Raw genomic sequence first — 56,863 nt, forward strand, 5'->3', positions numbered from 1 at the left:
GCACGCTGACCGTCAATGGCACCACGCCGTCCGATGCCCGCCTCAACCGCGCCTATGGCTATGTGTTCCAGGCGCCGGCGCTCTATCCCTGGCGCACCATCGCCCAGAACGTCGCCCTGCCGCTCGAAATCATGGGGCTCGCCGACAAGGCCGAGCGCATCGCCCGCACGCTGGAGCTGGTCAACCTCACCGGCTTTGAGAACAAATATCCCTGGCAGCTGTCGGGCGGCATGCAGCAGCGCGCCTCCATTGCCCGCGCCCTGTCCTTTGATGCCGATCTGCTGCTGATGGACGAGCCCTTTGGCGCGCTCGACGAAATCGTCAGGGATCACCTCAATTCCGAGCTGCTCAAGCTCTGGGCCCGCACCAGAAAGACCATCGCCTTCGTCACCCATTCCATTCCCGAGGCGGTCTATCTCTCCACCAAGATCGTGGTGATGAGCCCGCGGCCTGGCCGGGTCACCGACATCATCGAGAGCGACCTGCCCGCCGAACGCCCGCTGGACATCCGCGAGACGCCAGAGTTCCTGCGCCTCGCCGCGCGGGTCCGCGACGGGCTGCGCGCCGGCCATAGCTACGAGGAGTAGGGCGTGCAACAGCTTCTCGCCGGCAAGACAGCCCCCATCCTGATCGTCCTGCTGGCCATTGGCCTGTTCTGGTATGCTGCCGCCATCTGGATGAATGCCCCCTGGCAGACCACGCTGAACCAGCGCGCCGGGCTCGAAAACGTCAGTGCCACCGAGTTCATCGGCCAGACCTGGAGCCAGGACAAGCCGGTCCTGCCCGCGCCGCACCAGGTGGCGGGCGAAATCTGGAATGCCACCGTGGGCACCGATATCGCCTCCAAGCGGTCGCTGGCCTATCACGCCAGCATCACCCTGTCGGCGACCCTGCTCGGCTTTGCCCTCGGCACGCTGCTGGGCATTGGCCTGGCCGTGGTCATCGTCCACAACGACGCCTCCGAGCGCTCGCTCATGCCCTGGATCATCGCCAGCCAGACCATTCCCATTCTGGCCATTGCCCCCATGGTGGTGGTGGGTCTGGGGGCCGTGGGCGTCACCGGCCTTTTGCCCAAGGCGCTGATTTCGATGTATCTCAGCTTCTTCCCGGTGGTGGTCGGCATGGTCAAAGGCCTGCGCACGCCCGAGGCCATCCAGCTCGATCTCATGCACACCTATAGCGCCACGCCCTGGCAGGTGTTTTCCAAGCTGCGCTGGCCGGCTTCCATTCCGTTCCTGTTTGCCTCCATGAAGGTGGGCGTTGCCATTTCGCTGATCGGCGCGGTGGTGGGTGAGCTCTCCAACAATGCCGGCGGTGGTCTGGGCGTCCGCCTGCTCACCGGCTCCTACAATGGCCAGACCATTCAGATCTGGGCGGCGCTGTTCATCGCGGCGGCCCTGGCGGCCGTGCTGGTGATTGCCGTGGGCGCGGCCGAGAAACTGGCCAATCGCGCCATGGGGGTGCGGGCATGAGCGCGACGACCAACACCGGCCTGAGCCGGTTGCAGCTGTGGCTGGCGCTGGGAGCCGGGGCCGTCTCGGTCCTGGGCCTGGCGCTGGCGCTTGTGGCGGGCGATGCGCCGGTTCACCTGCTGGCTTTCCTGCTGCTGGGCACGGCGACCCTTCTGCGCCTGCGTCTGCCCGTCCCCCTGTGGATCGATGGCCTGCTCATGCTCATGGGCGCCATTGCGCTGTTGCTGACGCTGCCGCTGTTCGTGGCCGAACCCAGCTATTTCTGGCTGGCGCTTCTGGCCTGCTGGGCCTTCGCCTGGCTGTTCGTCGAGCGCCTGTCCCAGGCCATCCGGACGCGCCAGCTCTCCGGGCGCGTCTTCGGTCTGCTCATTCCGGTGCTGTTTGGCGTCGCACTGCTGTTCATCTGGGAAGTGGTGACGCGCGGCGCCAATGTGCCCCAGGTGCTGCTGCCCGCGCCCAGCCAGATCTGGACCCGGCTGCTCGCCTCGGTGCCAACCCTGGTGGCCGATTTCCAGCAGACCTTCCTCAAGGCCGTGCTGGCCGGCTATGCCATGGGCTGCGGCGCCGGCTTCATCGTGGCGATCCTGGTGGATCGCTCGCCCTTCCTCAAGCGGGGCCTTTTGCCCATCGGCAATTTCGTCTCGGCCCTGCCCATCATCGGCATCGCGCCCATCATGGTGATGTGGTTCGGCTTCGACTGGCAGTCCAAGGCGGCGGTGGTGGTGGCGATGACCTTCTTTCCGATGCTGGTCAACACCGTGGCCGGGCTCAATCAGGCCTCGTCCATCGAGCGCGACCTGATGCGCACCTATGCCGCCAGCTACAGCCAGACGCTGCTCAAGCTGCGCCTGCCGGCGGCGGCGCCCTTTATCTTCAACGCCCTCAAGATCAACTCGACTCTGGCCTTGATCGGCGCAATCGTAGCGGAGTTTTTCGGAACCCCCATCGTGGGAATGGGGTTCCGGATTTCGACCGAGGTCGGCAAGCTCAATATCGACCTGGTCTGGGCAGAGATCGCCGTGGCGGCGGTGGCGGGGTCTGCCTTTTATGGGGTGATAGCGCTCATCGAAAGGGCGGTCACCTTCTGGCATCCGTCCGTCCGTGGTGGACGGGCATAACTGGGGTAAGGGACGACAGAAATGAAGAAGCTTCTATTGGCATTGACCGCCAGCGCCTTCGCGCTGGCTGCAACCGCCGCGCATGCGCAGGACAAGCTGACGCTCCAGCTCAAGTGGGTCACCCAGGCACAGTTCGCCGGCTACATCGTGGCCAAGGCCAAGGGGTTCTACACCGATGAGAACCTGGACGTGACCATTGCGCCCGGCGGCCCCAACGTTGCCCCCGAGCAGGTGATCGCCGGCGGCGGCGCCGATATCATCGTCGACTGGATGGGCGGCGCCCTGGCCGCGCGCGAAAAGGGCGTGCCCCTGGTCAATATCGCCCAGCCGTTCAAGCGCAGCGGCCTGATGATGATCTGCCCCAAGGAAACCGGCATCACCACCGAAGCCGATTTCAAGGGTCACACCCTGGGCGTCTGGTTCTTCGGCAATGAATACCCGTTCTTTGCCTGGATGAACAAGCTGGGCCTCAACACCGCCGAAGGCGGCGACGTCAAGGTGCTGCAGCAGAGCTTTGACATCCAGCCCATGATCCAGAAGCAGGCCGACTGTATCTCGGTGATGACCTACAATGAATATGGTCAGGCCCTCGATGCCGGCTACGGCCCGGACAATCTGACCATCTTTAACTACACCGACATGGGCAATGACCTGCTCGAGGATGGCCTCTACGTGATGGAAGACACCCTGGCCGATCCGGCCAAGGTCGATGCCTATACGCGCTTCGTGAAGGCCTCGATGGAAGGCTGGAAATACGCCCTCGACAATCCCGAGGAAGCCGCCCAGATCGTTGTCGACAGCGACGACACCGGCGCTGCCGAACTGGCCCACCAGCTCTACATGGTCGGCGAAGTCAGCAAGCTGGTCGATGCGACCGACCCGGCGCTGAGCATGGCCACCTATGACCGTACGGTTAAGGCCCTGCTGGACCAGAAGATTATCGAGAAGCAGCCCGAGGGTGCCTACACCACCGTAGTTACCGACGCGCTCAAATAAGTCGTCATACAACACGTTCAAGATGTGATCGGGGAAAGGGCGGGGCAAACACCCCGTCCTTTTTCTTGCCTTTTTTCATCTCTAAGTTGGTTTGCATCGGTACCGGCGTGGTGGGTATTTTCAACCACGATGCCGACAATAAAACTTACAAATAAACTAGTACTTGAAATGAGGGCTATTATGAACTCGATTATTTATCTTGTTGGTCTCGTTGTTATTGTTATGGCGATCCTGTCGTTCATTGGTCTTGCCTGAGCCTGCCGCGCTTCACGCAACCAATCAAATCAGGAGCTCCAGCAATGAGCATTGACACCCCCACCGGCGTCATCGTCACCGATGCCGCAACATCTACGCGCGACCAATCGAGCTATGTCGACTGGTCAGCCATCATCGCCGGCATCGTGCTGGCCTCAGCCATCAGCCTGGTGCTGATCAGCTTTGGTTCGGCGGTTGGCCTCAACTTCCTCGACTTCACCTACCGCAATGGTCCCAATCCTCTGGTGATCGGCATTGTCGCCGCCAGCTGGTTCCTGTGGGTTCAGATCTCCAGCTTTATGGCTGGTGGCTATCTCACCGGTCGTCTGCGTCGTCGGCATTTCGACGCCACCGAAGACGAGAGCGACCTGCGCGACGGCGCCCATGGCCTGCTGGTCTGGGCTGGCGCCGCGATCCTGGGCACCGTGATTGCCGTGGGTAGCATCGGCGCGGCGGCAAACGCTGTCGGCTCGGCCGCCAGCACGGCGACCATCGCTGCGTCCAATGTGGCCGAGGGCACAGCCGCTTCGCTCGATCCCAATGCCTATCTGGTGGACACCATGTTCCGCTCCACCCGGGCCACCGACACCGCTGCCGCGCGCAGCGAAGCCTCCGGCATCTTTGCCCAGGCAACCCTGGGTGACGGAACCGTGCCGGACGCTGATCGTGCCTATCTTGCCGAGGTTGTTGCCGCCAATACCGGCCTCACCCCGGAAGAAGCCACGGCTCGTGTCGATCAGGCCGTGACCAGCTACGAAGCGGCTCGTGCCGAAGCCGTCAAGGCTGCGCGCCTGGCCCGCAACACCACCATCATCGGTGCGTTCCTGCTGGCCGCCTCCCTGCTGATCTCGGCGATTGGTGCCTTCTGGGCAGCCCAGAAGGGTGGCAATCACCGCGACAACAATACCGCCTTCGTTGACGTGTTCCGTCGGTTCTAGAGAAAGGACATCTGATGTTTAGAGGACTTGCTCTGTGGCTGCTCGGCGTGCCGATCTGGCTGATCATCATCATCGTGTTCTTCCTGCACTAGGGAAGACACAAAAGAGGCGGGGATCACTCCCCGCCTTTTTTCTTGCCTAGTTGAACACCCGCCGTGGCCGGAACTGGCCGAATTCCACCCATCCGGTGGCCAGCACCTCGCCCTTGTGGCTGGCCCAGCATTCATCCAGCGACACCGGCGCCCCCGCCCCGGTCAGCAGCACCGGATTGCCGTGGCGCACGCCATTGGCCTGATGCGGATCAAGCCGGATTTCCGGCAAATCCGCAAACCCGGCCCACACCGGCTTGAGCAGGCTGTCACGCCCGTCCTGGTCGAGTGCTTCGAGCTGCTCGATGGTGACGGCGTCTGCGTCGGTAAAGGGCCCCACGGCTGCGCGGTGCAACAGGCTCACATGGCCCCGCGTGCCCAGCGCCTCGGCAATATCGCGCGCCAGCGAGCGCACATAAGTGCCCTTGCCGCAGCTGACTTCCAACATGGATTGCTCGGGGCCATGCTCGACCAGGGTGATGGCGTCCACCACGATTTCGCGCGGCTCCAGCGTCACGGTCTCGCCGGCCCGGGCCAGGTCATAGGCGCGCTCGCCATCGATCTTGAGCGCCGAATAGATCGGCGGCCGTTGCAGGATCGTGCCCGTAAACTGCGGCAGGATCGCTTCCAGCGCCGCCCGGTCCGGCCGCACATCGGAGGTGGCGATCACTGCGCCCTCGGTATCGTCCGTGGTGGTGGCGCTGCCCCAGGCAATGGCAAAGCGATAGATCTTGGTGCCATCCTGCACCTGTGGCACGGCCTTGGTGGCCTCGCCCAGGGCGACGGGCAGAATGCCGGTCGCCAGCGGGTCGAGCGTACCGGCATGGCCCGCCTTGGCCGCGCTGTACAGCCAGCGCAGCTTGCCCACCGCCTGGGTGGACGTCATGTCATAGGGCTTGTTCAGCACCACCCAGCCGGAGATGGGGCGCTTGACGCGTTTGGGCGCGCTCAATCGGTCTCGCCGCCGTCGTCATCAAGATCGCGCTGCACCTTTTCAGAGCGCAGCAGCGCGTCGATGCGGCTGGCCTCCTCGAAAGTCTCGTCGACCATGAAGCGCACTTCAGGCGCAAATTTCAGGTTCACCTGCGGCGCGACGCGGCCACGGATATACTTGCGGTGCCGGTTCAGCGCGGCCACGATCTCGTCGGCATGGGCGCCGCCCAGCGGCATGATATAGGCGTTGGCGATCTTGAGGTCCGGGCTCATGCGCACCTCGGGCACGGTGATCACCGCGCCGCGCAGGGCGTCATCGTCGATGTCGCCGCGGGCGAACATGGCGGCCAGCGCATGGCGCACCAGTTCACCCACGCGCAGCGAACGTTGGGTCGGACCGCTGGATTTGTTATCTTTGCTCATGGCGGGGAATTATGCCCTCCCCGCGCTCCCGTCAATCCGCCAGCGTGAGCCGGGCCTGCGTGGCCAGTTGTTCGGCACGCTGCTTGACGCGTTCTCCATCCACCGGCCAGGTCGCAGGATCGGAGGGATCGAACGCCTTGCCGCGCCATTCCTGATAGACGATGGCCACGCCCTTTTCGGTCTTGGAAAAGCTCATCACCATAACCTGACCCTGCCCCTTGTAGTCGGCCAGATGGTCAAGATAGGCGCCGCAGACATAGCCCAGTGGCGCCAGCGTATCGCCCTGGTCCTCGCCAAAGGTGAAAAAGCCGGTCAGCTCGGGCTTGCAGCTCTGGCTGTAGCCAAACATCACCGCCTTGCGATAGTCGGCCAGCGGTCGCCCGGCATCGAGCGTGATGCGGGCAGCATAGAGCGTGGTCCAGGCCTTGGCATCCTCGCCCGCTGGATAGATCTCGAGCAGGGCCTGCTTGTCATCGGCGTTATAGACCGGCGCTACCAGCGGCAGCACCTTGCCGCTCAGCCGCTCCGCCGGCGTCAGCCAATCGGGCAGGGGCACGCTGAAGCTGTGGCCAAGGGCATCGAGCACCAGACCATTGCCGGCTTCTGCCACGGGAATGTCGGTGGCCTCACCGGCCATCGCCGGCCAGGTGGCCAGCAGCGCCAGGCCCAGTCCTGCCAAATGGCCCCATTGCTTCGCCATCGCCCGCATCTCCTCAACCAAACCGGCCACCCATCGGGCGCGTCCTCCTCAGGGGCGCCCATGACCGGGCCGAGCAATAGGCGAGATCACCCACACCCGGCAAGCACCAATGAAATCGATTGCGATCACGTCTCCGGGCGCTAGCGGCGCGGTTCTAGGCGCGCATGCGGCTTTCGGGCAGCACGCGGTGGGGCGGCTGGTGGCCGTCCATGAAGGCGCGGATATTGACGATCACCGTCTCGCCCATCTCCACACGCGCTTCGAGCGTTGCCGAGGCCATGTGCGCGGTGAGCACCACCTTGTTGGCTTCGGCCAGCGCCAGCAGGCGCGGATCAATGCCATTGCGGTTCTCGAACACATCCAGCGCTGCGCCGCTCAGATGGCCCGATTCGATTTCGTCCATCAGGGCCCGCTCGTCCAATAGTTCGGGCCGGCTGACATTGACCACAAAGCTGCCAGGCCGCATGGCGCGCAGCCGATCGGCCGACAGCAGGTGAAAGGTCTCCCGCGTCAGCGGCGTGTGCAGGGACACGATGTCCACGGCGCGCACCATGGCGTCGAGATCGGGCCAATAGGTGGCTTCCAGAGGGGTTTCGATCGCCGGCGGGCGGCGATTGCGTGAGTAGTAATGAATGTTGAGGCCAAAGGCCCGGGCACGCTGTGCCACGGCAGTGCCGATGCGGCCCATGCCCACGATGCCGAGCGCCTTGCCGCGCAGGCGGTGGCCGAGCATGGAGGTCGGCGACCAGCCGGCCCAGACGCCGTCGCGCACCAGCATCTGCGTGCCTTCCACCAGCCGGCGCGGTAGCGCCAGCATCAGCACCATGGCCATGTCGGCGGTGTCCTCGGTCAGCACCGAAGGCGTATTGGTCACCGTCACCCCGGCGGCGCGGGCGGCCTCGACGTCGATATTGTCGGTGCCATTGCCGAACTGGGCGATCAGCCGCACGCTGGGCGGCAGCCGCTTGATCAGATCGGCGTCAATGCGGTCGGTGATCGAGCTGACCAGCACATCCTTGCCCGCCAGGCCCTCGATGATGTCGTCGGCCGTCAGCGTCACATCGCCTTCGTTGACATCGGTTTCGAACAAGGTCGCCATGCGCGCCTCGATCGTCTCGGGCAGGCGCCGGGTCACCAGGACTTTGGGTTTGTGACTGGCCATAAGGTTCCGGCTTGGGACCGCCCGGGGTGTGGAAAACCGCACCCTTCAGCGACCATTAATCATCATGGGCTAGTGATAAGGCAATTCTGCACCATCTGCAAAGCCATGTTTGACCAGACCCCGACCGGCGTCTTCCGTCGCGTTTTTTCATTGCTCGTCCGCCCCATCGCCCTGGTGCTGCTCGCGCTTCTGACGGTTCTGCCTGCCCTTGCCCAGTCGGCCAATCCCAGTGGTCTGCCGCTGCCGCGCTTTGCTTCGACCCGGTCCGAACCGATCAATATCCGCGTCGGCCCCGGCACCAAATACGAGGTCGCCTGGACCTATCTCAAATCCGGCATTCCGGTGGAAATCATCCAGGAATTCGATACCTGGCGGAAGATTCGCGACGTCGACGGCGCCGAGGGCTGGGTGCACCAGAACCTGCTCTCGGGCACGCGCATGGGCTATGCCACGCCCATCGCCGCCAATGGTGAGGCCGCCCTGCGGGCCAGCCCCTCCGATGATGCCGCCCTGCGGGCTCGGCTGGGCGCCGGCTTCAAGGTGACCATCAAGGCCTGCGATGGCGAGTGGTGCGAAGTCTCCGCTACAGCCCAGGATGCCGGCCAGCGCAGCGTCAACTATTCCGGTTTCCTGCATCAGGTCGAACTCTGGGGCGTCTACCCCGACGAGGATTTCGACTAGAGCGTTGCCAGCAAGAGTGGACACCGCTTTTGCGGTTCGGAAACGCGACCAAACAGGACTCTAGCCCAGCTCCGCCAGCGCATTGGCAATCTGCCGTCCGCGCCGGAGCGCCTCCGGCTGTTTGGGGCAGGTGGCGCAGAGCTGGTCGGGCGTGATCAGATAGTCCAGGCAGCAACCCTTGCGGTTGACGATCAGCACCACGCGTCCATCCGGCGTCGTCACGGCCTCCAGCGCGCCTTCGCCCGCAACGCCTGCCGCCCGCAGCCACTGTTCGGCATAGTCCAGCACCTGTCCGGGCGTCAGGCTGGGCTGGCGGTGATGCAGCCACACCATCAACCGCAGCAACCGGTCCGCCAGCAACCGCCGTGTGGGCAGTGGCTTGAGGCGCACCAGCGCATTGATTTCGCCCAGCAGCTGCTCGGTGAGCTGCGCCAGGTGCGCGCCGGCATGGGCAATGCCGGCTTCCGGGCTCATCGCGGTCTGGCGCTCGGGCCTGAGGCGAAAGCCATCGACATAGATGCCGCGCCGCCGCTGGGTCAGGCTGCTCAGATCCGGCAGCGCGCCATGCAAATGTGCGGCGATCACCGCCAGATAGGCTGGTTGCCAGATCAGATTGGTATAGAGCCGCACCGCCCAGAAGGCCGGGCCGGCCTGGGCATGGGTGGCCATCAGCGCGCCATGCAGCTGGGCGAGAAAATCGGCATTGTCGCCGCCTGGATGATACCAGCCGGACAGGGGCCCCCCCGGTTCACCCTTCATGAACCCGGTCGCTTGCGCGGCCAATGCCAAAAGGCGCGTGGTGGCGACATCCGCATCGCTGGCGGCAAAGAGAAAAGATCGGGCCATGGCCCCGCTTCTAGCGCCGGCGCGGCGACCTGAAAAGGCCGTCGCGTGTTGGTCGGCTAGACCGCGGCCCGCGCTGCCGCAATCGTGGCCCGCACCGCTTCGGTATCGGTGACGGTCACTTCATATTCACGCTCGATGGCCGTGCCGCCCATGCCCACATGGGGATTGCGGAAAGTCATGCCGCTCTTGAGCGTCTTGAGCGCGGCGAAGTGCATTTCGTCGACGCCCGTCGCCCGGCGCACGCCGGCGATATTGTTCGCGTCCAGCGCGCCGCAGGCCATGATGACGATCCGGCCTTTGGCCGCATCCATGGTGTCCTTGAGAATGTCCTGGCCCTCGACAGCCGTGTCGCGCTGGCCGCTGGTGAGCACGCGGTCGACACCGGCGCGGATCAGCGCCTCGATGGCGGCGCGGTAGTCCTGTGTCATGTCAAAGGCGCGGTGGCAGGTGACGGCCATCGGCCGGGCGGCCTCGACCAGCGTCCGCGTGCGCGCTTCGTCGATCTTGCCGTCTGCGGTCAGGCAGCCGATCACCACGCCTGCAATGCTGCCCATGTCGCGCAGTGCCTTGATGTCTTCCACCATGCTGTTGAACTCGACCTCCGAATAGAGGAAGTCGCCGCCGCGCGGGCGGATGATCACATGGAAGGGAATCGTGGCCACACGCACCGCCTCGCGGATCACGCCCATGCTGGGCGTCAGCCCGCCTTCCAGCAGGCTCGCGCACAGTTCCACCCGGTCAGCGCCGGCATTCTGGGCCGCGATCAGCCCGTCGGTGCCTTCAACGCAGATTTCGATCTTGAACGGGTGCTGTCCCATGAGTGGTCTCCAATTGGTATTGCATTGGTAAAGCGGGGCGCTGGCGACAGCAAGTCGATTTCGCATCGAACGGGCATCGAACACCATTGACTCGTTGTCATAGTGTGCTAGTTATGTAGCACACTAACTAGGCAAAGCACATGGATGACTTTCATACCAGCCAGCCCATCTTCCTGCAGATCCGCCAGCGGCTCGCGCAGATGATCCTGGCTGGCACCGTCGCCGAAGGCGAAGCCTTGCCTTCGGTGCGCCAGATCGCTGCCGAGCTGTCCGTCAATCCACTGACGGTCACCCGGGCCTTCGAGGCGCTCGTAGATATCGGGGTCGTGGAAAAACGCAGGGGACTGGGCATGTTTGTCAAACCGGGCGGTCGCGCCGAACTGCTGACGCAGGAGCGCACCACCTTTCTCAAGCAGGAGTGGCCGCGCATCCTGGGCCAGATCAGGGCCCTGGGGCTTGAACCGCGCGATCTTCTGACGGCGCCCGAGGGCGCAGCAAAATCAAGCAATGCCGAGGGGCAGCATCATGAGTGAACAGTTCACCACCACAGCGTCGACGTCGACGTCGGCCGCGCCGATCGTGTCTGCCCGCGGCCTGCGCAAGAGCTTCGGCCGCAAGGAAATCCTGCATGGCCTGGATTTCGACATCCCGCCCGGCCGCATCTATGGGCTGATCGGCCACAATGGCGCCGGCAAGACCACCACGCTCAATGCCATGCTGGGCCTGACCAATTGCGAAGGGACCATCCGCGTGCTGGGGGAGGACCCCTTCGCCCGCCGTGCCCAGCTGATGGAAAACGTCGCCTTTATCTCCGACGTCGCCAGCCTGCCGCGCTTCCTGCGGGTGCGGGAGCTGTTTGCCCTGCTCACCAATATCCATCCCAACTTCAGCCAGGAGAAGGCGCGCAGCTTCCTCGAAGGCACCGACATCAAGCCCGAAATGAAGGTCAAGCACCTCTCAAAGGGCATGGTGGCGCAATTGCACCTGGCCGTGGTCATGGCCATCGACGCGAAGCTGCTGGTGCTCGACGAGCCGACGCTGGGCCTCGACATCACCTATCGCAAGCGCTTCTACCGCCGCCTGCTCGAAGACTACATGACCGAAGAGCGCACCCTGCTCATCACCACCCACCAGGTCGATGAGATCGAGTTCATGCTCTCCGACATCATGTTCATCCGCGACGGCAGCCTGATCCTGCACATGCAGATGGAAACCGTGAACGACAAGTTCACCCAGCTGGTGGTGAACGACGCCCAGGCGCAGGAGGCTGCGCGGGCCTATGGCCCGGTCTATGAGGAAACCCGCTTCGGCCAGACCGTGATGATCTTTGACGGCGTGGACCGCAGCCTGCTCGAACCCTTCGGCCGGCTCTCCACGCCCACGCTTTCAGACCTCTTCGTGGCGCTCATGCAGCGGCCCACCGCCAATCCGGAGACCGCCCGATGAAAGCCTTCATCGCCCTGGTTCATCGTGAATATATCGAGCACAAGGGCGCCTTTCTGCTCGGTCCGCTGATCCTGCTCACGCTGCTGTTCGGCATTATCATCCTGGCCTTCACGGTGGGCCGCGTTGACGCGCGCCTCTCCGGTGCCGTGCTGACGGTGGTGCCGCTGATCGTCTATGAGATCGGCTTTCTGGGCCTGGGCTTTGCCTGGCTGCTCTATCTGGGCGCGACGCTGTTCTTCTACTGCGCCGATGGCTTTGCCGCCGATCGGCGCAACAACGCCATGCTGTTCTGGAAATCCATGCCGGTGTCCGACTTCACCGTGCTGATGAGCAAGCTGACCGCCGCCATCACCGTCCTGCCGGGCATCGTCTTTGCCATTGCCCTGCTCAGTGGCGTGCTGCTCTATGGCGTGGCGTTCACCACCATGCTGATCAATGGCACCGCCACCTTCGGCGCCCTTGGTGCCATTTTTGGCATCTATCTCCAGGTCGCGCTGGCCCTGCTGGTGGCGCTGGCGGCAGCCTTGCTGTGGTATCTGCCCTATATGGCGCTTGTCGGCGCCATGGCCACCGCTGTCGGGCGCTGGGCCATCCCCATCGCATTGCTGTTGCCGGCCCTGGCCGCCACGGTCGAATGGGTGACGCTGGGCGGGCAGCACCCCTTTGCGACCCATACCTGGCGCTTCCTCGAATACCGCTCGACGCCCCCGGCCACGACCTATTCCGACATATGGTTCTCCGGCGTGGATGGGCCGTCAGGGGCCAATCTTGGCGCACCGCGCTTTGATGGACTGGCCTTTGCCAGCGACCTCCTGGGCCATGTCGACTGGCTGCAGGTGGGTCTGGGCGCGGTGTTTGCCGTGGCCGTCATCTACCTCGCCAGCGAGTATCGGCGGCGCAGCAACGATAACTGACATACCCTGTACCAGACACGTCCTCGGCCGGCGCCGCCAGCGCCGGCCGTTTGCCATTCCAGCACTGTCGCATCACGGCAACGATCTACTTGCGAATGATTTGCAATTGCACTAGAACAGGCGCGGTCCCGCCTGGAGTGTTCGATGCGTCGCCGCCAGTTCTCTGCCATCCTGTTGTCCAGCATAGCCCTTGCCGCCCTGCCGGCCCGTGCCCAGCAGGCCACTTCGCCCCGGCTCAAGGTCATCACCAGCTTCACCATCATTGCCGACATGGCCCGCAACGTGGCCGGCGAGGCTGCCGAGGTGGTCTCCATCACCAAGCCGGGCGCCGAGATCCACAACTACCAGCCCACCCCGGGCGATCTGATCGCCGCCCAGGGCGCCGGGCTCCTGCTGTGGAACGGACTCAATCTCGAGCAATGGTTCCAGCGCTTCCTCGACAATCTGGGCGATGCGCCCTCGGCGGTGGTCACCGAGGGCATTGTGCCGCTGGGCGTGGGCGAGGGACCCTATGAGGGCAAGCCCAATCCCCATGCCTGGATGTCGCCCACCGACGCGCTGATCTATGTCGAGAACATCCGCAAGGCGCTGGTCGGCGCCGACCCGGCCAATCAGGCGATCTACGACGCCAATGCGGTGGCCTACGCCGCCGAGATCACGGCCAAGGTCGCCCCCATCCGCGTCGCCATCGAGGCCATTCCCGCCGAGCGGCGCTGGCTCGCCACCTCGGAAGGCGCCTTCAGCTATCTGGCGCGCGACTTCGGCCTCAACGAGCTTTATCTCTGGCCCATCAATGCCGACCAGCAGGGCACGCCCCAGCAGGTGCGCCGCATGATCGATGCCGTGCGCGAGCACCAGATTCCGGCGATCTTTTCGGAATCCACCATCTCGCCCAAGCCCGCCCAGCAGGTGGCGCGCGAGACCGGCGCGGCCTATGGCGGCGTGCTCTATGTCGATTCCCTGTCCGAGCCCGACGGGCCTGTGCCCACCTATCTCGACCTACTCACGGTCACCGCCACAACCATCGTCAAAGGGCTTTCGCAATGACCGCTTCGTCCGCGCCCGGCCTTGTCGTTGACGACATCACCGTGGCCTATCGCAATGGCACCACGGCCATGCGCCACGCCAGCTTCACCATTCCGCGCGGTTCCATCACGGCCCTCGTGGGCGTCAATGGCTCGGGCAAATCCACCCTGTTCAAGGCCATCATGGGCTTTGTGCCGCTCTCTGCCGGCGCCGTGACCATTCTGGGCGTGCCGGGCCAGCAAGCCCTCAAGCGCAATCTCGTCGCCTATGTGCCCCAGTCCGAAGATGTCGACTGGAATTTCCCGGTGCTGGTCGAGGACGTGGTGATGATGGGCCGCTATGGCCACATGAACATCTTCCGCCGCCCCCGCGCGGTTGACCGCGACATGGTCACCCAGGCGCTCGAACGGGTGAACATGCTCGCGTTCCGCCATCGCCAGATCGGCGAGCTCTCCGGTGGACAGAAAAAGCGCGTCTTCCTTGCCCGCGCCCTGGCGCAGGAAGGCCAGGTGATCCTGCTCGACGAGCCCTTTACCGGCGTCGACGTCAAGACCGAGGACGCCATCGTGGCCCTGCTGCGCGACCTGCGCGACGAGGGCAAGGTCATGCTGGTCTCGACCCATAATCTGGGCTCGGTGCCCGAATTTTGTGATCGCACCGTTCTGGTCAAGGGCACGGTGCTGGCCTCTGGTCCCACCAGCGAAATCTTCACCCGCGAATGGCTGGAACAGACTTTTGGCGGCGCGCTGCGCCACTTCGTTCTGGCCGGCGCAGGCCTGCATGATGATGACGATCCGCGCCATCTGTCGGTGCTGACCGACGATGAGCGGCCGCTGGTGCTCTATGGCGAAAAGGGCAAGATGACCACCCAGCAGTCGGGGCCCGTCGACAAATGATCGACACCCTGCTGCTGCCCTTCTCCTATCACTACATGGTCAATGCCATCTGGGTTTCGGCCCTGGTGGGTGGCGTCTGCGCCTTCCTCAGCGCCTATCTCATGCTCAAGGGCTGGTCGCTGATCGGCGATGCGCTGAGCCATTCCATCGTCCCCGGCGTGGCCGGGGCCTATATGCTGGGCCTGCCATTCTCGCTGGGCGCCTTCTTCTCGGGCGGTCTCGCCGCCGGCGCCATGCTGTTTCTGACCCAGCGCACCAAGCTCAAGGAAGATGCGGTGATCGGGCTGATCTTTACCGCCTTCTTTGGCCTGGGCCTGTTCATGATCTCGCTGTCCCCCACCTCGGTGAACATCCAGACCATCGTCATGGGCAATATCCTGGCGGTGACGCCCGAGGATACGCTGCAGCTCGTCATCATCGCCGTGGTGAGCCTGGTCGTCATGCTCTTCATCTGGAAGGATCTGATGGTGACCTTCTTTGACGAGAGCCATGCCCGCTCCATCGGCCTTAATCCGCCGCTGCTGCGCGCCATCTTTTTCACGTTGCTGGCGGCCTGCACTGTTGCCGCCATGCAGACTGTGGGCGCCTTCCTCGTCATCGCCATGGTGGTGACGCCCGGCGCTACGGCCTATCTGCTGACCGACCGCTTTTCGCGCCTGATCCTGATCGCCATCGCCGTGGGCACGCTCTCGGCCCTGGTGGGCGCCTACATCTCCTTCTTCCTCGATGGCGCCACCGGCGGCGTCATCGTCGTGCTGCAAACCGCTGTGTTCCTGCTCGCCTTTGTCTTTGCCCCCAAGCATGGCGTGCTGGCGGCGCAACGCCGCCGCAATGCCAATGTGGCCAGTGAGGACACGCCATGAGTGACTTCCTCGTCTATGCCCTCTGGCCCTTCCAGTTCTCCTTCCTCACCTCGGCCATGCTCATCGCCATCATGGTGGCGGTGCCCACGGCTTTGCTGAGCTGCTTCCTCGTGCTCAAGGGCTGGTCGCTGATGGGCGACGCCATCTCCCATGCCGTGCTGCCCGGCGTGGTGCTGGCCTATATCGTCGGCTTGCCGCTCGGCATCGGCGCCTTTGCCGCCGGCATGAGCTGCGCGCTCTCGGTGGGTTTTCTCAAGCAGAACAGCCGCATCAAGGAAGATACGGTCATGGGGGTGGTGTTCTCGGGCATGTTTGGCCTGGGCATCGTGCTCTACACCTCCATCCAGACCGATGTGCATCTCGACCACATCCTGTTCGGCGACATCCTGGGCATCAGCACCGCCGACATGATCCAGACCGGCATCATCGCGCTGGTGGTCACCGCCATCGTGCTGGCCAAATGGCGGGACCTGCTGCTCTTCATTTTCGATCCGCAGCAGGCTGGCGCCATCGGCCTGCCGGTCCGCGTCCTGCACTATGGCCTGTTGGCACTGCTCTCGCTGACTATCGTGGCAGCACTCAGTGCCGTTGGCATTGTGCTGGTCATCGCCCTTCTGGTGGCGCCGGGCGCCATCGCCTATCTGCTGAGCAAGCGCTTTGCACCCATGATGCTGATTGCAGTTACCGTCTCGGTGCTCTGCTCGGTGGTGGGCATCTATCTCAGCTTCTTCATCGACTCCGCCCCGGCCCCCACCATCGTGCTGCTGATGAGCGCGACCTTTATCGTCACCTTCCTCAGCCGGTCGCTGCGCCGCGCCGTGCCGGCAACAGCCTGACGACGGGGCGTCCGGTCCCGTTTGTCCCCGCTCACCGCGCCGATCCTAGACTGGTCTCTCCCTGAGGAGAGACCAGATGGACCAGAGCCCAAGACTGTCACTGCCCTTCATCATGCCGGGCCAGGCGCAGAAACACATCACCCACAATGAGGCGATCCAGGCGCTCGATGCCCTGGTGCAGGCCGGCGTCGAAAGCCGCAGCCTCGCCGCGCCACCCGCGTCCCCGCTGGAGGGGGAATGCTGGCTGGTGCCCAGCGGCGCCAGCGGTGACTGGGCCGGCCACGCCACTGAGCTTGCCAGCTGGCAGGCCGGTGCCTGGCTGTTTCTCGATCCGGCGCCCGGCTGGCTGGTCTATTGCAAGGCCGACCAGGCCTTGCTGGTGTTCGACGGGGCGGCCTGGCAACCCCTTGCCGCGCTGGGCAGTGCCCTGCCGCGCCTGGGCATCAACACCACGGCCGACACCACCAATCGCCTTGCCGTCGCCGCGCCGACCACGCTGCTGACCCATGCCGGTAATGGCCACCAGCTCAAGCTCAACAAGAACGCCGCCGCCGACACGGCAAGCCTGCTCTACCAGACCAATTGGTCCGGCCGCGCCGAAATGGGCCTGGCCGGCGATGACAGCTGGCGCCTCAAGGTCAGTGCCGATGGCAGCGCCTGGATCAATGCCGTCACCGTGAGCCCGGCGACGGGCATCGCCAGTTTCGCGGCCTCGCTCCGGCCGGCCGTGGACAATGCGGTGACGCTGGGCGCATCGGGCGCGCGCTGGTCATCGGTGTGGTCGGCCACCGGCACCATCCAGACCTCCGATATCAGGCAGAAGATCGACATTGAGCCCTGCGATCTCGGGCTCGATTTCATTGCGGCCCTGCAGCCGGTGCGCTTTCGCTGGGCCATCGGCGGTACCCAGGCCGACGGCTCGTCCCGGCCTGGTCGGCGCATCCACTATGGATTTCTGGCCCAGCAGGTGGTCGACGCTCTGGCCGGCCGGGATTTTGCCGGGCATGTTCTGGCCGATCCGGCCGACCCGAAAAGCGAACAGGGCCTGCGCTATGATGCCTTCATCGCGCCGCTGGTGGCCGCCGTCCAGCAATTGGCCGCTCGGATCGAGCAGCTCGAGGCGCATCGCTGAGCAGGACCCTCATGCCTAGGCCTTGAGGCCGCGCACCAGCGCCTTGATAGCCTTGCGATAGTCGGCCTGCTCCTCTTCGGGGGCCTGGGCGGCACGGTCGACCATGGCGCGCAGAAGCTGCGCCAGCGGCGCGATGGGCAGGCGGCGCATGACACCGAGCTCCATCGCCTCGCCCAGCCCGCGCACCGTCGCGGAGAGCCCATATTGGCTCTCGATCCGGCTCAGCGTCTGGCTGCCCAGGACGGCGGGCGCGTCCATCAGCATGATGCGCCGCCGGCCCGGGTCAGCCATGGCATCGAGAAACGCATTGCAGCTCCCCAGCACCGCCTTGATCGGCCCGGGTTCGTCTTCGCCTGCGGCTGCGCTGTTGATCGCCATGGCAATCAGCAGATGCTCTTCTTCTACCACGGCGATGAACAGCGCAGCCTTGTCGGCGAAATGGTGGTAGAGGGCCCCGCGGGTAACCCCCGCCGCCTCGGCAATCTCGGGGGTGCTTGTACCGGCAAAGCCCTTGTCGGCAAAAAGCTGGCGCGCTGCGGCAACGAGCGCCCGTCGCGTCTGTTCTCGCCGCTCCGCCTGAGTTCTGGTCGCACGCATTGCAGACAGCCTGAATCCATTTTTATGCAGCCTGTATGTAACCGGCTGCGCGCATTCCGAATGAAGGCCACATCACAGCGTTGGTGGGGGGAAAAGCAGGCTGCGGGCCGCATGGATCAGGGCACGCCGGCACATTCTGCGCAATCCAAATAAAATACTGCGACCGTCTGGCGCAGCGCGGGCGACCCCGCTAGTTTGCCGCAACCATCTGAGGAGGATTGCGCAATGACCACCAAGCGCCTCGGCGTCGGCTTCATCGGCACCGGCAATATTTCGTCGGCCTATCTGCGGGCGATCACCGGCCATGACACCATGGCGGGCTTTCCCATGCTCGACATCAAGGGCCTGGCCGACATGCGCCCCGAGGCCTCCGAGGCCCGCGCGGCCGAGTTTGGCCTCAAATCGATGTCCATCGACGCCATGCTGGCCGATCCCGAGATCGCGCTGATCGTCAATCTCACTATTCCGCGCGCCCATGTCGAAGTCGGGCTCAAGTGCCTGGCCGCCGGCAAGCATGTCTATTCGGAAAAGCCGCTCGGTATCAATTACGCCGAAGGCCGCAAGCTGCTCGACGCTGCCAACAAGGCTGGTCTGCGCATCGGCTCGGCACCCGACACCTTCCTGGGCGGCGCACATCAGCAGGCCCGTGCGGTCGTCGATAGCGGTGCGCTCGGCCAGATCGTCGGCGGCACGGCCTTTTTCCAGTGCCCCGGCCATGAGAGCTGGCATCCCGATCCGGCCTTTTACTACGATATCGGTGGCGGCCCGGTGCTCGACATGGGCCCCTACTACATCACCGACCTGGTCAATCTGCTGGGGCCGGTCGCGCGCATCTCGGCCATGGCTTCGCGCCTGCGCCTGGAACGCCCCATCACCTCCGAGCCCAAGCAGGGCCAGATCATGCCGGTCAAGGTCGACACCCATGTCACCGGCGCGCTCGGCTTTGCCAATGGCGCCATCGTCCAGGTCGGCCTCAGCTTTGACGTGGCCGCGCACAAGCATGTGCCGCTCGAACTCTATGGCACCGACGCCAGCCTGATCGTGCCCGATCCCAATTTCTTCGGCGGTGATGTCGAGCTGCGCAAGCGCGGCCGGGACGAGACCTGGGCCAATGTGCCGGTCACCCAGCCCTATGCCGATGGCAATTATCGCTCGCTCGGCGTCGCCGACATGGCCCTGGGCATTCTGGACAATCGTCCGCACCGCGCCAATGGCGATCTGGCCCTGCATGTCCTCGAAGTCATGGAAGCCTTCGAGATCGCCTCGCGCGAGGGCCGCACCATCGACATCAAGACCCCGGTCGAGCGCCCGGCCCCGCTGGCGACCTCGCTCAGCAACGGCGCTCTCGGCTAGTCGAGGCGCTCCGGGGGTGACAGGGCAGGCGCTGCTGGGCTAACACAGCCCCCGCATCTACCCTGTCACCCGGACTGCCATGACCTCCGCCCTGCCCACTATCGTCAGCTTCTGGCACGGACCCATGAGCTGGCTGGAGCGGCTGAGCATTGCCTCCTTCCACCGGGCCGGGCACCGCGTCGAGGTCTATGCCTTCGACCCCATCGCCGGCCTGCCGCCCGAGGCCGTCGCCTGCAATGCCGCCGATGTGCTGCCGCGCGAGACGCTGGTGTTCTACAAGGGCAAGGGCACGCCGGGCGTGTTCTCGGACTATTTCCGCATGATGGCGCTGCGCCAGGGCCGCGGGGTCTATGCCGATCTCGACGTCTATTGCGTGCGCCCCATCGAAGGCCCGCCGGACTACCTGATGGCCTATGAGCGGCCCGGCTCCATCAACGGCGCCGTGCTGCATATTCCATCCGATGCGCCGCTGCTCGATGACCTGCTCTCGATCTTCACCGATCCCGATCGGCCGCTGCTTGAACCGCATCTGCCCATCTTCCGGCGCCTCGAGGTCGCGGCGCGGCGCCTGCTGGGCCAGACCGTTGCACCCGAAGACATGCAGTATGGCGCCACTGGCCCCATGGCGCTGACCCATTATATGGTCCGGCGCGGTCTCGCCGATCAGGTCCGCCCCAGCAGCGTGCTCTATCCCATTGCCTATGAAGGCATTCCAGCCCTGATGCAGGCCGGCTCCAGCGTCGATGACGCGATTGGTCCGGATACGCTGGCCATCCATCTCTGGCGCAGCCAGCTCACCCGCCGCGGCCGCGCCGACCTGCCGCTGCCCGAACCCGGCAGCGCGCTGTGGACACTGTGCCAGCGCGAAGGCATTGCGCTGGGCTGAACCGGCTCAGGAGAGCCGCAGTTTCTTCTTCCACCAGCGTTTCCAGCGGTGCCGGGCGAAGCGGTAGAACAGTTCATTGGTCATCACATGCCGATAGAGTCGGGCAAAGGCCACGGACTGCAGCATGCCTGAGAGCACGCCCCAGGGCTTGGTCTTGCCGGTATAGTGCAGGATCGCTGGGTCGAGCCCTTCGTGGGCATGGCGGGCGTCGATCGTGTTCCAGCGCCAGGGTAGCTGCAGCCAGTTGCGGGCAAACACCAGGTTGAGAAAATCCTGATCGTAGTAGATGCGCGCCATCACGCCGTCGGCCAGCGCTTTTTCCATGCGACCGATCAGATCTGCGGCGCGCCACTGCTGGACGTCGATCAGCACCATGCCGGCGTTGAAATAGGGGTCGGCGATATTGAACAGGTCACTGTTGGAGCGCAGGTCGCGTCCGCCGGTAATGAAGGCGCCGATACTGTCGCGCACCGCGGCGATCGGATGCCCCTCCATGTCGATGTCATAGAGCTTTTCGATATTGTCGCGCACCAGCATGTCGCAATCGAGATAGAGCACCCGCTCCACCTCCGCCCCCACCAGCCGATCGATCATCAGCCGCGCATAGACGATGTTGCTCAGGCGCTTGTTCTCCGGCATGCGCTTGGCCACGTCCCGGAACAGCGGCGAGGCATCCAGATCGTACCAGGCCAGCGTCACCGGAAACTCGCTGGTGATGGCGGCGATATCGGCACGATGCGCATCGGTCAGCGTCCGATGGCACAGGTGAAACACCAGATCGCTGCGGCGGTGGCTGAACAGGCACACCGAACGCATGGTGGCATAGGCCGGCGCCCAGAAATTGTCGTCAAAGGTCAGGGCGATATGGATCGGTGTACCGGTCACGGCATGTCTCTCGGGGCAGGGGCGGCAAGGGTGGCCATCAGCGACAGGATGACACCATAGAGCACCGTCTGCGTCAGGATGCCGAACATGGCATTGGTCAGTCCCATGGTGAAATAGCCCAGGCTCGTCACCACGCCAAGATAAAGGATCATCCCGCGGTTCGGGCCACGTGCGCTTAACCCGCCCACCAGTGGCGCAGCCAGCAGCAGGCCATAGCAGGCCAGGCCCAGCACCCCGCCGATCACGGCGAAATCGGCGATGTCATTGTGCAGGTGCCCCGAGGGCGCATAATCGTATTGCGGTGGCATATAGGGCGCCACCAGCGTGGTGAAGTCGATCATGCCAAAGCCGAACCAGGGCGACGCCTGAAAGGCATTCCAGGCGGTCTGATACATCGACAAGCGTTCGGTCACCGCGCCGTCGGTCGGCTCGCCGCGAACCAGGGCCAACGCAACGTCCAGCAAACCGCTGATCCGGCCGCCCAGGCCGAGCGCGAAGGTTGCGCCCAGCGCCACGATGATACCGGCGACGCCCAGCGCGACCAGTTGCCAGGCCCTTCGCCGAGGCAGGATGAGAAACGCCAAGAGGCCTCCGCCGATCACCAGCATGGGCACCAGCGCAACCAGCGCCCCGCGTGCGCCGGTGTAGCCTATCGCCGCACATACGAGCGCAGGCCCGGCCAGAAAGATCACACGTAGCGGCCGCCGGTCAAACAGGCCCACCAGCGCGACAAAGCCCAGCATCAGCGTCAGATCGGCCAGATGGATCGGATTGTTTACCAGCGAACCGCCCCGGCCCACCTGTCGGACAATCACGTCAAATGCGGCGATGCCCGCGCCGATGGCGGTCCCGGCCAGCGCAAAGCTGCCGATCACGGCCGGGGTCAATCGGTCCCGGATCTCGCCCAGCAGCGCGGCATGGCCCCCGGCAAACCAGAGTGGCGCCAGCACCAGGATGACCAGGACATGCAGCGGGGATTTCGCGGTGATCACCAGCGCCAACAGCAGCAGGGCGCCCGCCGCGAGCGGCAGCGTCACCACCGGCAGCCGCAGGACCGCCCGGGCCGAAGGCCGCGCCATCAGGATGATCACGCCGACCCCGATCAGCACCAGCGTCGTGACATTGGCGATTTCAGGCGTTGGGGTGGGCAGGCACAGCCCGGCGAACAGGGCTGCCCAGGCCAGCAAGCGGAGCAGTTTGGGCAACACGGTGATGGTCCCGGATCAGTTCGGCGCGGACAATGTCGTCTGGTCCGCGCCGCGTCAACTGCCGCCGGCAGGCGATTTTACCAGCGCCAGGTCAGCTTGGCGGCCGTGTCGGCGTCGAAATGCAGTGTCACGGGCGTGTCCCGGCTCTCGTCATAGCTGCCATTGACATATTGCCGCTGCAGCAGCGTCACCGTCTGTGCCGCCGCATCGGAGCCTTGCCAGAGATAGTCAAAGCAGCTCGTGCCATTCTCTCTCTGGGAAATGACCTCGGCAATCTCCGCCTTCAGCGTCGCCAATGGCCGCCCGCCGACGGTGCTGCCGTCTGCGCGCAGGCTGGCGCGCACGCTGGGCACCCAGTCAAACCCGGTTTCGCAGATGTAGCGGTCGTCCTTGAATTCGCCCTTGTCGACGAAGGCGATGTCATGGGTGATGTCCCAGGCATTGCTGATTTCATAGACGGCGCCGGTATCGCTCACGTCCAGATAGATGTCCGACCAGTCGCAGGTCAGCCCATCCTGATTGTAGCACCAGCGTTCACTCGCCCGCATCAGCACGGCAACATCGGTGATGCTGATCGGCTTGCCCGCCTTGTGATGCGACACGATTGCCTGTGTTGCCGCGTCAAAGGCCAGGCTCGGCGTGACACAGCCCAGCACCAGGGCCGCAATACTCAGCAGTCTCTTCACGCTCCGTCCCTCCGCTGTCATTGGGCGCCAGCATAGCACTGCCCATGCCACGCGGAAGCAGCAACTGCGCAACAGAGTTGACGACGGCAATATCATGTAACATATAAAAGCACATGAATTGCCGTTTGCGGTCGTCCAAGTCTGGCTTTGCCGCCGCAGAGAAGGAAAAACTCCATGTCCATCAACGACGTCGTCATCATCGGCGGCAGCTTTGCCGGCCTGGCGGCCGCCCTGCAACTCGGGCGGGCCCGCCGCACGGTCACGGTCCTCGACACCGGGCAGAACCGCAATCGCTTTGCCCATCACTCCCATGGCCTGCTGGGGCACGACCACCGCTCGCCAGCCGATATTCTCGCCGATGCCCGCGCCCAGCTGCAGCGCTACCCCACTGTCAGCCTGGTCAATGCCAGGGCGACGAGCCTGTCGGGGGCGCTCGATGGCTTTGTAGTCGAGACGGACAGCGGTCCCGCGGTGCGGGCCCGGCGGGTGCTCCTCGCCTATGGGGTCGCGGACCAGATGCCCGCCATTCCCGGCTTTGCCGAATGCTGGGGCACCTCGATTGTCTCATGCCCCTTTTGCGATGGTTTCGAAGTGGCGGACCGCCACTGGGGGCTGCTCTGGTCGGGCGATCACAGCGCCCACGCGGCAGTGCTCTATGGCTTCTGGACGGGCCGTCGCACGGTCTTTGCGAATGGCCACGCCATTCCCGACGCTATCCGCGCCGATCTGGCGCGCCGTGGCGTCGCCGTCGTCGAGGGCCGCGTGACCCAGGTGCGGCATAGCGATGGCCATCTCTCCGAACTTCGCCTCGATACCGGCGCAGCCGTCGGCATCGACGTGCTGTTTGCCCATCCGCGCTCGGCGCCGTCAGCAAGCCTGCATGACAGGCTGGGCATTGCCATGGTCGACCATCCCCTGGGCCAGGTTGTCGCCGTCGATGACCGGCGCCAGACCAATGTTGCTGGCATCTACGCGGCGGGCGACCTCGCCAATCCCATGGCCTCAGTCACCCTGGCGACGTCCCAGGGCGCCATGGCCGGCATTTACGCCCTGCAATCCATGCTGGAATGATGTTTCGGGCGGTGCGCGGCCGCCAAAGGGGCTTGTCCAAAGATTAGAATGGTTCTAGACAATGTTTAGAACCATTCTAAAAAGTGCCCTGCCATGCTCAGCTTTTTGCCCGATAGCCGCCGGCCGTTTTCCTCCCTGACAGAGCGGGAAATCCTCGCTCTGGCCATTTCCGCGGAGGAGGAAGATGGTCGCATCTATGCCGAGTTTGCCACCAAGCTGGTTGGCAACTATCCGGGCTCGGCGGCGCTGTTCGAGGGCATGGCGGCCGAAGAAAACGAGCATCGCCGGCGCCTGCTCGATCTCTATGTCGAGCGCTTCGGGCCGCAGCTGGCGCCCATTCGCCGCGAAAATGTCCGGGGCTTTCTCGCCCGCAAGCCGATCTGGCTGATGAACAATCTCAAGCTGGAGGATGTGCGCCAGCTGGTCTGGGAAATGGAGGAATCGGCCTACCACTTCTATCTCGAGGCCGCCAAGCAGTCCGACGATGCCAATGTGCGCAAGCTTCTGGGCGATCTGGCTATGCAGGAGCGCAAGCACGCCGAAGCCGCCGATCGCATCGATGCCGCCGTGCTGGGCGCCGAGGGGCGGCATATCGAGGCCGGTGAATCCCATCGCCAGTTCGTGCTGACCTATGTGCAGCCCGGCCTGGCGGGCCTGATGGATGGCTCAGTCTCCACGCTCGCCCCAGTCTTTGCCGCGGCCTTTGCCACCGGCGATACCCACCAGACCTTCCTTGTCGGCCTGGCCGCTGCCGTTGGCGCCGGCATTTCCATGGGCTTTACCGAAGCGGCCTCCGACGATGGCAAGCTCACCGGGCGTGGTTCGCCCATCAAACGGGGTCTGGCTGCCGGGATCATGACCGCCGTTGGCGGCCTGGGCCATGCGCTGCCCTATCTCATCCACGATTTCACCATCGCCACCGCCGTGGCCTTCATCGTGGTGCTCGTTGAGCTCTGGGCCATCGCCTTCATTCAGAACCGCTATATGCAGACCCCGTTCTGGCGCGCCGCCCTGCAAGTGGTGCTGGGCGGCGCCCTGGTCTTTGCCGCCGGCATTCTGATCGGCAGCGCCTAGGGCAGTGCGTGTTGCCGGGCTCCTGGCGCGCTAAGCCGCGCCGATCAGGCTGGCCGCCTTGCTGCCGATGGCCATGGCCGGGGCATTGGTATTGCCCGACACGATCTGCGGCATGATTGAGCAGTCGATCACCCGCAATCCGTCGATGCCCTTGACCCTCAGATCCGGCGTCACCACGGCGCTCGGGTCGCTGTCGAGCCCCATGCGCAGCGTGCCCACCGGGTGGTAATTGGTCTTGACCGTCTGCCCGCAATAGCGCTCCAGCGCCACCGGGTCGGCCATCACGTCTGCCCCCGGCAACAGTTCCTCGGCGATCTTGCTCCTGAACGGTTCGGTGGCCAGCAGCGCCCGCGCCGTTTCCAGCGCGGCCATGGTCAGCCTGAGATCGTCGCGATCGCCGAAGAAATTGCAATTGACCAGCGGCTGGTCGGCCGGGTCGGCCGAGCGCAGCGTCACACTACCGCGCGCCTTGGGCCGCAACAGGCACGAGGTGAAGGTCACCCCCCATGTCGGCTCGGCGGCGCTGACATCACGGTCGAGATAAACGATGGGCGCGCAATAAAGCTGGATCGTCGGCCGCTCGCCGCCATCGGGGTCAAAGAACAGGCAGGCCTCGATGCCCGTGGTGGTCACCGGCCCCGAATTGAACGCCAGATATTGCAGCCCGTTGCGAACCATGTTCCAGCCCTTGTCCTGGCCGAAATAACCCGACTTGCCGCGCGTGGTGGCAATCACCGGCACTTCATGATGGTCCTGCAAATTCTGTCCGACGCCCGGCAGGTCCGCCAGCACAGCAATGCCATGCTCACGCAAGTGGGCGGCCGGCCCCAGCCCGCTCAGCATCATCAACTTGGCGCTGTTGTAGCTGCCCGCCGCCACCAGCACCTCGCGCCCCGCGCGCACGGTCTGGCTCTGCCCATCCCTGGAATAGTCAACGCCAACGGCGCGGCCATTCTCGATGACGATACGATCCACCCGCGCATCGGTGATGATCGTCAGGCGCGGATCGTCTTCGAGCGGCACGAGGAACGCCTTGCGCGCGTCCGACCGCTCGGTATAGCGCCCCCATTGCCCATAGGTGTGCTGCATGATGCCCACCCCATTCTGGCGGGCGCCATTGAAATCGGGGTTATAGGCGTGCCCCAGGCCCTGCGCCGCCCGCAAAAAGTCCTCGGTGGTCGGGGAGATATGCGCCGGTTCGGACACGCGCAGATTGCCATCGATGCCGTGGAACTGGTCGTTGAAGCGGCTATTGGCCTCGATGCCGGTGAAATGGGGCAGCATGTCCGCATAGGACCAGTCGCCACGATTGCCCAAGCCGGCCGCCCAGCCGTCATAGTCTTCAGCCTGGCCCCGCATATAGACCATGGCGTTGACGGCGCTGCCGCCGCCCAGCGCCTTGCCCACCGGCACGATGGGCGCCCGTCCACCCAGTTGCGGCTGTGGCACGGTCTTGTGCATTTCGAGAAAATCGTCCCGCGCCAGGAACTTCATATAGCCCGCCGGCATGTCCATCAGCCGATGCGTGCGCTTGGGCCCGCGCTCGATCATCAGCACGGAACAGCCGAATTCGCGCACCAGCCGCATGGCGGCGACACAGGCGGCCGAGCCGCCGCCCGCGATCACAAAATCATAGTCGGCCATTCCCGCCGTCCCCCCTCACGCCTGGTCGAGCATCTCGTCCAGATGGTCCTCGATGATGATGCCGACATTGGCGCATTCATGGGCGATCTCGCGCACGAAATCGGCCAGCACCGTGCGCTTGAGCGCGGCCGCCGAGCGCACTACCATGGCCGTGTCGCGGTGCAGGGGCTCGAAATGGGTCGGCGCGATCTCCACCAGCCGCCCCGCCGCCACGTCCTCGGCAATGGCCGACTGCACGAAGAACCCCAGCCCCTGGCCCTTCATCGCCAACCGCCGCGCCGGGCCGGTGGGCAGGTCGACGCTGGTCTGCGCCATGCGCGCCAGCGCCGCCGCCTGTTCGGGCTCGGCCTGCCACCAGCGCAGCGAGATGACGCGCGGCACCAGCGCCAGCACTTCGTCGATCTCGGGCTGTGCCGAAAGCTGCGCCGCGATCTCGGGCGCCACCACCAGCGGCACCCGCTCGCGCATCACCACCAGTGGCTGCAGGTCCACCACCAGCGGATCCAGGTTCGGCCAGCACAATATGCCCATTTCCACATTGCGCTCATGCAGCATGGCCACGATTTGCGACTGCCGCCCCTCGTTCACCACCACATCGACATGCGGATATTTTTCCTGGAAGCGCAGCAGGGACTCGGTGATCAGCGGCGACACCAGGGTGCGCAGCGAGGCAATCGCCACCCGTCCGCGTTCGGCCAGTCGCAGCGCTTCGCGTGCTTCCTGCGCCGTGCCGATGATGCGCCGTGCAAAGGGCAGAAAGGTCATGCCCTGGTCGGTCAGCGTCACCGTGCGCCCGCGCTGGAACAGCGTCACGCCCAGCAATTGCTCCAGCGCCCGGATGCGCATCGAGGCGGTGGCCTGGGTAATGTTCAGATGCGCCGCTGCACGGGTGAAGCTCTGCTCGCGCACGATACGGTCAAAAGTGCGGAGCTGGTCTATGTCCATTGGATTGGCTTATGTCAGGTAGGGTTTTTCGGCGCAAAATCCAGCCTAGCATTGCCTTTTGCTATGTCAATTGACACCGCGCCACCGGCTGCCGTCGGCTCGCCTTGACGCTTTGTGTCCCACCGGCCAGCTTGGCCGCATGCGCCCTGATTCGCCGAGTGCCCGGCCATGACCTGGCTTGCCGAAACCGCCATGCTCAGCCATGGCTGGCGCCGTTTTCTGCTGCTCGTGCTGGCCGGCGCCATTGCCGGCCTGTCGGTACCGCCGCTGTTCGTGCTGCCTGCCATTTTCGTGGCCTTCCCCATCTGGGTCTGGTGCCTGGATGGCGCGACGCCCGGCCGTGGCTGGCGGCGCCTGTTTGGTCAGGCCTTCACCATCGGCTTTGCCTTTGGCTGGGGCTATTTCACCGTCGCTTTCCATTGGCTGGGCGCCGCCTTTTTCGTCGATGGCGGCGTCATGCTGGTCATCATGCCCTTTGCCATTCTGGCTCTGGCGGCGCTGATCGCCTTCTTCTGGGGCCTCGCCAGCGCGCTGGCGCATCTGTTCTGGTCACACGGTCCCTGGCGCATCGTCACACTCGCCACCTTCCTGACCATGGCCGAATGGGCGCGCGGCCATGTGCTGACCGGCTTTCCCTTCGACCTCTTGGGCTATGCCCTGACGCCGAACGATGAGATGATGCAGCTGGCTGCCGTCATCGGTATCTATGGCCTCACCCTGCTGGCCGCGCTGCTGGCCATGACGCCGGCGCTGATCTGGCCCGCCGATGGCCGCAGCCTCAACCGGCGCCTCTTGCCGTTTTTCCTCGCCATCGGCGTCATTGCCGCCCAGCTCGGCTATGGCTCCAACCGCATCAGCGGCACCATTGTCACGCCGCGCACCGATGTCAGCATGCGCCTGGTGCAGCCGCTGGTCTATGAACATGCCGACTGGGCCAAGGCTGATCCTGTCGCGCTGATTGATCGGCTGCTCATGCTGTCGGAAATGCGCATGGACCCGGCCGACCAGGGCCTGGCCGACATCAATACGCTCGTCTGGCCCGAATCCAGCCTGCCCTTCTTCCTCTCGTCCTATCCGGACGCCCTGGCGCGCATCGCGCGCATGTTGCCCAGTGGCACCACCTTGCTGGCTGGTGCGCCGCGTCAGGATTATCTGCCCGGTGCCAGTGCCAGCGCCGGCCCGCCCTACAATGCCCTTTTGGCCATCGACACCAATGGCGAGGTCATCGCCAGCTATGACAAGTCCCATCTGGTGCCCTTTGGCGAGTTCCTGCCCTTTTCATCCTTCTTTGCCCAATTGGGCATCAAGCAGTTCGTCCCCGGTGCAGAAGGCTGGGCCCATGGCGATCCCCGCCGCCGGCTCATGAGCCTCCCCGGCATGCCGGTGTTCCTGGCCGTCATCTGCTACGAAATCCTGTTCTCCGGCGATCTGGGCGACACCGATACGGCGCAATACCTCCTCAACATCACCAATGATGCCTGGTTCGACCATTCCATCGGCCCCGCCCAGCATGCCCTGCATGCCCGCGTGCGTGCTGTCGAAGAGGGCATGAGCCTGATCCGCGCCGCCAACTCCGGCCTCACCTTTTCCACCGATCCACTGGGCCGTATCACGGCGCAATTGCCGCCCCTGGAGATGGCTGTGCTCGATGTGGTGCCAGACGAACGCCTGCCGCCCACGCCCTTTTCGCGCTGGCGCTACTGGCCGCTGCTGGGCGCGCTCCTGCTTGGCCTGGCTATCGCTATTGTGAGCAGCCGGCGGCGCAAATCGCCCTTCTGAGGCCCTCGGCAGGCCGTAGGGCGGGTGCCCATGCCTTTCCAACGCCTTGATGCTGTGTCATCACCACGCAAGGCAAACCACGAGTTCACCATGGCTATCCGACTGCATCGCGGCGATCTGCCCAACCTGTCCAATTACGATGGCCGCGCTGTCGCCATCGATACCGAGACAATGGGTCTGGATCCCCATCGCGACCGTCTCTGCGTCGTCCAGCTCTCGCCCGGCGATGGCAGCGCCGATATCGTGCAGATCCCCAAGGACGCCACCGAGGCGCCCAATCTGGTCAAGCTGCTGTCCGATCCGGCCGTCACCAAGATCTTTCATTATGCCCGCTTCGACGTGGCCGTGCTGCGCCAGCGCTTCGGCGTGGTCACGGGCCCGATCTATTGCACCAAGATCGCCTCGCGCCTCGTCCGCACCTATACCGACCGGCATGGGCTCAAGGACCTCTGCCGCGAACTGCTGAACCTGGACATCTCCAAGCAGCAGCAGAGTTCGGATTGGGGCAGCGACAAGCTCAGCGACGCCCAGCTCGACTATGCGGCCGCCGATGTGCTGCACCTGCACGATCTGCGCCGGCATCTGGACCGCATGCTGGCCCGCGAGGGGCGCACCGCCCTGGCCCAGTCCTGCTTTGAGTTCCTCAACACCCGCTGCGAGCTTGATCTTCTCGGCTGGGGCGAAGTCGACATCTTCGCGCATAGCTGATGGCAGCAACGGGCTTTGATTTCTCCGCTGATGCGGCCCGGCGCGCCGCCATCTACAAGGGGCTGGTCAAGCGCAATCGTCGCGTTGGCGTGCTGCGCCTGGCGGTGCCGCTGGCAGGTGCGCTGGTGCTGGCCGCGCTGCTCGGCGAAATCTATCTCTCGAGCCTGGGCACGCGCTTTGGCGTCGGCCGTATCGCCGTTACCCGCGACAGCGTCTCCATCGACACGCCCGAATATTCCGGCGTGCTCGACAATGGCACCACCTATCGCGTCTGGGCCGGCCAGGCCAAGGCTGCCATCGGCAGCACCGAACTGATCGCCCTCAAGGATGCCCGGCTCGTGCTGCGCAAGCCCGATGGCATCACCACCACCATCACGGCCGTTGATTCCACCCTCGACATGTCGGCCGAGACGGTGACCATTCCCGGCGTGGCCAATGTGTCGGAATCCACCGGCACCACCGGCACGATCGTTGATTCCGTCTTCGACTATGCCAACCAGCTTCTGGTCGGGCAGGGCCCCGTCCATGTCGATCAGGCCGATGGCACCACGCTCGACAGCGTCGGCATGACCTATGATACCACCGCCGCACGCTGGACATTCTCGCGCGCCAACGTCACCCTGCCGTCGACGCCCGGATCAAAGACACCATGATGCTACGCTCGTTGCTTTTTCTCGCCCTGGCCCTGCTGGCAACGCCGGCCCTGGCGCAGAACAAGGTCAATATCACGGCCGATCTCTTCGATCTCGATGAGGTCAACCACACCGCGGTCTTCACCGGCAATGTCGTGGTCGTCCATCCCACGGTGACAGTCTGGGCGCCCAAGGTCGTGGCCACCTATGGCGATGGCGGCACCAGCGACATCAAGACCTTTGAAGCCACCGGCGACGTCAAGCTGCAGACCGTGGACCAGACCGCCACTGGCAAGCGCGCCGTCTTCACCCCCGGCGACCAGCTGCTGCGCCTCACCGGCGATGTGGTCGTGGTCAACGCTGGCGGCACGGTCAATGCCAGCGAGCTGGTGGTGAACCTCGAGACCAATGTCTCCACCTTCACCAGTGGCCAGTCTGGTCGGGTTACCGGGGTGTTCAACTCGCAATGACCCAGGAGTCCAAGGCCCGTCTTGACCGCACCGGCTGGCTGGTCGCCCACAGCCTTGCCAAGAGCTTTGGCAAGCGCGTGGTGGTGCGCGATGTGTCCATTGCCCTGCGCCGGGGCGAGGCTGTCGGCCTGCTGGGCCCCAATGGCGCGGGCAAGACCACCGTCTTCACCATGATCATGGGCCTGGTCAAACCCGACGCCGGCAGCATCCAGATCGATGGCCGCGACATCACGCGCCTGCCCCTGTTCCAGCGCGGCCAGCTCGGCATCGGCTACCTGCCCCAGGAGCCCTCGATTTTTCGGGGGCTGACCGTCACCGGCAATATCATGGCCGTGCTCGAAAACCACATCTCGGACCGCAAGGCCCGCAAGGCGCGGCTGGCCTCGCTGCTCGAGGAATTTTCCATTCAGCATCTGGCCAAGTCCAATGCCCTGGCCCTCTCCGGCGGGGAACGTCGCCGTGTCGAGATCGCCCGCGCCCTGGCCGCCGATCCCGCCTTCATGCTGCTCGACGAGCCCTTCGCCGGCGTCGATCCCATTGCCGTGGCCGAGGTCAAGGGCCTGGTGCGCCAGCTCACCCAGCGCGGCATTGGCGTGCTGATCACCGACCATGCCGTGCGCGAGACGCTGGGCCTGGTCGATCGCGCCTATGTCATCCATGGCGGCAAGGTGATGATTCAGGGGCGCCCGGAAACCATCAGCGCCGACCCCGACGCCCGCCGCGTCTATCTGGGCGAAAATTTCGAGATCTGAGCACATCACGCCGCGCTGCAGCGCCGCAGCTCCGTGAAATTGGCATGAAACTTGCCCACACCTTGCCCGCTAGATGATTTTGGGGCATGGTCCGCGCTGGGAAGTGGCTGGAAACAGCCAGATTTTGCGCTAAAGGTCTCCGCCGTATGGCTCTTTCGCCGCGTCTAGAATTCCGCCAGGCCCAGAGTCTGACACTGACGCCGCAGCTGATGCAGTCGATCCGCCTGCTGCAGCTGAGCCATCTTGAACTCAACGATTTCGTCGAAGCCGAGCTGCTGCGCAATCCGTTGCTGGAGCGCGAGGATGGCCCCGAACCCGGCGAGGCCGAACCGGCCCAGGTGCCGGAGCGCTCCACCGAAATCAGCGCCTATGAGGACACTGTCGATCGCGGCGACCGCATCCAGGATGCCGCCTCCATCGCCGATGGCTATGACACGGCCGTCGAAAATGTCTTCCCCGACCAGGGCGCCCAGGATCAGCTGGTGCCCACCTCGCGGCTCGATCGCAATGGCGCCAGCGAGGGCGGCGAGGCGCCCGACATCGACCAGTTCGTTGCCGCGCGCCCCGTCCTGGGGGAGCACCTCGAGGCCCAGGCCAATATGCTGCTGCGCACCACCGCAGACCGCCTGATCGCCCGCCATCTGATCGATGGCCTCAATGAGGCCGGCTATCTGACGCTGGACCTCGTGGCCCTGGCCGAGCAGCTGGGCGCCGAGATGGCCGACATCGAGGCCGTGCTGGGCGTGCTGCAGGGCTGCGATCCCATCGGGGTCTTTGCCCGCACCGTGCCGGAGTGCCTGGCCATCCAGCTGCGCGACCGCGACCGGCTCGATCCGATGATGCAGGCCCTGCTCGACAATATCGGGCTTCTGGCCGAGCACGACATGCTGGGCCTGATGCGCGCCGTGGGCTGCGACCGCGAGGATCTCACCGACATGCTGGCCGAGATTCGCCAGCTCGATCCCAAGCCGGGCCTGGCCTTCGATTCCGGCCCGGTGGAAACCGTGGTGCCCGATGTCTTCGTGCGCCGCAGCAATGATGGCGCCTGGCAGGTCGAGCTCAACACCGAAGTGCTGCCGCGCGTGCTGATCAACCGCGTCTACTATGCCACCGTGTCCAAGAAGACGCGGAACCCGGAAGAAAAGGCCTTTCTCTCAGACAGCCTGTCGACGGCCAACTGGCTGACCAAATCTCTCGACCAGCGCGCCCAGACCATTCTCAAGGTCGCCAGCGAGATCGTGCGCCAGCAGGATGGCTTCCTCACCCATGGCATCGCCCATCTCAAGCCGATGACCCTGCGCATGGTCGCCGAAACCATCGACATGCATGAATCCACCGTCAGCCGCGTCACGGCCAACAAATACATCGCTACCCCGCGTGGCCTTTATGAAATGAAGTACTTCTTCACCACCGCCATCGCTTCCAGCGACGGTGGCGTCGATCACTCGGCCGAGGCCGTGCGACACCGCATACGCCAGCTCATCGCCGCCGAAGTGGTCACCGATGTGCTCAGCGACGATACCATCGCCGAAATGCTCAAGCAGGAGCAGGGAATCGATCTGGCGCGGCGCACTGTGGCCAAATACCGCGAGGCCATGAACATCCCGTCCTCGGTCATCCGGCGCCGCCAGATGAAAAATCTCGAGCGCATGGCCTGAATCAGCCAGCCTGCCGGGAATTCCGCCCGCGAAAGTTAAGGCCAATTTCGGGCGAAGTCCAAAGGATAAACGAACCACAACCGGTTGTTGCGCATTGCGCCTGCGTTGGACGCAGGTCTAGCATTGCAGCAGTTGCATACCCACATCCAGGGGGTAGGCAACAGGCGCGAGACCCGATGTCCGCAATCCGGCTTTCGGCAGCTCTCGCGTCGAACAACGACGAGAAAGAAAGAGGAAGCCATGACCTTACGCGTTTCGGGAAAGAACATGGATGTTGGCGATGCACTCCGCGGCAAGGCGGAGGAGCATTTCGAGGCTGTCGTCGGCAAATATTTCGACGGCGGTTATGACGGACATTTGACCCTCACCCCCGATGGCATTGGCTTCCGCGCCGACTGCGTGGTGCATCTCGATTCCGGCGCGACCTTGCAGGCCAGCGCCCAGGGTGGCGACGCCACCGCCGCCTATGAAGTCATGGCGCTCAATATCGAAAAGCGTCTGCGCCGCTACAACCGCAAGCTCAAGCAGCACCGTCGCGGTGCCAATGGCGATGGCGAGCTGCTGGCGCAGTACACCGTTTTCGACTCGGGCGACCAGTATGACGAGCTCGACGCCGACTATGCGCCCGCTGTCATTGCCGAAACCACCAAGAACCTGCGCCAGCTCAGTGTCGAAGAGGCCGTCATGGAGCTCGATCTCAGTGGTGGCCAGGTTGTGATGTTCCGTCACGCTGGACATGGCGGGCTCAATGTGGTCTACCGCCGCTCCGACGGCAATATAGGCTGGATTGATCCGGCCCTCGGAGCCAATTGACGGCTGCCGCGCCGACAATTGTATGATTGATTTCAGGGCGAATTGTATGGAATTGGCCGATATCCTGGCTGAGCGTGCTGTGCTTTGCTGTACGGGCGTAGAAACGAAACGCCAATTGTTTGAACTACTTGCCGAACGGGCTGCCGAATTGACCGGCAGCCCCCAAGCCGAAATCCTCTCCGCCATCGTCGGTCGCGAGGAGCTCGGTTCGACAGGTCTCGGCAATGGAATCGCCATTCCGCATGGCAAGATCGCCGGCCTGGCCGGTGTGACGGCCCTGTTCGCCCGCCTCGATCAGCCGATCGACTTCGATTCGCTCGATGATCAGCCGGTCGATCTGGTGGTCATGCTCCTGGCCCCCACCGGGGCCGGGGCCGATCACCTCAAGGCATTGTCCAAGGTCGCCCGCCTGCTGCGCACCGAATCGGTGGTCGACGATCTCCGCCGCACCGATGATCCCACCCGCGTCCATGCGCTGCTGACCGCGCCGGTCGCCACGCACTACGCGGCCTGATCATCACCACACAAACAAAGACCCTCCGGCCTTGCGGTCGGAGGGTTTTTCTTTTGGCCGGTGCTGGCCGCTGCGCCTAGTGCAGCGTCGCCAGGCCCAGGCTGGTCTCTTCGAGCCAGTCGGTCACGCTTTCGGTGGAATCGGTCACCAGCAGCGGCTTGCCATCGGCAGACATCAGCAGCTGGTATTCGCCCTCGGGCTCAAACGTCGCGTCTTCGATCATTTCGCCGAGCACGGCGCCGCTGACGGCGCGGGTATAGGCGACAGCATTGCCGCCCAGCGCGGCAAACTGCGCGCGGGTCAGAGACTTGAGCGGATGGATCACATGATCCCTGGTGGCCTGGTCGTTTCTTTTTTCATACATGGTCGGCCCTTTCCTCAAAGTGAGCGAATGTCGATACGGCGGGCGGTCTTGGCCAGCTTTGGGCGCTCGATCTCGATGACCAGCATACCATGTCCCAGCGTGGCGTCCTTCACGATCATGCCATCGGCCAGCAGAAACGCGCGCTGAAACTGCCGGGCGGCGATGCCGCGATGCAGGAACTGGCGCCCGCTGTCGTCCTTCTGCTTGCCGCGCACCACGATCTGGTTGTCCTCGGCCATCACGTCCAGTTCCTGGGCGCTGAATCCGGCGACGGCGATCGACACCATGAACCTCTCGGTTCCATCGGCATCCACATGGCGCTCGATATTATAGGGCGGATAGCCATCGGCGGACTTGGCGAGCCGGTCCACGCGCTCCTCGAAATTGTCAAAGCCGAGGAGAAAGGGGGCGGAAAACACCGATATGCGCGTCATTCAGGCCGTCCTTGAGATCAAGCAACGTATCGTGCGCGGCCCGATTGGAGTGGCACCGCGCGTCTGCCCAAGATATGGGACATGCCACAACTCGGTTCAAGTCCGGTGCCTTGCCCATGTCCGCTCCCTTTGCCGTGGTCACCCCAGCGTTCCAGGCCCAGGCCACCATCGTGCCCACGGTGCGCAGCCTGCTGGCCCAGACCTGCACCGACTGGCAGCTCTGGCTGGTCGCCGATGATGGCTTTGACTATGCCGCCTTTCTCTCCGACGCCGGCATCAATGACCCCCGTATCCGTTTCCTCGATAGCGGCGGCATCGGCCTGGGCGCCTCGCGCGCGCGCAATGTCGCGCTCGATGCCATCACCGCGCCCTATGTGGCGATCCTGGACGCCGATGACCGCTTCAAGCCGCGCAAGCTCGAACTGGCGCTCGCCGCGCTTGCCGACCATGCCATTGTCACCTGCGCCCTCGATGTGATGACCGACAGCTTCGTCCACCTGCGCCATGTTGGCGACGGTCCGGACCGCGTGCTGACACCCGGCCAGCACAAATTCGTCAGCCTCTCGATGGATTCCATGGTGGTCTGGGACAGGCGGCGCACCGATGCCCGCTATGATGTGACCATGAGCAACATGACCGACCTCGAGCTGCTGCTGCAGCTCTATGGCCCCGTCGGCAGCTCATTCCACCTTGGTGCGCCGTTGCACGACTACATCAAGCGCGCCAGCTCGATGAGTAATGGCGCCAATGTCGCCGCCGGCATGATCGCCTCCAAGACCACTCTGCTTGATCGTCTGCGCGAGGGTGCCTATGGCCTGCCCGCGTCCGACGTCGCCGGACTCGTCGGATTTCTCGAGATCTCGCTCGGCGCCGAGGCGGAATATGGGGCGGCGCTGGCCGCCCGGCCGGGCCTGCTGTTCGAGGATCATCTCCAGCCGCGCCTCCAATAGAAAAGGCCGGCCCCGAGGGGCCGGCCATCGTCACAACGGGGAGGACGCTGTGGAAAGCTCTTACAGGGCGTAGAGGGTCAGGCTGTTCTGCTCGCCGCTGACACCCACGATCTGGTCAACCGAGTAGCCCTGGCGTTCGATGGATTCGACCAGCCACTTGTTGTTCTTGATGTTGGCCTGCACCGAGGCCACGTCATTGTCGCCACGAAGCGACAGGGCCTGGCCACCGCCCAGCTTCTGCACATTGGCCGTGGTGGCTTCCTGGATGGCGCTCAGCGATTCGACGCCGCCCATGACGTTGTAGGGGCTCGCGGAAGCGGCCGAAGCGCCGGCAAGCAGGGTGGCGGTGATGGCGATGATCTTGAACATTTTCATAATCTATTCCTTTCGGTATTTTGCGCTCGCTGTCGTCCCGAGCTGTAGGAAACTACGCAAGCTGGTCCGGATAAGTTTCACCGCTGTTGCAGAAAACTGAACGGACCGCTGCAACTCAATGGTTTTCAGCTCCGCCAAACCCCTTGCCAGCCGGGCGCTTTGCTCCTATAGAGCCCACTTCTCCGGATCGCCCGGCCAAAAGGCATGCCGTGGCGATCTCTGAATGCGATGGGCCCAAATCCATCCAAGTTTCTTACAAGGACCCGCAAAATGCCCAAGATGAAGACGAAATCTGGCGCCAAAAAGCGTTTCAGTTTCACAGCGACCGGTCGTGTCAAGGCAGGCGTCGCCGGCAAGCGCCACCGCCTGATCAACCACAATGCCAAGTACATCCGCACCAACCGCGGCACCAAGATCCTGTCCAAGGGCGACGAGGGTCTGGTGAAGTGGTACATGCCGTACAACCGCTAACGCTGAAAGGAAGCTGACACATGTCACGCGTTAAAAGAGGCGTTACCAATCACGCCCGTCACAAGAAGGTTTTGAAGGCTGCGGAGGGCTATTATGGCCGCCGCAAGTCGACGATCCGTATCGCCAAGCAGGCCGTCGAAAAGGCCGGCCAGTACGCTTACCGCGATCGTCGCGTTAAGAAGCGCAACTTCCGCGCCCTGTGGATCCAGCGCATCAACGCTGCCGTCCGTGATCACGGGCTGACCTATGGTCGATTTATCGACGGCCTCAGCAAGGCTGAGGTTGCCGTTGACCGCAAGGTGCTGAGCGATCTCGCGATCACCCAGCCCGAAGCGTTCGGCGTGCTGGTCGCAAAGGCCAAGGCTGCCCTGGCGTATCTGGAAGGCGTGGACGCTACCACCCACGCCCGCGTCACCGCCTAACACTCCCAGCTCTGCTGAGGTCAAAATAGCGCCTTGCGCCGCCCTTTGGGCTGGCGCGGGGCGTTTTGTTTTGCTCTAAAGCCACTGCATTTCCTTTAGACCTCATGGCGCGCCTGTCGAACCACGAGGTCGGTCACCCCGCTCCTGCCAAGCCGCCCCTTTGGGCGGCCGCTGGATAAGGCCCACTGAGAGTTTCTGATGTCCCTCGAGAACCAGATCGCCACCCTGCGCGCCGAACTGGGCGCCGCCATCGCTGCCGCCGCCGATGAGGCTGCGCTCGATACCGTCCGCGTCGCCGCCCTGGGCAAGAAGGGCAGTGTTTCCGCGCTGCTGGCCTCGCTGGGCAGCATGGCCCCCGATGAACGCAAGAGCGCCGGCCCCGCCATCAATGGCCTCAAGACCGAGATCGCCGGGCTCATCGAGGACAAGTCGACCGCCCTCAAGGCCGCGGCCCTCGACGCCCGCCTCAAGGCCGAAACGCTCGATGTCACCCTGCCGCTGCAGCCCGCGCCCACCGCCCGCGGCCGCATTCACCCCATCAGCCAGACCATCGACGAGATCACGGCGATCTTTTCAGACATGGGGTTCTCCATCGCCGAAGGTCCCGATATCGAGACCGATTATTTCAACTTCACCGCGCTCAATTTCCCCGAGGGGCATCCGGCGCGCGAGATGCACGACACCTTCTTCATGAAGCCCGGTGCCGATGGGGTCAAAAAGGTGCTGCGTACCCACACCTCCCCGGTGCAGGTCCGCGTCATGCAAAAGACCAATGAAAAGCCGGCTGCTGCCTATATGACCCCCGCCATGGATCCGCCGATCCGCGTGGTCATTCCCGGCCGCACCTATCGCAATGACAGCGACCAGACGCACACGCCCATGTTCCACCAGGTCGAGGGCCTTGTCATCGACAAGTCCAGCCACATCGGCCAGTTGCGCTGGGTGCTCGAGGAATTCCTCAAGGCCTTCTTTGAAGTGCCCAATGTCACGCTGCGCTTCCGCCCCAGCTTCTTCCCCTTCACCGAGCCGTCCATGGAAGTGGACGTGCAGTGCGATCGCTCGGGCTCCGAGGTCAAGATCGGCGAAGGCAATGACTGGCTCGAGATCCTGGGCTGCGGCATGGTCCATCCCAATGTCATCGCCAACGCCGGGCTCGATCCCGATGTCTACCAGGGCTTTGCCTGGGGCATGGGTATCGACCGCATCGCCATGCTCAAATACGGCATGCCCGACCTGCGCGCCTTCTTCGACGGCGACCAGCGCTGGCTCGATCACTACGGCTTCCGCCCGCTCGACCTGCCGACGCTCTTCGGCGGCCTGAGCAGCTAAGCCCGCTTTCCCATGCCCTGCAGCCCCTGCGCGCAGCACACCTGACTTCCACTAAAGGCGATAGATATGAAATTCACCCTCGACTGGCTCAAGGAGCACCTCGATACCGACGCTTCGGCCGACGAGATCGGCACGACGCTGACGCTCATCGGGCTCGAACTGGAAGGCGTCGAAGATCAGGGCAAGGCGCTCAAGAGCTTCGTCACCGCCCATGTCGTTTCGGCCGAGCAGCATCCCAATGCCGACAAGCTGCGCGTCTGCAAGGTCGATGCCGGCACCGGCGAGTTGATCGACGTCGTCTGCGGCGCCCCCAATGCCCGTAAGGGCCTCAAGACCGTCTTCGCCTTCCCCGGCACCTATATCCCGGGCAAGGACATGACCATCGGCAAGGGCAATATCCGCGGGCAGGTCAGCAATGGCATGCTCTGCTCCAATGCCGAGCTGGAACTGTCCGAGGATCATGACGGCATCATCGAGCTGCCCGCCGATGCGCCCATCGGCGTCAGCTATCCCGCCTATGCCGGCATTGATGGCGTGGTGTTCGACATTTCCATCACCCCCAATCGCGGCGACGCCACCGGCGTCTATGGCATTGCGCGCGATCTGGCCGCCTATGGCCTGGGCACGCTCAAAGCCACCGACACGAGCCCGGTGCCCTCCAAGGGCAAGAGCCCCATTGCGCCGCTGCCGCACCAGTTTGGCGCCGATGAGCCCAAGGCCATCCGCCGCTTCGGCGGCCGCTATATCAAGGGCGTCAGGAACGGTCCGTCGCCGGCCTGGCTGCAGCAGCGGCTGCGCGCCGTCGGCCTGCGGCCCATCAATGCCATTGTCGACATCACCAACTGGGTCTCGCTCGGCTGGGGCCGTCCGCTGCACGCCTATGATGCCGACACGCTCAATGGCCAGCCCGTGCTGCGCAATGCCCGCAACGAGAGCTTCGATGCGCTCGACAACAAGGTCTATACCCTCGACGAGACCATGACCGTCATCGCCGACGATACCGGCCCGCTCTGCCTGGGTGGCATCATGGGCGGCATCCGCTCCGGCGTCACCGACGGCACGGTCAATGTGTTCATGGAATGCGCCAGCTGGGATGCCGATCTCATCGCTCGCACCGGCCGCAAGACCGGCATTGTCAGCGACGCCCGCTATCGCCTCGAGCGCCATGTCGATCCGGCCCTCACCGATCCCGGCCTCGAACTGGCCACGCGCCTCGTGCTCGAGCTCTGCGGCGGCGAGGCCATGGAGCCGGTGTTTTCGGGCGAGGACGTCTATCCCGACACCACCATCGACTTCCCGCTGTCCGAAGTGCGCCGCCTCACCGGCCTTGATGTCGAGCCCATGGTGGCGACCGCCATCCTCACCCGTCTCGGCTTCACCGTGACGCCCAAGGGCGAAAGCTTCTCGGTCAAGGTGCCGAGCTGGCGCCCGGACGTCACCCTCAAGGCCGATCTGGTCGAAGAGATCATGCGCATGGTGGGTGTCGACAATGTCCCGGTCGAGCCGCTGCCGCGCCTCTCCCATGTCGCCCCGCGCATGCTCACCACCATCCAGAACCGCCGCCGCATCGTGCGCCGGGCGCTGGCCGCGCGCGGGCTTGATGAAGCCGTTACCTGGAGCTTCATCAGCCATGCCGAAGCCACCCGCTTCGGCGGTGGTCAGGAGAGCCTGCAGCTGGCCAATGCCATTGCCGCCGACATGACCGACATGCGGCCCTCCCTGCTGCCGGGGCTGCTCGCGGCCGCCCGCCGCAATGCCAATCGCGGCCTTGCCGATCTGGCCCTGTTCGAAGTCGGCCAGGTGTTCCTCTCCGATGCGCCCGAAGGCCAGCACACCCATGCCACCGGCATTCGCACCGGCAGCGCGGGTCTTTCCGGTTCAGGCCGCCATTGGGCGGCCAAGGCCGCGCCGGTTGGCGTCTATGATGCCAAGGCCGATCTCGGCGCCGCGCTCGATGCGCTGGGCTATGACATCGACAAGATGCAGATCCTGGCCGAGCCCGCCCCCTGGAGCCATCCTGGGCGCGGCGGCCGCATTGCCCAGGGCCCCAAGACCATTGCCTGGTTCGGCGAGCTGCACCCGGCCTTTGCCGCCGAGCTCGATATCACCGGCCCTGTCGCGGCCTTCGAGATCGATCTCGACGCGCTGCCCGAGCCGCGCCGCAAGCCGACGCGCACCAAGCCGGCCCTGGCCCTGTCCCAGCTCATGCCGCTCAGCCGCGACTTCGCTTTTGTCGTGGATCAGTCGGTCACCGCCGCGGTGATCCTCAAGGCCGCGCGCGGCGCCGACAAGGCACTCATCAAGGACGTGACGATCTTTGACGTCTTCGCCGGCAGCCATGTTGGCGAGGGCAAGAAGTCCGTCGCCATCGCCGTGACGCTGCAGCCGCTCGACAAGACGCTGACCGACGAAGACATCGACAAGGTCTCCGCCGCTATCATCGCCGCCGTCACCAAATCCACCGGCGGCGTCCTGCGGGCCTGACACCGGTCCGCCGCGCCTGGCACCATGGTGCCCACCCACTACTGTCATCACCCGGCTTGTCCGGGTGATCCATCGGCGTGGGCATCTGCGTTCGGTGGTGGATTGCCCGGACAAGCCGGGCAATGACGGCGGGTGGGGATGACCGAGATCGACGAGGCACCACATGTCAGGCGCCCAGTCTCCCGCCTCGCCACAAAATCCCCCCGCTCTTGCCTCGGGAACACTCTCCGGCTCATATCGCGCCATGAGCGACACCAGCCGATTCCCCGATGTCATGCTGCTGGCCGCTGGCCTGGGCAGCCGCCTGCGGCCCATCACCGACACCCTGCCCAAGCCGCTGGTGCCGGTGGCCGGCGTGCCGCTGATCGAGCGGGTGATGGACAATGCCAAGGCTGAGGGCGCCAAGCGCTTTACAGCCAATGGGCATTATCGCGCCGATCAACTGCTGGCCCATTTCGGCGGCCTGCTCAAGCTCAGCCGCGAGGAGGCCCTGCTCGATACCGGCGGTGGCGTCAAACAGGCCCTGCCCATGCTGGTCTCCGACCCCTTTGTGGTGATGAACACCGATGCCTTCTGGCCACTGGGCAGCGACCAGCCCATCGCCCGCATGCTGGCGCGTTATACCGGCCCCGAAGATATCGTCCTGCTCTGCGTGCATCCGCGCGATGCCCATGGCTTTGCCCGCAGCCATGATTTCTGCCTCGCCCCCGATGGGCGCATCACCCGCGACTATGGCGCGCCGGTGATCTATGGCGGCGTCGCCATCCTGGGCAAAGCGCTCTTTGCCGATACGCCCGACGGCGCCTTCTCGCTCAACCTGCTGTTCGAGCGCTGCCTGGAGCGGGAGACCCTGTTTGGTGTGGTGCTCGATGCCCCCTGGTTCCATGTCGGCGATCCCGCCGCGCTGGCCCTGGCCGAAAGCGCCCTTGCGGCCCCCACAGCGCCATGACGCTGTTTTCCATCGCCCCGCACGCCCCTTTCATCGCCACCCTGGCTGATCGCATCATCGATGGCACGCTGCTGGGCGGCGCCGACCGCAGCCAACCCTTCTGGCTCACCGACGTCACTATCGTGCTGCCCACCCGCCGCGCCAAGCTGGCCCTGGCCGATGAATTCGCGCGCCGTAGCCTCGGGCTCCTGCCCGATATCCGCACCTTTGGTGGCGAAGTCGCCGACGAAGAGCCCTTCCTGCCGCCCTTTGATGCGCCCACCCCGCTGCCGGCCGCCAGCGCGCTGGAGCGGCGTCTTGTGCTCTCCCGCCTCGTCCATGCCTGGGCCAATACCGAGGGGGGCCAGCGCGCCTTTTCCACGCCCCCCACGGCCGGCGAAATCCTCTCCATGGCCGAATCGCTTGGCCATCTCATCGATGATCTGCTGACCGAGGAGCGCAGCCCGGCCGACATCGCGGCCATTGCGCCCACGCTTGAAGCCAATCTCAGCGACTATTGGCTGCAGACCATCAGCTTCCTCGATATTGCCCTGCGCTATTGGCCCGAGCATCTGGCCGGCGCTCGCGCCGACACCGCCGCCTTGCGCGGCCAGCGGCTCGACCGCCAGGCCATGGCGGCGCCGCTGGTCTATCGTGATCGCCCGGTGATTGCCGCCGGCTCCACCGGTTCCATTCCCGCCACGGCGCGGCTGCTGGCGGCCATCAACGCCCTGCCGCGCGGCGCCGTGGTGCTGCCCGGGCTCGATTGCGCCATGACCCCGGCCGATCACGCGGCCTTGCTGCTGCCAGACAGCAATCCGCATGGCCATCCGCAATATGGCCTCGCCCGCCTGCTGCGCAGCCTGGGCGCAGCGGTCAGCGATGTCACCGAACTGGCGCCGGGCGATCATCCCCGCACCACGCTGGTGCATCGCGCCCTGGCGCTCACTGAGGACACCGCCCGCTGGAACAGCCAGCGCCTCACGCCCGAGCAACTGGCCGCGGCGGGGGAGGGCGTCACCATCATTCGCGCCCGCACCGAGGACGAACAGGCCCGCGCTATTGCCCTCGCTGCTCATGCGGCCCTGAGTGACAAACAGACTGTCGGTATCGTCACCCCCGATCGTAATCTTGCCCGCCGCATTGCCGCCGAGCTGCGCCGCTTCGGGGTGGTGGTCGATGATGCCGCTGGCGTGCCGCTGTTCCAGTCCGCCGCCGGGCGCCTGCTGCGCCAGATCCTGGCGCTGGCCAGCTCCAATATCGCCGCCGTGCATCTGATGGCGCTGCTGCGCAACCGCGCCACCCGCTTCGGCCGCGACCGTGCCGAGATTTCCCGCCTGGCCGATGATATCGAGCTGGGCCTCCTGCGTGGTCAGCGGCCCAATCCTGGCTTTGCCGGCCTGCGCGCTGCCCTCTCGGCCAATATCGACAAGACCATCACCCATCCGGCCCGCCGCCTGTCCGAGGGGGATCGCGCCCCCATCACCGGTCTTCTCGACGCCATCGCCGCCGCCATTGCGCCGCTCACCAGCCTCCTCGAAACCCCCGTCATTACCGCCAGCAGCCTCGCCGCCGCCCTCTGTGCCGCCTTTGATGCCGTGGCCGATGGCGCCGAGATTCCCGGCCGCCGTGAACTGGCCGACTGGGCCCAGCAGATGGCGAGCCACACTGGCGAAGGCCACAGCTTTGCCCCGCGCCAGCTCGATGGCGTCCTCAGCGCCCTCATGCTGGGTGCCCAGGTCCGCACTATCGAGGAACGCCGCAGCGACATCGCCATTTGGGGCCAGCTCGAAGCCCGCCTGCAGAACCCGGACCTCCTGGTACTGGCCGCGCTCAATGAGGACAAATGGCCCGAGCCGGCCGATCCCGGTCCCTGGCTCAGCCGCGGCATGCGGCTGGCCGCCGGGCTCGATCCGCCGGAGCGCAAGCAGGGCCTCGCCGCCCACGACTTTGCCCAGGGCCTGGGCAATGCCAGGGTCATCCTCAGCTATGCCGACCGCGTCGGCGCCAGCCCCGCCATTGCCTCGCGCCTGCTGCAGCGCCTCACCGCCTTTGCCGGCACCGAGGAGGCTGCGCGCTGGGTTGCACGCGGCGCCCATTGGCTCGATCAGGCCCGCCGCCTCGACATGGTGCCCGAAACCCGGCCCGCCCCGCGTCCGGCGCCCAATCCGCCGGCGGCGACCCGCCCGCGTGCCCTCTCGGTCACCGAGATCGAAACGCTGATGCGCTCGCCCTATGACATCTACGCCCGCCATGTGCTGGGCCTGCGCGCGCTCGATCCCCTGGGCGACACGCCCGACGGGCGCGAACGCGGCACCATCATCCACGATATTTTTGCCCAGTTCGTCATCGATGGGCATGACGTCATGGCCCCCGGTGCCATCGATGTGCTGATGGCCATCGCGGTGGAAAAATTCTCCGGCCTCGACGCCATTGGCGAGCGCCGCGATATCTGGCTGCGCCGCTTCCACACCGCCGCCACCCAGTTCCTCGCCTTCGAGCGCGCCCGCGAGCCCATGGTGGCCCGGCGCCATGCCGAAATCCGCGGCGAAATGGTGTTTCCCATGGCCGAGCCCTTCAAGCTCAGCGGCCGCGCCGACCGCGTCGATGCCCTGCGCGATGGCACGCTGGAGATCATCGATTTCAAGACCGGCTCGCCCCCCACCAAGGGCGCCATGCAGGCCTTCGAGGTGCCGCAACTGCTGCTCGAGGCGCAGATGGCCGCCGCCGGTGCCTTCCCCCAGCTCAGTGCCGCGCCCACCACGGCGCTCACCTATATCAAGGTGGGCCTGGGGCCCGACGCCTTCACCGCCAAGCCCTTCATTCCCCATGACGAGCACGACGTCATGTCCGCCGCCGACGAGATCGCCCGGCGCATGCAGCGCCATGTCGAGCTCTTCCTGATGCACGATACGCCCATGCCCGCCCGCCTGCTGCCGCTGCCCGGCCAGCGCTTTGCCGGCGCCTATGATCATCTGGCGCGGCTGGCCGAATGGACTGCCATTGATGGCGGGGAGGGCGAGCCATGAGCGAGCGCGGTCCTCTCGTTGTCCCCTTCGACACCAGCCGCCACCAGGCGCTGGCTGCCGATCCCGCCTGGTCGATCTGGGTGTCGGCCAATGCCGGCTCGGGCAAGACCTTCGTGCTCACCCGCCGCGTGCTGCGCCTACTGCTCTCGGGCGTCGCGCCCGAGGCCATCCTGTGCCTCACCTATACCAAGGCCGCCGCCGCCGAAATGCGCCGCCGCGTCGCCGATCGCCTGGCCGAATGGGCCCTGTTCGACGATGCTGCGCTGGACAAGGCGCTGCGCGACATCGAGGGCCGCGAGCCCGACGCCGCCCTGCGCAATCGCGCCCGCACCCTTTTCGCCCGGGCGCTCGAAACCCCCGGCGGGCTCAAGATTGTCACCATCCACGCTTTCTGCGAATCGGTGCTGCACCGCTTCCCGCTCGAAGCCGGCGTGCCCTTTGATTTCTCCGTCATCGAGGATGACGAGCGCACCGCCCTGCTGCTGGCGGCGCGCGAAACCGTTTTGGCGCAGGGGCTGGGCGTCGCCGGAGCGGTGGAAACCCTGTTTCAGACGCTGAGCGACGAGCAGATCAAGAACGCCATCAATGCGGCCCTCGCCGATGGCCGCAAGCTCAAGCTGGTCCTCGCCGATCCCGCCCGCGCCAAGGCCAATCTGCGCGCGCTGATCGGCGCCGCGGCCACCCGCTCGGTCGAGGAGATCGAAGCGGCCATCACCGGCGAACGCCTGATCGGCCCCGCCGAGATCCAGGCGCTCTTTGCCATCACCCCGCCCAAGGGCGGCAATCGCAGCCTTGAGGACAAGCTGGCCGCGCTCGATCCCGCCAGCCCCGCCTCCGACGCCTGGCTGCGCGCCTTCCTCACCAAGGATCTGACGGTGCCGTCTCGCTTGGTGGTCAAGGCGGTCACCACCGGTAATCCCGATCTGGCCGATCAGCTCCAGGCCGAAGCCGAGCGCCTGGCCGCCCTGGCCGCAGCCCGCAGCGCCGCTGCGCTGGTCGATCGCAGCGAGGCCCTGCTCGATATCGTTGCCGCCGTCGGCCAGCGCTACGAGGCCACCAAGCGGGCGCGCTCCCTGCTCGATTTCGACGATCTGGTCGAGCGCCTTGCCGATCTCTTCCAGAACCAGTCCGGCGACTGGGTCCGCTACAAGCTCGATTCCGGCATCGACCACATCCTGGTCGATGAAAGCCAGGACACCAATGGCGAGCAGTGGCGCGTGGTCCGCGCTATCGCCGAGGAATATTTCGCCGGGGCAGGGGCCGTCACCCGGCCGCGCTCGCTGTTTGCCGTGGGCGACCAGAAACAGTCCATCTATTCCTTCCAGGGCGCCGAACCGGCCCTCTTTGGCCAGACCGGTGGTGACTACCAGCTGCGCGCCAGCGAAGCCGAAGTGCAGTTCCAGCCCGTGCCGCTGCGCACCAGCTTCCGCACCCTGCCCGAAATCCTGGCGGCGGTGGATCTGGTCAGCGACCGCCCGGATATCCAGGCGGCCCTGCTGGAAACCGAAAAAGTCCATCACAACACCGCCCGCACCATGCGCGGCGGCAGTGTCACGCTCTGGCCACCCATCCAGCAGCCCGGCGAGGCCCGGGCCGATGCCGATTGGCCCACCAGCGTGCTCGATCTGCAGCCCAGCGCGCCCCGCCAGGTGGCCGAGGCCATCGCCGCCCGCATCCGCGGCTGGATCGATGCGCGTCGCCCGCTCACGGGCCGTGGTCGCGCCGTCACCGCCGATGATGTGCTGATCCTGGTGCAGTCGCGCGGGCCGGTGTTCCAGGAGGTCATCCGCGCCCTGCGCAAGGCGGAACTGCCCACCCCCGGCGCTGATCGCCTGGGGGTTACCGGCCATATCGCCGTGCTCGATCTTCTGGCGCTCTGCGACGTGCTGCTCAATCCGGCGGACGATCTGCAATTGGCTGCCCTGCTGCGCTCGCCTCTCTTTGATATCGATGAGGCGCTGCTGTTTGCCGTGGCCCAGCCACGCGCCGACCGCCAGACGCTCTGGCAGGCGCTGGCCGCCCATGCCGACCCGGCTGCTATCGCCGCCGCCGAGCGCCTGGCCCGCTGGCGTGGCGAGCTCGATTTCGAACGCCCCTTCGAATTCCTCGCCCAGGTGCTCTATGCCGAAGGCGGCCTCCGCCGCTTCCACACCCGCTTTGGTCCCGAGGTCGATGACATCGTTGCCGAACTGCTCGAACTGGCCCTCAGCCACGAGCAGGGCGCCCAGCCTTCGCTGCAGGGCTTTGTCGCCGACATGCGCCAGCGCTCGGGCACCATCAAGCGCGAATTGCCCGATGCCGGCGCCGGTGTCCGCGTCATGACCGTCCATGGCGCCAAGGGTCTTGAAGCCCCCATCGTCATCCTCGCCGATGCCGCCACCAAGCCCAGCAAGCAGATGCTGGGCAAGCCGGTTTATCTCTTGGCCGAAGCCCCCGGCCCGCTGCTGGTCCATGCCGCCGGCAAGGGCGATCATGTCGAGGCGACGCTGGGCATCAAGCAGGCCGTCGATGACAATCTGGAGCGCGAATACTGGCGCAAACTCTATGTCGCCATGACCCGCGCCGAAGACGAGCTCTATGTCACCGGCGCGCTGACCCCCGGTTCCGAAGCCGCCACCCAATTGGCCGGCAGCTGGTACGAGGCCGTTGAAACCGCGCTTCGCCCCTTGTCCGAGACGCAGGCTGACGCTGTCGGCGTCGAGACGGCCATCATCTACCCGCGCGAACGCGTCGCGCCCGTCCCGGTGCGCGATTCGGCGCCCGCTGTCGGTGCCGGCATGGTGCCCCTCATCCTGCCGCCCTTGCCGCCGGCGCCGGTTGTCACCCGCGTGTCGCCCTCCCAGGCCGCCAGCGGCATCAGCACCACCACTGCGCTCGATAGTCTTGCCGAACAGGTGCGCGATGCCGAAGCCGCCCGCCGCGAGGGCATCGCGCTCCATGCCCTGCTGCAACATCTGGGCACGCTCGACCCTGCGATCTGGCCGGCGATTGCCGACAAGGCGCTCATGGCCCTGCTGCCCGATTCGCCTGCCGATCATCCGCGCCTGGCCGCCAAGGCCATGTCCATTCTGCGCCGCCCCGATCTCATGCGCCTGTTCGGCCCCATGAGCCGGGCTGAAGTGCCCTTCGCACTGGACCTTTTGCGCGATGGCCAGCCCGTCCGTCTGAGCGGTCGTATTGATCGTCTGGTGATTGACGAACAGGGGGTGTTGGTGGTCGACTACAAGTCCGACGCGTCGGTACCCGACAGGGTTGCCGATGTGCCGGGGAACTACATTACCCAGCTCGGATTGTATGCGTTGGTTGCAGGTCAGCTTTTCCCTGGACAGGTCATACGGGCGGCAATTCTGTGGACGAGTTTGGAATCATTGATGAATCTGCCATCGGATATGCTGGTGGCGGGCGCCCGCGGCTTCACCATGCGGTGATCTGCGTTGTGCCTGCGCTGGACTCTTCCCAGCTTTAGGCGCACACAGTCCGCCGCTTTCAACAAAAGGCAAAAACCCATGACTAGTCACGTTTCCGATGCCAATTTTGGCGAGGAAGTCCTGAACTCCAAAGAACCCGTCCTCGTGGATTTCTGGGCGGAGTGGTGCGGGCCCTGCCGTGCGATTGCACCCGTGCTCGATGAGCTGTCTGTCGAACTGGCCGGCAAGGTCAAGATCGTCAAGCTTAATGTCGATGACAATCCGGGTACCGCCAGCAAGTATGGCGTGCGCTCCATCCCGACCATGATCCTCTTCAAGGGCGGCGAAGCTGCCGACATGAAGATCGGTGCAGGCACGCCCAAGGCCGGCCTCACCAAGTGGCTCGAAGGCCACGCCGCCTGACACCAGGCGCCTGAGAAATTTGCAAAGCACCGTCGGGTCTCCCGGCGGTGCTTTTTCATGGTCCCAGCGCCTTGCCCGGCAATTGCCTTGGTTCCGCTGCAACACGGCTTCTGCTAAGCCTTGCAGCCAACAAGAAGACTGGGGAGGAAGCCAATGGCTCCCATCGATCTCGCCGCCGCGCCGTTCCACCTTGATGATGCCGCCATTACCTGGGTCCACGCCACCCGCGACGCCCTGAGCCCGCGCGACAAGCTGGCCCAGCTCTTTGTTCTGCTCGCCCGCGGCACGCCCGATGAAACGATCGAGGCCGTGCGCAGCTTCAAGCCCGGCGGCATCACCCGCATCTATTCCGACGATCTCATCGCCGAATACAATCTTTCGCGCGAACTGGCCGAGCTGAGCAGCATTCCGCTCCTGGTCAGCGCCGATCTCGAAGGCAGCCGCATGAGCCTGCCGCTCGGCACCAGCGTGCCCAATCCGCTGGGCCTGGCCGCTGTCGACGATCTCGAAGCCACCACCGCCATTTCCACCCTCATGGCGCGCGAGGCCAATGCCATTGGCCTGAACTGGAGCTTCACCCCCGTCATCGATCTCAACATCGCCTGGCGCAGCGCCATTGTCGGCACCCGCTCCTATGGCAGCGACATCGACAAGGTCGAGCGCCACGCCCTGGCCCAGATCGCCGCCTTCCAGGCCAATGGCGTCGCCGCCACCGTCAAGCACTGGCCCGGCGAAGGCTTTGATGATCGCGACCAGCATCTGGTCACCACCGTCAATCCGCTCTCCATGGCGGATTGGGAGGCCAATTTCGGCCGCCTCTATCGCAAGGCCATCGATGCCGGCGTGCTCTCCATCATGTCCGCCCATATCGCGCTGCCGGCCTATGCCCGCGCCATCGATCCCGATTGCGGCGCCGAGGCCTATCGCCCCGCCTCGCTGTCGCGCCTGCTCAATCACGATCTGCTGCGCCGCGAGCTGGGCTTTAATGGCCTGATCGTCTCCGATGCCACGCCCATGGCTGGCATGGGCGATTGGGGCCCGCGCGACCAGACCCTGCCCGAGGTCATCATCTCGGGCTGCGACGTTATCCTGTTCAGCGACGATCCCAATGCCGACCTGATGCGCCTGGTCAAGGCCGTGGCCGATGGCCGCCTCAATCAGGAGCGGGTCGACGAGGCCGTGACCCGCGTCCTGGCGCTCAAGGCCCGCCTGGGCCTCCATGCCGCGCCTGCGGCCCCGAGTCTGGAATCGGTCGCCGGTCTTGTCGCCTCCGACGCCCATCTGGCCACCGCCAAATCGGTCACCGCGCGGGTGCCCACCCTGGTCAAGGACACCCAGGGCCTGTTGCCGCTGTCGCCCTCGCGCCATCATCGCGTTCTGGTCTTTTCCACGGGGGCCGTGGTCCCCTTTGTGCCCCAGCCGCTGCCGCTGAGCCTGCCCGACCGGCTCGCCGCCGAGGGCTTTGAGGTGACGCTCTTCACCCCCGAGCTCGACGTCAAGCCGAGCGATTTCGATCTGGTGCTTTATCTCTTCGCCGAAGAGACCACGCTCACCCGCAGCCGGATCTTCCTCGATTGGGTCAAGCTCACCGGCTCGGTCTTTGGTGGCATGCGCCGCTATTGGCACGACCTGCCCACCCTGATGGTGTCGCTGGGCTATCCCTATTATCTCTACGACGCCCCGCGCGTGCCCACCTATGTCAACGCCTACGGCTCCTCGGAGGCTATCCAGGCGGCCGTGCTCGAGGCCCTGCTGGGCCGCACGCCCTTTGCCGGCACCAGCCCTGTGGACCCCTTCTGCGGCAGCGATCAGGCCCGCTACTGATCGGGCCTGGCCATCAGTCCGGCGGCGTGTGGTTCTTGGCCAGTACGTCGCCGGCCAGATAGAGCGAGCCACAGATCAGCACCCGCGCATTGGGTACGTCGGCGGCAGCCTTGAGCGCCGACAGGATCGAGCGCTTCGGCGCTGCTGCAAAGCCGGCGCCGCGCGCCTTGTGCGCAATCTCGTCGGCCCGGTGCGAATTGGGCTCGCCCGGCACTGTCAGCGTATAGATCTGCTGCACCTGGCCGTCAAAGGGGGCCAGAAAAGCTGCGGGATCGCGCGTGTTCATCATGCCCATGATCAGCACCAGCGGCGCGGGCCGCGTGCGGTTCATATCGGCAATCGCTGCTGCCAGCGCCGTGGCCCCATGCACATTGTGCCCGCCATCGAGCCAGAGTTCGCTGCCGTCATGCAGCATGTCGCGCAGCTTTCCATGCAGCGGCATCATCCGCGCCGGCCACACCACCGATCGCAATCCCTTGGCAAGGGCCGCCGCATCCACCGGCAGCCCGAAATGCCGCGTCGCGGCAATAGCCAGCGCCGCATTGTGGAACTGGTGCGCGCCGATCAGCGCCGGCGGCGGCAGGTCGAGCAACCCGTCCTCGTCCTGATAAACCAGCCGCCCGTCCTGGGACTGGCCATGAAAATCTTCGCCCTGCCAGATCGGGCGCACGCCCAGCCGGTGCGCTGCCCTTTCGATCACGGCACGGCCATCGGGCTGCTGCAGCCCGATGACGGCCTTGCTGCCGCGCTTGAGAATGCCGGCCTTGCTCACCGCGATCTCGGCAATGGTCTTGCCCAGGAACCCCTGGTGATCGATGTCCACCGGGGTGATGATCACCCCCAGGGGATGCTCGACAACATTGGTGGTGTCATAGGTGCCGCCCATGCCCGTTTCGAGCAGCAGATAGTCGGCCCTGTTCTCGGCATAGAGCAGCATGGCCGCCACTGTCGTCACCTCGAAAAAGGTGATCGAGCGCCCCGCATTGACCGCCTCGACCCGCTCCAGCGTGGCATTGAGCCGGCGCGTATCCACCAGCTTTCCGGCCAGCCGGATACGCTCGTTGAAGCGCACCAGATGGGGCGAGTTATAGACGTGAACGCTCTTGCCGGCCGCTTCCAGGAACGCCCGGAGATAGGCGATGGTCGAGCCCTTGGCATTGGTCCCGGCCACATGGATCACCGGCGGCAGATGCTGGTGCGGATTGCCCAGATCAGCCAGCAGCGGCATCATCCGGTCCAGGCTCAGGTCGATCAGCTTGGGGTGCAGCGCCGAAAGGCGCTTGAGAATGGCATCGGTACGCGACATGGGAGGTCCTGTCGGAGACGGGAACCCCCGTTTACGCCAGACACGCTTGTCGTCTCAAGGGTTTGTCGCCATGCCGGGATACGAATGTTGCCCCGGTCTGCACCGGGGCAACCGAATGTGTCGGCGCGGCCTGGCTAGAACTCGTTCCAGTCCGCCGAGACCGCCGCATTGCCATGGCTGAGATACTGCTGAGCGGCCTTGCGGGCAGGCGCAGCCGGGGCAGGGTTCGGCCGCGCAGCCGCTGCTGCCCGGGCCGGGGCCCGGCCCGGCGTGCCGCCATGGGTGGCAAACACGGCCACGATATCGTCCAACTCGGTGGCCTGGCTTTCGGTCTGCTCGATGGCCGCATTGATCTCTTCGACCAGCGCCGCATTGTGCTGGGTCATCTCGTCCATCTGACGCACGCCCACATTGACTTCCTCGATGGCCGAGGCCTGTTCCTTGCTTTCGCGCGCAATGCCTTCCATCACCAGGCTGTTCTCGCGAATGCCTTCAAGGATCGCTTCGAGCTTGCCCGCGGCTTCGGCCACCAGCCGCGAACCGCCAGCGACCTCGGTCGCGCTCTGCTCGATCAGCAGTTTGACATCCGCCGAGGCCGAGGCGGCCGACTGCGCCAGGCGCCGCACTTCCACGGCCACCACGGCAAAGCCCTTGCCGGCATCGCCGGCCCGTGCCGCTTCGACAGACGCGTTCAGCGCCAGCAGATTGGTCTGGAAGGCAATGTCGTCGATCAGCCCGATGATGTTGGAGATCTTGGCCGAGGAGCTGGTGATCCGCTCCATGGCCCCGGTCGCCTTCTCCATCACGACGCCGCCTTCTTCGGCCGTCTGCGACACGGCCTGCGACTTCAGGCTGGCTTCCCCCGACTTGTTGGCATTGGCCAGAACCGTTGCCGCCAGCTGCTCCATGGTGGCCGAAGTCTCTTCGATGGTCGCGGCCTGCTTGGTGGTGCGCTCGCTCAGATCATTGGCGCCTGCCAGGATTTCGCCGGTGGCGGTGCGCAGGGTCTGCGAGGTGTGCTGCAGGCGCCCGACCACATCGGTCAGGCGATCGGCGACCGCATTGGTATCGACCTGCAGCTCGGCAAAGGCCCCCTGGAACTGGCCCTCGACGCGTTCGGTCAGGTCCGTATTGGCCAGCGCCTTGAGCACGCGGCCGGTTTCGCTCAGGCCCGTCTCGACGGTCTTGACCAGGCTGTTGACGCTGCTGGCCAGCCCGTTGAGCTCTGCGTCCGGAAATTCGGCATTGACCCGCTTGGAGAAGTCACCGGCAATGGCGGCATCCACCACATTGCCAAACGCCTGCTGCAGCGCGCTCATCATCTGGCGCCGCGCATCCTCGTCGGCGATGATGCGCACCGCTTCGGCCGCGCTCATGTCCTTGACCTTGTTGGCATTCTCGCGGAACACCTCGACCGTGCGGGCCATGGTGCCCATTTCGTCGCTGCGCGCGGTGTCATGCACCTTGACCTCGAGATTGCCCTTGGCGAGCTCGTTCATGGTCTGCGACAGCCGCGCAATGGGCTTCCGCACAATGGTGCGCGATGTCACGAGGATCACGCCCAGACTCACCAGCAGGATGATGACGCCGCCGATGATCGCAGACTGGATCTGCTGCAGCACCGGGCCGCTGAAGATCGCTGCCGGCACATCGAGAATGGCCGCCCAGGTGGTGTTCATGCCCGGCGCGGTGAACGGATAGACCAGGCGCACGGTGCCATCCGGCATGTCGCGGATAACCCGCATCTGGCCATCGGCCAGCGACTGGCTCACCAGATCGGCGCCGGGATCGGCATAGGCGGTGGTCAGCTTGGTCTTGTCGGGATTGGCCAGCCAATTGCCATTGCTGGCGACCAGCATCACGCTGCCGCCCTCAAAGGGCTGCATCCCGGCCAGCAGCGCCGTCAGGTCGTTGAGCCGGATATCAACGCCGGCGATGCCCACGATAGTGCCGTCGACGGTCACGGGCGAGGACACCGAGGTCAGCAGGTTCTCGCCGCTGGCGGAGAAATAGGGGGAGGTGATGAGCGTCTTCTTGGTGCTCATCGGGCCGGCATAATACTCGTCCTCGACATTGATCGACCAGGTCGAGAACGCCATCTCGCCGGCGTCGTCCTTGGTCCAATAGGCGGTGAAGACGCCCTGGTCATTGGTGCCTTCAGTGCCCGCGAGCAGGCGGGGCGCCGTCGGGCCCGGCAGTTCCATCATCCAGGACCCGAACACGAAGTCATACTGCGGCGCCACCTGTTCCAGCAGGGCCACGACATTGCTGCGCGTGGTTCCGGCCTCGCTCATATAGCCCGAGATGGTGGCGGCCAGCGTGGTGCCGGCCGACGTGGCCTCGGTGAGGTTCACCGCAAGCTGATTGGCAACGCTGTTGGCGGTCTGCGTCGCCAGGGCCATGACCTGCTCTTCGGTCTGGCTCTTGGCGTTCAAGACATTGATGGTGGTATAGGCGGACAAAATGAGCGCGATGGAAATTCCAGACGCCAGAACAAGTTTGCCAGAAACGGTGCGGGGGAGGAGCGCCATATTTTTGGTCCGGTTGTACACAGGTGGTACACAACACTTCGCACAACAACTTTGTTGAATGCTTAACCACGCGCCCCTGCAGGGCGCGAATACGGCGTGGTACTGCGCTAAGGCTGGTCGATACGACAAAGGCCCCGCCAAGGGGTGCGGGGCCTCCAGATAGTCAGGCAAAGCCTGCGCCGCCAGGAGGCGGCGCCCGGCCGTCCAGCCTCGGCCCTAGAACTCGTTCCAGTCCTGCTCGGCCGGGGCTGCATTGCCGCGGCGCAGGTAATTGCCCGCCACCGCCTTGAGCTTGTTCTGCATGCCGCGCACCACATTGCCAGCGCTGGCCGCCGGTGCCTTGGTCGCTGCAGGCTGCGCCGTGGCCGTGCCAATGGTGAAGATATCAACGATCCGGTCGAGCTCGCTGGCCTGCGCCTCGGTCTGCTCGATGGCGGCGTTGGTTTCCTCGACCAGCGCGGCATTGTGCTGGGTCATCTCGTCCATCTGCCGCACGGCGATATTGACCTCTTCGAGCGCACTCGCCTGCTTGCGGCTGTCGTCCGATATGGCGCGCAGCGCCAGCGTGCTGCCACGGATGCCGTCCAGCATGCTGGCCAGTTTGTCGGCCGCGTCGCTCACCAGCCGGCTGCCGGTGTGCACTTCGCCTGCGCTCTGTTCGATCTGCGTCTTGACGTCGGCCGAGGCGCTGGCGGCGCTCTGCGCCAGGCGCCGCACTTCCACGGCCACCACCGCAAAGCCCTTGCCGGCGTCACCGGCACGGGCCGCTTCCACAGAGGCGTTCAGCGCCAGCAGATTGGTCTGGAAGGCGATATCGTCGATCAGCCCGATGATGTTGGAAATCTTGGTCGACGACTGGGTGATGCGCTCCATCGCCTCGGTCGCCTGCGCCATCACCGCACCACCGGCCTCGGCGGTTTCCGACACGGTCGTGGCCTGGACGCTGGCCGTCTCGGCCTTCTTGGCATTGCCCAGCACGGTGCTGACCAGCTGTTCCATGGTCGCCGAGGTTTCCTCGATCGTGGCCGCCTGGCGCGTCGTGCGTTCGCTCAGATCATTGGCGCCCGACAGGATTTCGCCCGTGGCGCGCTTGAGCGCCCGCGAGGTGTCGCGCAACTGGCCGACGATCTCGCCCAGCTTCTCGGCCACGGCGTTGGTGTCGTCCTTGAGGCGGGCGAAGGCGCCGTCATACTGGCCCTCAACGCGCCGCGTCAGATCGGTATCGGCCAGCGCCGCCAGCACCTCGCCGGTCTCGCCCAGCCCGCGATCCACCGTTTCCACCAGCACATTGACCGAGCCGGCCAGGGCATTGAGTTCGGCATCGGGGAAGCGCGCATCCACGCGCTTGGAGAAGTCGCCGGCAATGG

General features: G+C 65.1%; 53 protein-coding genes and 1 pseudogene (2 of these 54 cut by a window edge). 36 read left to right on the top strand and 18 right to left on the bottom strand.

The window, feature by feature from the left end:
• From K1177_RS15890 to K1177_RS15910, 5 genes are all read left to right on the top strand, one after another.
• Positions 1–587: the 3' portion of an ABC transporter ATP-binding protein gene (locus K1177_RS15890; protein ID WP_224705831.1), read on the top strand. 184 nt of this gene lie to the left of the window's left edge; the window shows 587 of its 771 coding nt (coding positions 185–771); its start codon lies beyond the left edge, outside the window; its stop codon occupies positions 585–587.
• 3 nt (positions 588–590) lie between these two features.
• Positions 591–1,472: an ABC transporter permease gene (locus K1177_RS15895; protein ID WP_224704637.1), complete on the top strand. Its 882-nt coding sequence runs from the start codon at positions 591–593 to the stop codon at positions 1,470–1,472.
• Complete coding sequence (locus K1177_RS15900) at positions 1,469–2,590, top strand: ABC transporter permease (RefSeq protein ID WP_396120230.1); 1,122 nt, start codon at positions 1,469–1,471, stop codon at positions 2,588–2,590. Before K1177_RS15895 ends, K1177_RS15900 begins: the two co-directional genes overlap by 4 nt.
• A 21-nt stretch (positions 2,591–2,611) precedes the next feature.
• On the top strand, positions 2,612–3,586 hold the full coding sequence (locus tag K1177_RS15905) for an ABC transporter substrate-binding protein (RefSeq protein WP_224704639.1): 975 nt from the start codon (positions 2,612–2,614) through the stop codon (positions 3,584–3,586).
• 299 nt (positions 3,587–3,885) lie between these two features.
• Positions 3,886–4,779: a hypothetical protein gene (locus K1177_RS15910; protein ID WP_224704641.1), complete on the top strand. Its 894-nt coding sequence runs from the start codon at positions 3,886–3,888 to the stop codon at positions 4,777–4,779.
• Between the two features lie 138 nt (positions 4,780–4,917).
• On the opposite strand, the gene truB is transcribed toward K1177_RS15910, so the two are convergent.
• The 4 genes from truB to K1177_RS15930 all read right to left on the bottom strand — a co-directional run bounded on the left by truB (position 4,918) and on the right by K1177_RS15930 (position 8,086).
• Positions 4,918–5,820, bottom strand: a complete 903-nt coding sequence (gene truB / locus K1177_RS15915) for a tRNA pseudouridine(55) synthase TruB (RefSeq protein WP_224704643.1) — start codon at positions 5,818–5,820, stop codon at positions 4,918–4,920.
• Entirely contained in the window at positions 5,817–6,224 is a 408-nt protein-coding gene (rbfA, locus tag K1177_RS15920; protein WP_224704645.1) for a 30S ribosome-binding factor RbfA, read from the bottom strand. Before rbfA ends, truB begins: the two co-directional genes overlap by 4 nt.
• 31 nt (positions 6,225–6,255) lie before the next feature.
• Positions 6,256–6,924, bottom strand: coding sequence for a hypothetical protein (locus K1177_RS15925; protein ID WP_224704647.1), 669 nt, complete (start codon positions 6,922–6,924; stop codon positions 6,256–6,258).
• A 154-nt stretch (positions 6,925–7,078) separates the two neighbouring features.
• A complete protein-coding gene (locus K1177_RS15930) occupies positions 7,079–8,086 on the bottom strand; it encodes a 2-hydroxyacid dehydrogenase (RefSeq protein WP_224704648.1) in 1,008 nt (335 codons plus the stop codon).
• A gap of 105 nt (positions 8,087–8,191) precedes the next feature.
• Here K1177_RS15930 and K1177_RS15935 point away from each other — a divergent pair, with 105 nt between their 5' ends.
• Positions 8,192–8,767: an SH3 domain-containing protein gene (locus K1177_RS15935; RefSeq protein WP_224704651.1), complete on the top strand. Its 576-nt coding sequence runs from the start codon at positions 8,192–8,194 to the stop codon at positions 8,765–8,767.
• A 60-nt stretch (positions 8,768–8,827) separates the two neighbouring features.
• Here the strand turns inward: K1177_RS15935 and K1177_RS15940 are convergent, their stop codons facing one another.
• Together K1177_RS15940 and K1177_RS15945 are read right to left on the bottom strand one after the other, a co-directional pair.
• A complete protein-coding gene (locus K1177_RS15940; protein ID WP_224704653.1) occupies positions 8,828–9,613 on the bottom strand; it encodes a siderophore ferric iron reductase in 786 nt (261 codons plus the stop codon).
• Between the two features lie 56 nt (positions 9,614–9,669).
• On the bottom strand, positions 9,670–10,431 hold the full coding sequence (locus tag K1177_RS15945; protein WP_224704654.1) for a copper homeostasis protein CutC: 762 nt from the start codon (positions 10,429–10,431) through the stop codon (positions 9,670–9,672).
• A 140-nt stretch (positions 10,432–10,571) separates the two neighbouring features.
• Here K1177_RS15945 and K1177_RS15950 point away from each other — a divergent pair, with 140 nt between their 5' ends.
• From K1177_RS15950 to K1177_RS15985, 8 genes are all read left to right on the top strand, one after another.
• Positions 10,572–10,964: a GntR family transcriptional regulator gene (locus K1177_RS15950; RefSeq protein ID WP_224704670.1), complete on the top strand. Its 393-nt coding sequence runs from the start codon at positions 10,572–10,574 to the stop codon at positions 10,962–10,964.
• Entirely contained in the window at positions 10,957–11,877 is a 921-nt protein-coding gene (locus K1177_RS15955; protein WP_224704672.1) for an ABC transporter ATP-binding protein, read from the top strand. The genes K1177_RS15950 and K1177_RS15955 overlap by 8 nt, the downstream gene beginning before the upstream one ends.
• Positions 11,874–12,791, top strand: a complete 918-nt coding sequence (locus tag K1177_RS15960) for a hypothetical protein (protein ID WP_224704674.1) — start codon at positions 11,874–11,876, stop codon at positions 12,789–12,791. The genes K1177_RS15955 and K1177_RS15960 overlap by 4 nt, the downstream gene beginning before the upstream one ends.
• 144 nt (positions 12,792–12,935) lie before the next feature.
• Entirely contained in the window at positions 12,936–13,838 is a 903-nt protein-coding gene (locus K1177_RS15965) for a metal ABC transporter substrate-binding protein (RefSeq protein ID WP_224704676.1), read from the top strand.
• A complete protein-coding gene (locus K1177_RS15970) occupies positions 13,835–14,713 on the top strand; it encodes a manganese/iron ABC transporter ATP-binding protein (RefSeq protein WP_224704678.1) in 879 nt (292 codons plus the stop codon). Before K1177_RS15965 ends, K1177_RS15970 begins: the two co-directional genes overlap by 4 nt.
• On the top strand, positions 14,710–15,576 hold the full coding sequence (locus K1177_RS15975; protein WP_224704685.1) for a metal ABC transporter permease: 867 nt from the start codon (positions 14,710–14,712) through the stop codon (positions 15,574–15,576). The genes K1177_RS15970 and K1177_RS15975 overlap by 4 nt, the downstream gene beginning before the upstream one ends.
• Positions 15,573–16,412 carry a metal ABC transporter permease gene (locus tag K1177_RS15980; protein WP_224704687.1) on the top strand — a complete coding sequence of 280 codons (840 nt, stop codon included), beginning with the start codon at positions 15,573–15,575 and terminating at the stop codon, positions 16,410–16,412. Before K1177_RS15975 ends, K1177_RS15980 begins: the two co-directional genes overlap by 4 nt.
• 76 nt (positions 16,413–16,488) lie before the next feature.
• Entirely contained in the window at positions 16,489–17,544 is a 1,056-nt protein-coding gene (locus K1177_RS15985) for a DUF2793 domain-containing protein (protein WP_224704689.1), read from the top strand.
• 15 nt (positions 17,545–17,559) lie between these two features.
• On the opposite strand, the gene K1177_RS15990 is transcribed toward K1177_RS15985, so the two are convergent.
• Positions 17,560–18,141 (bottom strand): TetR/AcrR family transcriptional regulator, encoded by a 582-nt coding sequence (locus K1177_RS15990; RefSeq protein ID WP_224704691.1) that lies wholly within the window; start codon positions 18,139–18,141, stop codon positions 17,560–17,562.
• Positions 18,142–18,366: 225 nt separating this feature from the next.
• Here K1177_RS15990 and K1177_RS15995 point away from each other — a divergent pair, with 225 nt between their 5' ends.
• Positions 18,367–19,494, top strand: coding sequence for a Gfo/Idh/MocA family protein (locus tag K1177_RS15995; protein WP_224704693.1), 1,128 nt, complete (start codon positions 18,367–18,369; stop codon positions 19,492–19,494).
• Positions 19,495–19,573: 79 nt separating this feature from the next.
• Positions 19,574–20,380: a glycosyltransferase family 32 protein gene (locus tag K1177_RS16000; RefSeq protein WP_224704695.1), complete on the top strand. Its 807-nt coding sequence runs from the start codon at positions 19,574–19,576 to the stop codon at positions 20,378–20,380.
• 6 nt (positions 20,381–20,386) lie between these two features.
• On the opposite strand, the gene K1177_RS16005 is transcribed toward K1177_RS16000, so the two are convergent.
• The 3 genes from K1177_RS16005 to K1177_RS16015 form a co-directional block, all read right to left on the bottom strand.
• Positions 20,387–21,265, bottom strand: a complete 879-nt coding sequence (locus K1177_RS16005; RefSeq protein WP_224704697.1) for a glycosyltransferase family 8 protein — start codon at positions 21,263–21,265, stop codon at positions 20,387–20,389.
• Positions 21,262–22,470 (bottom strand): O-antigen ligase family protein, encoded by a 1,209-nt coding sequence (locus K1177_RS16010; protein ID WP_224704699.1) that lies wholly within the window; start codon positions 22,468–22,470, stop codon positions 21,262–21,264. The genes K1177_RS16005 and K1177_RS16010 overlap by 4 nt, the downstream gene beginning before the upstream one ends.
• Positions 22,471–22,550: 80 nt before the next feature.
• Positions 22,551–23,159: a hypothetical protein gene (locus tag K1177_RS16015; RefSeq protein ID WP_224704701.1), complete on the bottom strand. Its 609-nt coding sequence runs from the start codon at positions 23,157–23,159 to the stop codon at positions 22,551–22,553.
• 180 nt (positions 23,160–23,339) lie between these two features.
• Between K1177_RS16015 and K1177_RS16020 the strand changes: the two genes are divergently transcribed.
• Both K1177_RS16020 and mbfA read left to right on the top strand, forming a co-directional pair.
• Positions 23,340–24,230, top strand: coding sequence for an NAD(P)/FAD-dependent oxidoreductase (locus K1177_RS16020; RefSeq protein WP_224705835.1), 891 nt, complete (start codon positions 23,340–23,342; stop codon positions 24,228–24,230).
• Positions 24,231–24,323: 93 nt separating this feature from the next.
• A complete protein-coding gene (gene mbfA / locus K1177_RS16025) occupies positions 24,324–25,304 on the top strand; it encodes an iron exporter MbfA (RefSeq protein ID WP_224704703.1) in 981 nt (326 codons plus the stop codon).
• A 30-nt stretch (positions 25,305–25,334) separates the two neighbouring features.
• Here mbfA and K1177_RS16030 read toward each other — a convergent pair whose 3' ends face one another.
• A complete protein-coding gene (locus K1177_RS16030; RefSeq protein WP_224704705.1) occupies positions 25,335–26,948 on the bottom strand; it encodes a GMC family oxidoreductase in 1,614 nt (537 codons plus the stop codon).
• Between the two features lie 15 nt (positions 26,949–26,963).
• Positions 26,964–27,893, bottom strand: coding sequence for a LysR family transcriptional regulator (locus tag K1177_RS16035; RefSeq protein ID WP_224704707.1), 930 nt, complete (start codon positions 27,891–27,893; stop codon positions 26,964–26,966).
• 168 nt (positions 27,894–28,061) lie between these two features.
• Between K1177_RS16035 and lnt the strand changes: the two genes are divergently transcribed.
• The 8 genes and pseudogenes from lnt to K1177_RS16075 all read left to right on the top strand — a co-directional run bounded on the left by lnt (position 28,062) and on the right by K1177_RS16075 (position 35,219).
• Entirely contained in the window at positions 28,062–29,672 is a 1,611-nt protein-coding gene (gene lnt / locus K1177_RS16040) for an apolipoprotein N-acyltransferase (RefSeq protein WP_224704709.1), read from the top strand.
• 90 nt (positions 29,673–29,762) lie between these two features.
• Positions 29,763–30,380 carry a ribonuclease D gene (locus K1177_RS16045; protein ID WP_224704711.1) on the top strand — a complete coding sequence of 206 codons (618 nt, stop codon included), beginning with the start codon at positions 29,763–29,765 and terminating at the stop codon, positions 30,378–30,380.
• Positions 30,380–31,033: a hypothetical protein gene (locus K1177_RS16050; protein WP_224704713.1), complete on the top strand. Its 654-nt coding sequence runs from the start codon at positions 30,380–30,382 to the stop codon at positions 31,031–31,033. Before K1177_RS16045 ends, K1177_RS16050 begins: the two co-directional genes overlap by 1 nt.
• The gene (locus K1177_RS16055; RefSeq protein ID WP_224704715.1) at positions 31,030–31,482 is read left to right on the top strand and encodes an LptA/OstA family protein; all 453 of its coding nucleotides are present in this window, start codon (positions 31,030–31,032) and stop codon (positions 31,480–31,482) included. The genes K1177_RS16050 and K1177_RS16055 overlap by 4 nt, the downstream gene beginning before the upstream one ends.
• A 20-nt stretch (positions 31,483–31,502) precedes the next feature.
• Positions 31,503–32,234: pseudogene (gene lptB, locus K1177_RS16060) on the top strand (LPS export ABC transporter ATP-binding protein); the annotation flags it as partial.
• Positions 32,235–32,380: 146 nt separating this feature from the next.
• Entirely contained in the window at positions 32,381–33,892 is a 1,512-nt protein-coding gene (gene rpoN, locus K1177_RS16065; protein WP_224704717.1) for an RNA polymerase factor sigma-54, read from the top strand.
• Between the two features lie 240 nt (positions 33,893–34,132).
• Positions 34,133–34,705, top strand: a complete 573-nt coding sequence (gene hpf / locus K1177_RS16070) for a ribosome hibernation-promoting factor, HPF/YfiA family (RefSeq protein WP_224704719.1) — start codon at positions 34,133–34,135, stop codon at positions 34,703–34,705.
• A 46-nt stretch (positions 34,706–34,751) separates the two neighbouring features.
• The gene (locus K1177_RS16075) at positions 34,752–35,219 is read left to right on the top strand and encodes a PTS sugar transporter subunit IIA (RefSeq protein ID WP_224704721.1); all 468 of its coding nucleotides are present in this window, start codon (positions 34,752–34,754) and stop codon (positions 35,217–35,219) included.
• A gap of 76 nt (positions 35,220–35,295) precedes the next feature.
• On the opposite strand, the gene K1177_RS16080 is transcribed toward K1177_RS16075, so the two are convergent.
• Both K1177_RS16080 and K1177_RS16085 read right to left on the bottom strand, forming a co-directional pair.
• Entirely contained in the window at positions 35,296–35,583 is a 288-nt protein-coding gene (locus K1177_RS16080) for a DUF1150 family protein (RefSeq protein WP_224704723.1), read from the bottom strand.
• A 14-nt stretch (positions 35,584–35,597) separates the two neighbouring features.
• The gene (locus K1177_RS16085; protein ID WP_224704725.1) at positions 35,598–36,017 is read right to left on the bottom strand and encodes an Hsp20 family protein; all 420 of its coding nucleotides are present in this window, start codon (positions 36,015–36,017) and stop codon (positions 35,598–35,600) included.
• 116 nt (positions 36,018–36,133) lie between these two features.
• Here K1177_RS16085 and K1177_RS16090 point away from each other — a divergent pair, with 116 nt between their 5' ends.
• Entirely contained in the window at positions 36,134–36,967 is an 834-nt protein-coding gene (locus K1177_RS16090) for a glycosyltransferase family 2 protein (protein ID WP_224704727.1), read from the top strand.
• A gap of 60 nt (positions 36,968–37,027) precedes the next feature.
• Here the strand turns inward: K1177_RS16090 and K1177_RS16095 are convergent, their stop codons facing one another.
• The gene (locus tag K1177_RS16095; RefSeq protein ID WP_224704728.1) at positions 37,028–37,342 is read right to left on the bottom strand and encodes a hypothetical protein; all 315 of its coding nucleotides are present in this window, start codon (positions 37,340–37,342) and stop codon (positions 37,028–37,030) included.
• A gap of 270 nt (positions 37,343–37,612) precedes the next feature.
• On the opposite strand from K1177_RS16095, the gene rpmI reads away from it, so the two are divergent.
• From rpmI to K1177_RS16140, 9 genes are all read left to right on the top strand, one after another.
• Positions 37,613–37,813 (top strand): 50S ribosomal protein L35, encoded by a 201-nt coding sequence (rpmI, locus tag K1177_RS16100; protein ID WP_035099236.1) that lies wholly within the window; start codon positions 37,613–37,615, stop codon positions 37,811–37,813.
• Between the two features lie 20 nt (positions 37,814–37,833).
• Positions 37,834–38,235 carry a 50S ribosomal protein L20 gene (gene rplT / locus K1177_RS16105; protein ID WP_224704737.1) on the top strand — a complete coding sequence of 134 codons (402 nt, stop codon included), beginning with the start codon at positions 37,834–37,836 and terminating at the stop codon, positions 38,233–38,235.
• Between the two features lie 198 nt (positions 38,236–38,433).
• Complete coding sequence (gene pheS / locus K1177_RS16110; protein WP_224704746.1) at positions 38,434–39,564, top strand: phenylalanine--tRNA ligase subunit alpha; 1,131 nt, start codon at positions 38,434–38,436, stop codon at positions 39,562–39,564.
• Positions 39,565–39,630: 66 nt separating this feature from the next.
• Positions 39,631–42,048, top strand: a complete 2,418-nt coding sequence (pheT, locus tag K1177_RS16115; protein ID WP_224704749.1) for a phenylalanine--tRNA ligase subunit beta — start codon at positions 39,631–39,633, stop codon at positions 42,046–42,048.
• A 244-nt stretch (positions 42,049–42,292) separates the two neighbouring features.
• Positions 42,293–42,997: a nucleotidyltransferase family protein gene (locus K1177_RS16120; RefSeq protein ID WP_224704750.1), complete on the top strand. Its 705-nt coding sequence runs from the start codon at positions 42,293–42,295 to the stop codon at positions 42,995–42,997.
• The gene (gene addB, locus K1177_RS16125) at positions 42,994–46,005 is read left to right on the top strand and encodes a double-strand break repair protein AddB (protein WP_224704752.1); all 3,012 of its coding nucleotides are present in this window, start codon (positions 42,994–42,996) and stop codon (positions 46,003–46,005) included. Before K1177_RS16120 ends, addB begins: the two co-directional genes overlap by 4 nt.
• Positions 46,002–49,433 carry a double-strand break repair helicase AddA gene (gene addA / locus K1177_RS16130; RefSeq protein ID WP_224704754.1) on the top strand — a complete coding sequence of 1,144 codons (3,432 nt, stop codon included), beginning with the start codon at positions 46,002–46,004 and terminating at the stop codon, positions 49,431–49,433. The genes addB and addA overlap by 4 nt, the downstream gene beginning before the upstream one ends.
• 78 nt (positions 49,434–49,511) lie before the next feature.
• Entirely contained in the window at positions 49,512–49,835 is a 324-nt protein-coding gene (gene trxA, locus K1177_RS16135; protein ID WP_137150248.1) for a thioredoxin, read from the top strand.
• 153 nt (positions 49,836–49,988) lie between these two features.
• Positions 49,989–51,659 (top strand): glycoside hydrolase family 3 protein, encoded by a 1,671-nt coding sequence (locus tag K1177_RS16140; protein ID WP_224704756.1) that lies wholly within the window; start codon positions 49,989–49,991, stop codon positions 51,657–51,659.
• 13 nt (positions 51,660–51,672) lie between these two features.
• Here the strand turns inward: K1177_RS16140 and K1177_RS16145 are convergent, their stop codons facing one another.
• From K1177_RS16145 to K1177_RS16155, 3 genes are all read right to left on the bottom strand, one after another.
• Positions 51,673–52,965, bottom strand: coding sequence for a bifunctional folylpolyglutamate synthase/dihydrofolate synthase (locus K1177_RS16145; protein ID WP_224704758.1), 1,293 nt, complete (start codon positions 52,963–52,965; stop codon positions 51,673–51,675).
• Positions 52,966–53,099: 134 nt separating this feature from the next.
• Entirely contained in the window at positions 53,100–55,496 is a 2,397-nt protein-coding gene (locus tag K1177_RS16150) for a methyl-accepting chemotaxis protein (RefSeq protein ID WP_224704760.1), read from the bottom strand.
• 216 nt (positions 55,497–55,712) lie between these two features.
• On the bottom strand, positions 55,713–56,863 hold the final stretch of the coding sequence (locus tag K1177_RS16155) for a methyl-accepting chemotaxis protein (protein ID WP_224704761.1). Its footprint extends 1,357 nt past the window's final position; the window shows 1,151 of its 2,508 coding nt (coding positions 1,358–2,508); its start codon lies beyond the right edge, outside the window — the gene reads right to left on this strand; its stop codon occupies positions 55,713–55,715.

Source organism: Devosia aquimaris (genome assembly GCF_020169335.1).
Lineage (GTDB): Bacteria > Pseudomonadota > Alphaproteobacteria > Rhizobiales > Devosiaceae > Devosia > Devosia aquimaris.

Excerpts from the sequence above, each read along its gene's own strand:
- K1177_RS15900 (WP_396120230.1), top strand. The coding sequence starts at position 1,469 with ATGAGCGCGACGACCAACACCGGCCTGAGCCGGTTGCAGCTGTGGCTG.
- K1177_RS15905 (WP_224704639.1), top strand. The coding sequence starts at position 2,612 with ATGAAGAAGCTTCTATTGGCATTGACCGCCAGCGCCTTCGCGCTGGCT.
- K1177_RS15910 (WP_224704641.1), top strand. The coding sequence starts at position 3,886 with ATGAGCATTGACACCCCCACCGGCGTCATCGTCACCGATGCCGCAACA.
- rbfA (WP_224704645.1), bottom strand. The coding sequence starts at position 6,224 with ATGAGCAAAGATAACAAATCCAGCGGTCCGACCCAACGTTCGCTGCGC.
- K1177_RS15925 (WP_224704647.1), bottom strand. The coding sequence starts at position 6,924 with ATGGCGAAGCAATGGGGCCATTTGGCAGGACTGGGCCTGGCGCTGCTG.
- K1177_RS15930 (WP_224704648.1), bottom strand. The coding sequence starts at position 8,086 with ATGGCCAGTCACAAACCCAAAGTCCTGGTGACCCGGCGCCTGCCCGAG.
- K1177_RS15935 (WP_224704651.1), top strand. The coding sequence starts at position 8,192 with ATGTTTGACCAGACCCCGACCGGCGTCTTCCGTCGCGTTTTTTCATTG.
- K1177_RS15940 (WP_224704653.1), bottom strand. The coding sequence starts at position 9,613 with ATGGCCCGATCTTTTCTCTTTGCCGCCAGCGATGCGGATGTCGCCACC.
- K1177_RS15945 (WP_224704654.1), bottom strand. The coding sequence starts at position 10,431 with ATGGGACAGCACCCGTTCAAGATCGAAATCTGCGTTGAAGGCACCGAC.
- K1177_RS15950 (WP_224704670.1), top strand. The coding sequence starts at position 10,572 with ATGGATGACTTTCATACCAGCCAGCCCATCTTCCTGCAGATCCGCCAG.
- K1177_RS15955 (WP_224704672.1), top strand. The coding sequence starts at position 10,957 with ATGAGTGAACAGTTCACCACCACAGCGTCGACGTCGACGTCGGCCGCG.
- K1177_RS15960 (WP_224704674.1), top strand. The coding sequence starts at position 11,874 with ATGAAAGCCTTCATCGCCCTGGTTCATCGTGAATATATCGAGCACAAG.
- K1177_RS15965 (WP_224704676.1), top strand. The coding sequence starts at position 12,936 with ATGCGTCGCCGCCAGTTCTCTGCCATCCTGTTGTCCAGCATAGCCCTT.
- K1177_RS15970 (WP_224704678.1), top strand. The coding sequence starts at position 13,835 with ATGACCGCTTCGTCCGCGCCCGGCCTTGTCGTTGACGACATCACCGTG.
- K1177_RS15975 (WP_224704685.1), top strand. The coding sequence starts at position 14,710 with ATGATCGACACCCTGCTGCTGCCCTTCTCCTATCACTACATGGTCAAT.
- K1177_RS15980 (WP_224704687.1), top strand. The coding sequence starts at position 15,573 with ATGAGTGACTTCCTCGTCTATGCCCTCTGGCCCTTCCAGTTCTCCTTC.
- K1177_RS15985 (WP_224704689.1), top strand. The coding sequence starts at position 16,489 with ATGGACCAGAGCCCAAGACTGTCACTGCCCTTCATCATGCCGGGCCAG.
- K1177_RS15990 (WP_224704691.1), bottom strand. The coding sequence starts at position 18,141 with ATGCGTGCGACCAGAACTCAGGCGGAGCGGCGAGAACAGACGCGACGG.
- K1177_RS15995 (WP_224704693.1), top strand. The coding sequence starts at position 18,367 with ATGACCACCAAGCGCCTCGGCGTCGGCTTCATCGGCACCGGCAATATT.
- K1177_RS16000 (WP_224704695.1), top strand. The coding sequence starts at position 19,574 with ATGACCTCCGCCCTGCCCACTATCGTCAGCTTCTGGCACGGACCCATG.
- mbfA (WP_224704703.1), top strand. The coding sequence starts at position 24,324 with ATGCTCAGCTTTTTGCCCGATAGCCGCCGGCCGTTTTCCTCCCTGACA.
- K1177_RS16030 (WP_224704705.1), bottom strand. The coding sequence starts at position 26,948 with ATGGCCGACTATGATTTTGTGATCGCGGGCGGCGGCTCGGCCGCCTGT.
- K1177_RS16035 (WP_224704707.1), bottom strand. The coding sequence starts at position 27,893 with ATGGACATAGACCAGCTCCGCACTTTTGACCGTATCGTGCGCGAGCAG.
- lnt (WP_224704709.1), top strand. The coding sequence starts at position 28,062 with ATGACCTGGCTTGCCGAAACCGCCATGCTCAGCCATGGCTGGCGCCGT.
- K1177_RS16045 (WP_224704711.1), top strand. The coding sequence starts at position 29,763 with ATGGCTATCCGACTGCATCGCGGCGATCTGCCCAACCTGTCCAATTAC.
- K1177_RS16050 (WP_224704713.1), top strand. The coding sequence starts at position 30,380 with ATGGCAGCAACGGGCTTTGATTTCTCCGCTGATGCGGCCCGGCGCGCC.
- K1177_RS16055 (WP_224704715.1), top strand. The coding sequence starts at position 31,030 with ATGATGCTACGCTCGTTGCTTTTTCTCGCCCTGGCCCTGCTGGCAACG.
- rpoN (WP_224704717.1), top strand. The coding sequence starts at position 32,381 with ATGGCTCTTTCGCCGCGTCTAGAATTCCGCCAGGCCCAGAGTCTGACA.
- hpf (WP_224704719.1), top strand. The coding sequence starts at position 34,133 with ATGACCTTACGCGTTTCGGGAAAGAACATGGATGTTGGCGATGCACTC.
- K1177_RS16075 (WP_224704721.1), top strand. The coding sequence starts at position 34,752 with ATGGAATTGGCCGATATCCTGGCTGAGCGTGCTGTGCTTTGCTGTACG.
- K1177_RS16080 (WP_224704723.1), bottom strand. The coding sequence starts at position 35,583 with ATGTATGAAAAAAGAAACGACCAGGCCACCAGGGATCATGTGATCCAT.
- K1177_RS16085 (WP_224704725.1), bottom strand. The coding sequence starts at position 36,017 with ATGACGCGCATATCGGTGTTTTCCGCCCCCTTTCTCCTCGGCTTTGAC.
- K1177_RS16090 (WP_224704727.1), top strand. The coding sequence starts at position 36,134 with ATGTCCGCTCCCTTTGCCGTGGTCACCCCAGCGTTCCAGGCCCAGGCC.
- K1177_RS16095 (WP_224704728.1), bottom strand. The coding sequence starts at position 37,342 with ATGAAAATGTTCAAGATCATCGCCATCACCGCCACCCTGCTTGCCGGC.
- rpmI (WP_035099236.1), top strand. The coding sequence starts at position 37,613 with ATGCCCAAGATGAAGACGAAATCTGGCGCCAAAAAGCGTTTCAGTTTC.
- rplT (WP_224704737.1), top strand. The coding sequence starts at position 37,834 with ATGTCACGCGTTAAAAGAGGCGTTACCAATCACGCCCGTCACAAGAAG.
- pheS (WP_224704746.1), top strand. The coding sequence starts at position 38,434 with ATGTCCCTCGAGAACCAGATCGCCACCCTGCGCGCCGAACTGGGCGCC.
- pheT (WP_224704749.1), top strand. The coding sequence starts at position 39,631 with ATGAAATTCACCCTCGACTGGCTCAAGGAGCACCTCGATACCGACGCT.
- K1177_RS16120 (WP_224704750.1), top strand. The coding sequence starts at position 42,293 with ATGAGCGACACCAGCCGATTCCCCGATGTCATGCTGCTGGCCGCTGGC.
- addB (WP_224704752.1), top strand. The coding sequence starts at position 42,994 with ATGACGCTGTTTTCCATCGCCCCGCACGCCCCTTTCATCGCCACCCTG.
- addA (WP_224704754.1), top strand. The coding sequence starts at position 46,002 with ATGAGCGAGCGCGGTCCTCTCGTTGTCCCCTTCGACACCAGCCGCCAC.
- trxA (WP_137150248.1), top strand. The coding sequence starts at position 49,512 with ATGACTAGTCACGTTTCCGATGCCAATTTTGGCGAGGAAGTCCTGAAC.
- K1177_RS16140 (WP_224704756.1), top strand. The coding sequence starts at position 49,989 with ATGGCTCCCATCGATCTCGCCGCCGCGCCGTTCCACCTTGATGATGCC.
- K1177_RS16145 (WP_224704758.1), bottom strand. The coding sequence starts at position 52,965 with ATGTCGCGTACCGATGCCATTCTCAAGCGCCTTTCGGCGCTGCACCCC.
- K1177_RS16150 (WP_224704760.1), bottom strand. The coding sequence starts at position 55,496 with ATGGCGCTCCTCCCCCGCACCGTTTCTGGCAAACTTGTTCTGGCGTCT.